Below are 42,334 nucleotides of genomic sequence, written 5' to 3' on the forward strand. Positions count from 1 at the left end.
CAAACGTTTATCAATTGGGAAATCGTACAAAGCCAAGTGAATGAAAGAATTAAGTTTGAAGAATATAACAAAAACCAAGACTATAATCAGAAATTTACCGTGAAACCCTTGTGCATTGATCAGTGTGTAGGAATCGAAGATGATAATATTATTAGCTTTGATGCATTTTTTGAAATAGTTAACCAAATTAAAATACATAATCAAGACAGAGATAACATGGATTCTATAAGTAGTTTTATTAGCAATTCTTATTTAGAGGGAATAAAACAGCATATGTATGGTGGAGTTGAACCGTATCGCTTTTTCCTAAACATAAATAAAGAGGCAACAGCAGAGTTGCAGGCAATTGTAGAAGATGCTATCGGTAGAAAGCTTGAACATCTACTAATCAGTGAAGAACAAAATGGAAGTCATGGGTATACATATTTAATCAATGATGTTATAGAACTACTACCATTTGTGGGACGAGGTGATAAGGAATGATGCCTGTATGTGATTCATATAAAATTCAGATGAGGTTATGTAGTGAAGCTATTTTTGATAGTGGAGAACGAGAGAGAAACACGGTGCAGTCAAAGGTGTTGTCTGATTCCTATGGGTTTGTATATTTTCATGCTAAAACATTAAAAGGACAGCTAAAAAAACAAGCATATTGGCTCCTTAAGCAATATAAAACTATTGATGAAATTCAAAAAACCAATTATGGAGAAAGTTTTTATGAGTCAATAGTCCGTTTATTTGGTTTTAATAGTCAGGAAACTAGCAAACTTCCTGAAGGTAACAAATACAATTCTAACCGTGGTAGTGTTCCTGGAGTAATGAGACTTAGTAATTTGGAATTGGATGAGACTATTAGAAGATATTTTATTCAATTACATCAAGAAGACCTTGAACAAGATTATTTTCGCTTATCTCCATACGAGTTAATAAATGCACAAACCAATGTGCGTATCGGAATCCAAATGGAAGATGGTGTTATCAAAAACAACATGTTCAATAGTTATCACACAGTTAAGGAAGGGATGTACTTCTATTCGAATGTTACCTTTGAAGATGTATCAGAAGTAAAACAACCAGTAATAGATGACCTTGCACGTATCATATATTCATTTAAAAGAATTGGGGCCGGAATTCATAGGGGTCGAGGGGAAATAAGCGCCCAATTATTAGTTGGCAAAGATAATAAGCCATATCACACGCTGATTGCAAGTGGAGATGGAGGTGCAAGAAATGTATGAGTACAGAGTTCTTGAGTTTCGCAGCATAGAGCCCTTGAAAATTGGAGCAGGTGGGAATAAAAGTATTTTCACAGAACCAACTAAAGAGTATTTGCCAGGCTCAACAATAAGAGGTGCCTTAATTTCACAGTTAGTGAGATATGGATTATTCAATGAAAACAAGAACAGCATCTTACATAATCTAAAATGTTACAATGCTTATCCATATGTTGAAGATATTAAAGCTTTATTCTTACCAACACCGTATCATCTTCGTATGGACAAGCATGATTGGAGAAAGAAAAAGAGTTCTAAAGGAGAAAATAATGAAATTGATATTGCAAATTTGTCTTTAGACAGTAATAACAATCATAATGCTAAAAATCACTTGAAGTACTCATTTCTATCGGAAGTGGACGGCAGGCTTCATGGAGTACAAGTTCAAAAAGAGTTTAGACTCCACCATACAACGGCTATCAAAGGAGATGAACCAGAAAATCTTTTCAGGTATGAAGCTATATCATCAGGTCAAGTATTTAGATCGTTATTGAAATATTCTAAAGATTTAAGTTCACACATCAAACAAATACTCAGTAGCACAGAAACGGTTTATATTGGTGGTTCTAAAGGGTCAGGTTATGGAAAATGCAAAGTTACTCCTGTTGGGGATTCTTACATAGAATACGATGAGGCTATCAATGCGCTTGGTTTTCGATTTAAGAGAAACAAGGATAAAACCAATGAGATGGTGGTTGTTTGCTTGTCGGACTGTGTTTTTAGAGATGAGTATGGACAACCGACCAATTATCTGTCTGATGATTTTATATATCAGCTTTCTGGTATAAAGGTCAACATCGGAAGACGGTTTATTCAAACGGGCTTAACAGAAGGATATAATACTAAATGGAACGCAAGATATCCTAAGGAAGCAACATTAAAAGCAGGAACAGTACTAGTTTTTAATATGCCAGAAGGCATTTCTATGACCGATAGAGATAGAGTAGGAAAATTACTCGAACAAAATTTATTAGGATATCGCACTCAAGATGGTTACGGGTGGCTAGGAATCGATTTGGATTATCCTAACAAATTAATGCTAAATGAGTTGAAAAATATTGAAAACAATAATACTGCAGCAAGTCAAAGCACAAGTGGTCTATACGATTTTAAATTAGATGAGCAAATGCAAACTTTTAAAACTATATTGTCTGGATTAGCAAATGCCAAAATGCGTTGGCTGCATATGATTGTAATAAAATGTTCAGCGAATTCTAATGATGATTATCGATTGATTATTAATAAAGAACTTCGAAATAACCATATAAACAAGTTTATTAAAGAACTTGAAAAGTACATTGAAAAAATAACTATAAAGAACCACTTGCATATAGAACCTTTACAGAATCGATATGCGAAAAATGATAAGCAGTTTTCTTTTGCAGGATATAACTTTAATGAAATTTGTGAATTTCTAAATAAGAAGAAGAATAATAAACTAGAGAGTTTCACTAAGAATAAAATCAATTCGAAACTAGGACAGCTATTTTATAATGATACGAACGAGGAATTTCGACATAAAATATTTCTGATTGATTTACTTTTAGCAGGATTACATGTTGAAAGGAGGTTGGACGGTAATGATACAGGCGAGTAAGATTATCAAGTATCAATTCACCTTAATGGCTAAGACTCCAGTTTATTTTGGAAGCGAGCAACAAGGGGAACTTATAAAGAATGCAGAGAACAAACCAATTTTACTAGGAAGTTCAATCGGTGGTGCATTACGGAATTATCTTAAAGAGCTAGGTACCGATGATAATAAAATTCGTTATTTTATGGGCGGGAATAATGGAGTAGACTATGAGGAAAGTCGCATCTATATAAGTGATGGTAAGATTATCTTGGACGTGAATAATTCTGACAAGGATTATATTCGAAGAAAAGAAGGAACTATGATTAACTCTGATACTGGCTCAGCAAAAGACAAACACAAATATTATTTAGATTACTTACTGCCAGGAACAAAAATAATATTTAATATTGAATGTGAAGTAGAAGATAGCGAAGTAGAGAGTAATTATAGACAAACTGTATACGATTGGGCTAATGGCTTTATACAAGGAGCATTGAAATTGGGTGGACAACAGAACAATGGCTTCGGACAGTTTGATTTAGAAGAATTGCGTTTAGAAGAAGTGGAGATACAATCAAAACAAGATTTAGAAGATTATATATTTTCTCATAGAAAAGGTAAGTTCAAGCCTATACCATCTACTGAAATTGTTAAAACAATAACAACTAAATCACATATTAAATTTTCGTTAAGTGGTAGTTTTCCTTACGGATTGTATCAAAACTTCAAGATTAATGATAGTGAACGGACAGGATTGCAAAATAGAAATGGTAAATATTACTTACCTGCAACTAGTATCAAAGGCATTTTTCGCAGTGAATTCCGAATTTTACTTAGCAAGTTTTTAGATCAAGAAAAAGTAGAACAAAAATTGGAAGAAGCATTTGGTAGTCAGAAAAAAAAGGGAGCATTTGTTTTTAACGATGTAATACTTGAAAATGCTGGCTATGTCCGAACAATTAGGGGGCAAAACTGTAATCAGGATAAAGCAGTAAAAGCAAAAGAGGTAAAAGAAACTGATTCCATATATATTAAAATTGACCGATTAACTGGCGGAGCATATGATGGTGCATTAATAAGACAAAATGAAATTTATGGTCAAGCTACAATTGATATATGTTTAGAAGGAGATAAACATTTTGTTTTCCCAACGATTTATATATTGAAAAGAATTGCAGCCGGCGCAATTCCGATAGGAGGGAGAACTTCTATAGGACTGGGAGAATTTCATGGTAATAAGATAATGCTACGAGGGTCTGTGAATGGAGATTTCAATCTAATAAGAGATGCAAGAAATATAGATATGACAAAAGAACAAGGGGAAAGGATGAAAAGTGACTATGAATTATTTAAAGAATGGTGTAACAGAGAGTTGTGTCGATAAGAATCCTTCGCTCAATGAAATCGTTAATGGAGTACCCTTTTCTAAAAAGTATTTCTATATTGTCCATTTATTGGACCGTGTTTTGTTTGGTGAACAAAACCAAAGAATTCAAGAATTATTAACAGCGGCTATTTTACAAGATGAGATATTGGAACTACATATCTTTAATGAAGAAAAGGAGTTCTTTGTTGCAAGAAATGATGATGGTTTAGTTGCATATGAGCCATTAGTGCATGGGACTTTTAATTGCAAATCGAAAAACAAGAGAGTTATTACCAGAAATTATGTAATAGAGAAAGCCAATCAAGAGAAAGCCAATCAAGAGAAAAAATATAAGAGATTAGTAGTTAAAGAGTATGTAGATTATGATGAAGAGAATCATCTAGCTTATGTTGAAAAGACAGCTTTGTATAAATTAGAGGGGGATGAGTATGGGAACAAATAGTAAAACTCATAAAGACAAGCCATATACTAAAAGAGATAATAATATTCAATATGTTACTTTACCGTATGATTTCATGCCGTTTCCTAAACAGTTTTATTACCCATATGCTATGGACTCTCTACCTAGCCATGCTAGACAAAGAGACTTGTCTGGGTACATCGAATATACAATTAGACCTGAATCAGACATGGCAATTGAACTGAGAGAAACCCCTGAAAAAAAATATTATATATCTGGTAGTAATATCAGAGGGAAAATTCGTTCAAACTTAGAAATTTTAAGCCAGAGTTATCCACGCTTCATCAACAGAACACCTATGTTATATAGAGATATAACAAACAGTCTAGGTCTATCCGAAAATTATAGAACTAGGCTAGATATTGCTAATGAAACTAATGGATTGGAAAAGTCAATCCAAGTTGGATTCTTGCGAAAAGATGATGACGGGTATTATGTTATACCAGCTAAGAAGATAACCAATGACAAGTTTTTCTTATCGATAAAAGAACACAGGCTTCGTGACATGGGGGTAATAGGTGATAAGGTGAGTTCTTTATTTGGCAATGATGATAACGATAATAATTACATTGCAAATATGTTTGCCAAAATAAACATGATTCAAAAAGAAATTGATAAAATAACTAAGAAAATCGAATTGTTGAAAGCTGACCTATCCGTTCATTTAACGAAAAATATGAAGAAACAAATATCTGACATCTTTTTTATGGATGACTATTCATTCCTTAAAAGTATAAATAGAAATAAGTTAAATGCTGAAAAGAACAAAATGCAGAACGTCAGCAGGACAGAAGCAATAAATAATTATATTCTGAATATAAAAGAAAATCTGCTCTCAAGTTTAAAAGTATTGGCAAAAAATGATAGCAATGAAATGAATGAATATTTCGAGTGTTTGGCGAAACGTTGGATGTTAAAGGCACAAATACATGCTACTTATCTTTATATGCAATCTAACAAAAAATTTTCGCCATACCAATTGTTAGTCTTTTTTAATCAAAGTGCAAACGGTGGAATAGAGAACATAGAATTTTCGCCTACTGAAAGTTCAAAAAACAAAGGATACTTATATAACTCTACAAATGCTAGTTCAAAACGTAGTCATTATTTAGTAGGAGAACCAGATGGATATCATAGTGGATTCAAAGTTGATGATACAGCAATTATAAGCTACGAAGAGAACTTAAAAAAAATGAAGTCTACTGATGATAATAAAGAAATAAAAGATTTTTATAACATTTTTAATAAAGAGAACTTTGATAGGCTAATTAAGGCAAATCCTGTGGGTATTATTGTGTTTTTCAAACCAGACAATAATAAAGTGATTAAAATGGGGCGGACGCCATACTTTAAAATCCCTTACAAAAATTCAATAACTGATTTACTCCCGTTAAAAAGTAATAATAGATTAGATTATGCCGATAGCTTGTTTGGTTATGTAGCTGACAAACTAGATCAGGATAATCCATTAGAAAAAACTGCATATAAATCGCGGATACGCTTCAGTCCAATTGATGCTAGCGAAAAATCTATAGAAGATTATAATGATGAAAAATTCATGCTTCATACTCCTTCTGCTACTTCTAATGCAATGTATTTGAAACAAACTCACAATAGTAAAAAAATTATTACATATGAAGGAGGGATTAGTTATAATGGCAAGGAAATAAAACCAGAACCTAACGGATACAAGTATTATCATATATTAGACACAGAGCAGGAAAGTGCTAAGGAACCTAAAAAATTAATAAGTGAAAGAAAAGTATTAAGAGTAAATAATCAAGAATTATCTGGCAAAGTATATTTTAAAAATTTAACTCAACAGGAATTAGGATTGTTATTGCTAAGTTTGGATATTAGGGAGTTTCTTAAAACAAATACATACTCAAATAAGTACATACAGAACAATGATTGTATTATCGAAGGACTTTTTGAACAGATTGGTGGGGCAAAGCCATACGGGTATGGAAAGGTACAAATTGATATAGTAGATATTAAACTAGAAAAGACAGATAGTAGTTTTGAATCACTGATGGAAGCAACATACAATAGCATTAGTGAGGAACATAAATATAATAAATACGATTTAATAGATGCTTTTATTGCTGAAATGACAAAGCATGATCGAAAATACCTTGATTATTTAAAGGCTTATATTGATAGCAAGATATATAATAGCCATGATGAACACAAATTAGAAGATGGTTCTTATAAACATCCTTTGAGAATCACATGGAATTACTTTAGTCAAAAGGATGAAAAAGGAAAGGCTAAGCAAGTGGGTTATCCAAAAACATGGAGGTTAAAACTTAAGAAAAACAATTATAACCCTAGTTAATAGCTCAAAGTTAATAATCTCAAAAATTGCAAATGAATTTTTACAGTAATATACGGAGGACAGTATTCATGCAGCTAAAAAAAATCTCAATACAATTACTCTGTCAGGAACCTGGTATGATTAAAGGTCATGCAGGTACGGAACTACATGGACTATTTTTTAAAGCATTAGAAAACGCAGATGGAGAACTTGCATCCGAGCTTCATCAAATGCAATATAAACCGTTTATAATTGGACCATTGATAGGAAAAATTCAAAGGCGGGATGGCATAGCACAGATAGAAGAAGGAAATGTTTATTCATTTACATTGGCTACCCTAGTAGAAAAACTTACAGTAATCGTTCCTGATGTACTAGAATATTTTCAAAAAACCCTGTTAGTTATAGGTAGTGCTGGATTTACTTATCTGAGTGCTAAAGAAGTAACGGACAAACGAACATATTATGACTTTATGGCAATAAGAAATCAAGATTCAAGAATCAACATTGAATTCACCACCCCAACCTGCTTTCGTAGGAGCGGACGAGCATTATTATTCCCAGAGCCAGAGCTGGTTTTTGGTAGTTTAATAGAAAAATGGGAATATTTCAGTGAAATACAACTACCAATCCTTGATTTATCACAAGTTAATGTAACTAAGTATGATTTAAAGACGACATTAGTGCAATTTAACAATTACAATATGATAGGATTTAGTGGCAAGTGCACGTATACATTTGCTAAAGATTCTACAGAAGTAACGAAATGGGCAATTAATTCATTAGCTCAGTTTGCTACCCTATCAGGAGTCGGATATAAGACAACAATGGGTATGGGGCAGGTAAAAATCTATACAAACAATAAATAATTTAGCTTATAAATTTTATGTATAGACTCTATTAAATTTGGAAATATTGATAGAGTCAAATGATAGAAATTAGGAGTGATACATCTGGAAAAGCTAGAGATGCATATATTAGAAAAACTTGAAATCGTAGAATTGAAAAAGGAAATTATATCACTACTGCACAGTCTGCACTTTGACTCTTGCTATCACATCGAGGACTGTATCTTAGATTTGCATAAATTTTTAGTAACTTTAGATGATATGGAGATTTCACAACGTAATCTAATGGATTTAAACAGCAATCAATTAACTAAAGAAATCATAACTACAGGATTAAATAAAAAAATGCTAGTAGGTTAATGGGATATGAACCAGTAAAGTCAGCACAATAACTGCTTTATTGGTTTTTATTTTATTATCAGCTATTGGGGGAGACTCAGACAGATGCAAAAGTTGTTTGATGTGATACCAGAAAATTTTTTTCAATTATTAATAGGTAAAAACAAATATATCTATGCGGAGGCACTAATTTTATTATATGAACAATCACAATATACAAGATTTGGTGTTCCTTACGAGGATATGAGAGATATATTCCAAGAATTGCTTGAAACGCATTATCAAAATGGGATAACAGTTTATTTCGGTGAGGATGCCGATGGCTTAGATGATATGGAAGGTCCAAATAAAAGTAATAATGTAGCTGTCAATAAGATTATAGAGCAACTTAGCACTGAAGAAGTTTCTCGTGCTCAAGCTAACTTGTTATTGAGACGGTTAGATTCATTAAAATGGATACAAATTGAAACTAGAGATCGATTTCAACAATATATTGTTCTTCCCAACTATACTAGCAGAATATTAAATGTATTTAAGGATCTGTGCGAAGATCGAGTGGTAGAATATCAGAGATTTGCATTTGTCACATACAATCTACTAGCAGGGGAAGAAGCGAAAAGACGACCAGCTTTTGTAGTTCTAGAAGCAAGGGAATATACAATCGAGTTTCAACAAGAATTGATTGCCCTTTATCAAAATATGAAACATCATATGGAAGAAATCGTTCAGCAATCGTCTATTGAAGAAGTATTAGAGCATCATTTTGATGTTTATAAAGCACAAATACTGGATAAAAGTTATCATCGGCTAAAAACATCAGACCATGTTTCAAGATATCGTTTTCAGATATTAGATAAGGTTAGAAAATGGTTGCTAGACAAAAATCTAATGGAAGAAACAGTTATCGACGCTTTGAAAGATAATACATACAAAACAAAGGAAGATGCAGAGTCAGATATAAGAAACGCTTTATACGATATCGAAAAGATATATCAAGAATTAGATGAAATCATTTATCAAATAGATTTAAGGCATAATCAGTATTTAAAATCTTCATATGATCGAGCACGCTATTTAAGTCAAAAAAATCAAGGGTTTGATCAACAAGTAATTGATTTGTTAGCTGCAATTTCTGATATGTATGATAATTGTATGGAAGATAGTTTTGCGACCGACTGTCTAATACAGTTAAATCATATAGCACCTATAAGCCGAAAGTCGTTTTATTCACCACGAACCAAAAGGGAAGAACATACACCAGAAAAGCATGTTATAAAAAACATTCCGGATGAATTGAAAAATCAGATTAAAAAAGACCAAATTGACAGATTCAAAAAATCAATAAATAAAAAGAAAGTAGAGCAATTTATTTTCGATAAACTGAAAAACAGATCTGAGATGGAAATCAAAGAGCTTTCGCCAACTAGTTTAGAAGAATACTTAATGCTAGGCTATGTTTTCTTATATGGAAACGATAAAGGGACAAGATTCTGTATAAGAAGGAGTACTGATAGAGTGATTATTAGTATAGGCCAATATCGCTTTAATAACCATATAATCACGATAAAGTAATTTGTAAAGGAGCACATGCTAATGTGGAGCCAATTAAACCAAACTGACCAGGAGCATTTACGGAATATTGTCAATCGTTTGCTAGCAATTAATTATTTAGTAAAAGAAAAAGAGCGAACAACATATTTGCTAATTCGGAGATTGCGAAATGAATTGCAAGAATTTTTTAAATTTCTTGGTTGGGACTTGGTAATAGATGAGCGGCATGAATGTGTCTTTTTATTTACTGATAAACACGAACTCAGGAAAATATTAACTAAAGATGAAACTATATGGTTCTTAATATTGCGCTTGATTTATCAGGAAAAGCGTCAAAGTTTGTCGCTTGCTAGTTTTCCTATAGTTACAACATTAGAAATAAAAAATAAATATGAAACTTTTAGATTGCCATGGATAAATAAAACAGCTTTAGAAAAGTATGTACGTCTATGCACTCGTTATCAATTATTGGAAGCTATTGATTCTAATATACGTGCAGATGATTGTAGATTTAGTTTGTTTCATACTTGGCAATATGTTCTTGATATAGATAAGGCTGGAGCTCTAACGAAAAAAATCACGCTATTAGTAGCACAAGATAAGGAGGAATTATTGAGTGAAATGGCTGAAGAAAATGAGGTTGATTAACTGGCATTATTTCCAGGATGAGACATTTGAATTTGGCATGCAAACATTGATTAGCGGGAAAAATGGTGCAGGTAAATCCACTATAATTGATGCGTTACAATACATTATAATTGGAAATCAAAAACAAATTCGTTTTAATACTGCGGCACATGATGAAGCAAAAAGAACCTTAATTAATTACTTGAAAGGGAAAATAGGCAGTGATGAGCGTACGTATTTAAGGGAGGGTGATTTCACTACTTATATTTTAAGTGAATTTAGAGATGATGTAAAAAAGGAGAGCTTTGTACTTGGGGTTGTAGTAGATGTATATAAAGATTTTAGTTATGAAGAAGAATTTTTTATATTAGCAAGCAAAAAAATAGACAGTTTAGAATTAATGTCAAATAATGGGTTTTTAAAAAACCGTGAACAGTTTAAACGACTATACAATATTACTAGGAATGTGAGCATATTTGAAAGAAACAAAACTAACTATCAGAAAGTAGTATTAAATAGGTTTGGACAACTGCATGAGCGGTTTTTCTCTGTGTTTACTAGAGGGTTATATTTCAAACCAATCCAGAGTGTAAGAGATTACGTATATGATAACATCCTTGATAAACGAGAGTTGCAGCTAGATGTTATGAAGGAAAATTTTGAAATCCATGAAAAATATAGACTGGAGCTTGAAGAATTAGAAAAACGTAGAGAAAAGCTATTTGCAATTCGCAATTCATATGGAAACTACTGCCGCTATCGTGATACGGTGAACGAACAAGAATACGTAATTCGCAGTTTGAATTATGTTTATGAACAAGAAGTATTGGAGCAGCATCAACAAGATTTACAGATGTTAAAAAACAAATACGAGAATATAATTAGAAGCATTGAGCTTGCTGATATTAAAAAAGATGAGGCCAATAGACAAAAGGAAATAGCCTATAGAACATGGCAAGATCATCAAGCTGAGAAAAGAAAACAAGAATTAGAAAAACGCATAGACCAATTATTAATGGATCAGCAAACACTTGAACAGAACATAGGGATATTAAGTAGAAAAATAAAGGACGAACATAAATTATTATCTGAATTGCATGATTGGAAAGGCAACTCACTTTGGCAGTTGTCCAATGAAGAAGTAAGGCTATTAAATAATAGCAAACAGATTATGGCGCATATTAGCAATATATTTGATGAAAGACAAGTCCTAAGAGAGACGGATATTGATAACATTAAATCAAATTTACAAGCGACATCGAATTTTCTTAGGGATAAATATGACTCAATGCTTGTTACTTCTAGTAAAATTGACGAGCAAATCTTGGATGTTGACGAGTTGATTAAAGAGATAGAAGAAGTGATAGAAAACTTAAAACAGAAAAAACGTCCGTATCCATTAGCTGTACAAACGTTAAAAAAACGACTAGCAGAAGTATTAGGAGGGTCAGCGAAAGTCTATATATTTTGTGAAGAAATGGAAGTAGTAAATGAGGAGTGGAGAAACGCAATAGAGGGATATTTAAACACCCAACGCTTTGATATTTTAGTTGAACCAGGATCTTTTGCAAAAGCACTGGCGATTTATGAAAAAGACAAATGGAAGTATAAGATTGAAGGTGTGGGACTAGTAGATACTGATAAAGAAAGAAAATATCTCAACTCTGCAAAAGATAATTCTTTAGCTAAAGAATTAGTAGCAGACAATCTAATTGTCAAAGCGCATCTAGAACATTTGCTTGGACATGTTATATTGGCTTATGACGAACAAGATTTACGTAATTATAACACAGCAGTCACAAAATCATGTATGGTCTATAATCGATTGGTTGCTCGTCAGATGCTTTCCGACAGATATGCAGTCCCATATATAGGAGCGCTAGCAATTTCTCGGCAATTAGAAATAAAAGAGTTAGAATTAGACCAAGCAAATAAGCAATCTGAAGAGTTAAGATCAATTAATTATGATATCAAGACTTGGATCAGAAAGCTAAAAGATAGCCAGTCAATATACGATAATATTATACAAAATATCATGTTGAGTAACGAACTGAACAACTGCATAAAAATGCTAGACGATACAAGAAAAGAGTTATCGCTATTAGATTTTAATGAGATTAATCGGTTAAAAGCAAATTATGAAAAGTGGATTGAGATTGATAAAGAATGGGATCAAAAAAGGATTCTTTTAGAAGGAGATAAAAGTGTTAATGAAAATAATCGGCAGCATAAATCTGCGGAGATAAATCTTCAAGAAAATAAAGTGAAGGAAAAATTTCAAAAACTAACAGAATGGGACAATATACACGGAATTGAAAATAAACAAAGTGCTTTAAAACGTTGGAATGATGCAGAAAAACAAGATATACCTACGTATCACAAAATCAATAATTGGACGAATAATCAGAAAGGCTACATAAAACGAAGAGATGATGAGTATGAGAAAGTATTGAATCTTCGCAGAGATTATAATATGGAGTACAATTTCCAATCATCTAATAGTCTGGATAATAATGATGCGTATGATGAATATTTAAATGAAATTGAAAACGTTAACATTCCAGAATATCAAAATAAAATTAAGCTTGCTCTAAAAAATTCAGAAGACGAATTTAAATCACATTTCATTTTCAAGTTGAAAGAAGCTATTCAAATGGCGAAGCATGAGTTTGACAATCTAAACTACGCTTTGCGAAATTTCCCATTTGATGAAGAACGATATCACTTCGAAATAACTGCAAGTTCAAAGTATAAACGATTTTACGAAGCGATAATGGATCCTATGCTTGTTGAAAGAGGTTCACTCTTTGATATAGAAGATGCAGAACGCAACCAAGTTTTACATGAGTTGTTTGATATGCTAGTATCTGGCAAAGATGGCGAGATGGATGAATTTACAGATTATAGACGCTACTTAGAGTTTGACATAAGAATTACATTTCCTGACGAATCACGCCAGTCCTTCTCAAAACTTCTACAAGAGAAATCTGGCGGCGAAACCCAAACACCATTCTATGTCGCGACATTAGCATCATTTTATCACTTATATAATTCACATAAAGCATTAAAACTGATAATATTTGACGAAGCTTTTAACAAGATGGATGAAGAGCGGATACAGACAAGCTTAAGGTTAATTAAACAATTAGGGTTGCAATTAGTTGCAGCGGTGCCTGACGAAAAAATGCAGCACATGATACCAGAGGTAACAACGACCCTAATAGTAAGTAAACATAATTATAGTTGTTTTGTTGACATGGTAGATAGAAATGAATTTGAGGAAACACCAATATGATAAACGAGACAGCATTCAAAAGTAAATTTTGCCATGAAATATTGATTTATTTACTTCAAAAGTATGAAAACAGTAATAGTTTTTATACTGGGAAACCAACAAATAGACGACCGCAAATTTCCTTTATAGGTAATAACCCCTTTGCGAATGACTACTTTGATGAAATGGATTATTACAAAAAAGAATGGATTCATGAAGTATTAGCAGAATTAGAGCAGAAAGGGGTAGTTTCTTTAGCATGGGAGAAATATTGGGAGGGAAAGAAGCTTTCTAAAGTGTTTCTTAACTATGAACAAATAGATACTGCATATAAAATAGCAGGCATCGAATCAAAACTAGGCAAGTTAAATCGATTAAAAAATATTATAGAACCCCTAAAAAATCACCAATGGAAATCAATTCAGAATTGGGCTAATATGACTATCCAGAATCTTAATGTAAGAAAGCAAACAGGGTTAAATATTAAAGATATCGATATATATGAGGATTTAACTAGAGTATTAGACTATTTACCAGATATTAAAAGTAATGTGCCGAAGAGAATACTCAGCCATAAATTATTCTCGGATTCAAAATATTTTGAAAAACAAGTAGAGCAACCATTGGCATCATTGTTGAATAAAATATATCAATTGGACTTTAAATCTAACGATGAATTGCTAGCTTACTTTGGTATCGTACAGCATACTAAATTAGTAATATATAAAGGTGACTTAAGTTGGGGTATTAATGGAAAAGAAGTATCATCAAATGATTTTATTGGTGGACTAGGAATCTCAGATATAACAGTTCAAAATATGGATATACGCAAGATAGGTGCTAACAAGATTATACTAATTGAGAATTTGACAAGTTACGAACAATGGATTAGACAAAGAATAAATGAAAATGAGTTAGTAATTTACACTGGAGGGTATCCACATAGGCTATTACAAAATTTCCTGGAAAAATTATCTGTATTCTTATCACAACAAAAAGAACATAATATTCCTTTGTTTCATTGGGGAGATATTGATATAGGCGGGATTAAAATATTTTTTTATATAAAAAATAGGTTTTTCCCAGGACTAAAGCCACTATTGATGGATACAGAGGTTTTAGTTAGTCATCAAGGAAACGCTATGGCTATTTCCGAGAGCTATCGCAATAAGATTAATGATATGAAAGCTAGTATGGAATATAATGGCTGGCTATCTTTGTTAGATGTAATGTTAGAATTAGGGGTTCGTTTAGAACAAGAAAGTATTTTTGATGTCTCAAAAATAGATATAAAATAGTTTTCACACGTCTCCTCAGCTACTTATTAAAAACAGCTTTTTTGTCAATACTGCGAGTATGAATAGTAGTTTGCTAGGGGGGCTCATTAAATGGAACAAACAATAGAAAAGATAGAGTATTTATCAATATCATCTATTGCTGAAATACTGTATTGTCCACGGAATTTTTATTATCGCACTGTTATGATGGCGGAAGAGAAGAACAATCATTTACTAGAAGGGAAATGGCAGGAAGAAGCACGCGACCTGACCAAGAGAAAAGTTAGACCAACAGGGATACAAACTAGGAAGGTGTATTTGACATCAGATAATTTAGGAATAACAGGAGTATTAGATACCATAGAAGAAAATGACCAATCTATCTATCCAATTGAGTTTAAGAAGGGTAGTTATAATGACCGGATAAATGATAGAGTACAGCTGTGTTTACAAGCATTATTGTTAGAAGAAAACTTGGATGTGTGTATTGATCAGGGGTATATCTATTATTGTGAATCTAATCAACGTGTTTCGGTAGATTTCACAGAAGAATTAAGAGAAATAGCTATGCAAACGATTGAAGACGCTAGAACAATCATTGAAGAGAATATTATACCAGAACCTGTCAATGATGCCCGCTGCAATGGGTGCAGCCTCATTAGCCGCTGCTTGCCAGAGGAAACAGACATGCTCATGCAAGCGACAAAAAGCGAAAAAAATTCAACCCAAAGAAAACCTTCACCTTCCATGAACTTAGGGCGCATCCTATATGTTGACACTCCTGGGGCGTATCTAAAGAAAGAACAAGGTAGAATCAAATTAAAAATAAATGATGAGACAAAAGACATACCGCTATCCGCTATTGATCAAGTAGTTTTGGGTCAGCCTACTGCTATGACAGGCTCATTATTAGCGACGATGTGTGATTTAGGAGTATCCTGCTATGTGCTAGATAAAGGAAAAGTTAAAGGTTGGTTACAACCGACACTGAACAAAAACGTAGTATTAAGGAAAGCTCAATACGCAGCAAACTTCAACGGTGAATATACATTGGGTTTTGCTAAGGCTTTTGTTACTGGGAAAATATCTAACTGCAGGACAATGCTTATGCGACATAACAGAACTGTAAATGATGAACGCATTAAAGAGGTAACTGCTGAGCTGAATTCCTGTCTGAAAAAATTAAAAGCATGTGACTCTATTGCTAGTATTATGGGAGTAGAAGGAATAGCAGCAAAATATTATTTCAGTGTATTTGATAAGCTGTTAAAAGAAGAGCTGGGATTTTCCTTCGTAAATAGAAATCGAAGACCACCAAAAGATCCTGTTAACTGCTTATTAAGCTTTGCATACACCCTTCTAACAAAAGATGTAATTGAAGCAATTATACGTGTAGGGCTAGATCCATATTTAGGGTTTTTCCATTCAGACAAATACGGAAGACCTGCATTGGCACTAGATATAATGGAAGAATTCAGACCAATCATAGCAGACTCTGTTGTGATTACAGCAATTAATACCAGAATGGTAAAGCCCGAAGATTTTATCGAAACAATTGGTGGATGTGAGTTAAAAGAAACAGGAAGGAAAGGATTCTTCAAAGCCTATCAAGCCAGGATGAATCAAGAAGCAACTCATCCAATATTTAATTATAGAGTTTCCTACAGAAGAATGTTAGAGTTACAGGTGCGCTTTCTTGGAAAAGTACTAACTAATGAGTGGCCAGAGTATATCCCTTATCAGGTGCGATAATCATGAAACATATAGTGATTGTTTATGATATTCGTGACGACAAACGTAGAACAAAGATTTTTAAAACACTAAAAGATTATGCAACACCAGTTCAATACAGTGTATTTGAAGGGATACTGACCAATGAAGATTATATTAATCTAAAATATAGGTTGAAACGTCTAATGAAAAAAGAAGATAGTATCATATTTTACTCTCAATGCGGCAGATGTAAAAGTGATTTGGAGAGATTAGGAACGAATGTGGTGGTATTTGGTGATATTGATCTCGTGTATTAATTATTTAACAGGAAATTTGCTGTTTATGTAGAATAAATAATATAAACATGTACAAACAAGTAACTTAGCACAAATCGAGAGGTCCAGGTGGCTAAAAATACTATAGGTCACTCGAGTAGATTTTCACCCTAGTATTACTGCATCTTTATAGGGTTAGGGCTGTTTCCTATAAGTTAAAAGCAGCTGCTTTTATTAGGGTCTCGAATAATATTAAGAAAACCCATTATCTATAAGGTCTTAATTTGGTTGCAGTAGTAATAATCTAATTTCCGTGAAGGGAATTGAAACATTAAGTATACCCCTGCCATAGAATTATTTATTATTGTAGTAATAATCTAATTTCCGTGAAGGGAATTGAAACTTATCCCTGCCTTTCAACCGTTTTGCATAACCAACTATCGTAGTAATAATCTAATTTCCGTGAAGGGAATTGAAACTTTTATCCACTGGCTTATTCACCCTTTCTGTATTGCACGTAGTAATAATCTAATTTCCGTGAAGGGAATTGAAACGTTACCTTTACCATAAGACAAAGCACCATCAAAATGTAGTAATAATCTAATTTCCGTGAAGGGAATTGAAACTATTAGATAAAGCTGTACTTTTTCCTGATCCTGATTCCGTAGTAATAATCTAATTTCCGTGAAGGGAATTGAAACTCGTCTTGTATTTTGTTGTATATTTCTGCTACTAAAGTAGTAATAATCTAATTTCCGTGAAGGGAATTGAAACACGAATCCAGTTGAGCAGCTTGTTAAGTATCTTGAAATATTGTGTAGTAATAATCTAATTTCCGTGAAGGGAATTGAAACTTTGACGCTGACCAATGCCTGAGAAAAATGCACATGTAGTAATAATCTAATTTCCGTGAAGGGAATTGAAACGTCAAGAATGGTCTTTGGAATTCGTATAACTCATAGGTAGTAATAATCTAATTTCCGTGAAGGGAATTGAAACGGATAGATTGACATCGCCAATGCAGCTACGCTTGCAAGCGTAGTAATAATCTAATTTCCGTGAAGGGAATTGAAACAGCGGTAACTCGATACTATATGTACCATTACCTTTAAGTAGTAATAATCTAATTTCCGTGAAGGGAATTGAAACGACCACTATGTAGCACTTGGATTTAAACATGCTAAAGCTAGTAGTAATAATCTAATTTCCGTGAAGGGAATTGAAACCTACTAAGCTTCGCCTTGCTACGAAAAGCACTATAAACTGGTAGTAATAATCTAATTTCCGTGAAGGGAATTGAAACAGATTGATGTCTTTTTCAAGCATCCCCCTCCCTGTTGTAGTAATAATCTAATTTCCGTGAAGGGAATTGAAACAACACTCATGACAACCTCTCCTCTCTTTTTTTACGTAGTAATAATCTAATTTCCGTGAAGGGAATTGAAACAATGCAAGCTCTGCTACTTTTCCTTTTTGCCTTAAGGTAGTAATAATCTAATTTCCGTGAAGGGAATTGAAACTTTAAGTTTTTTACTTTTTCCTCTAAGTTGCCAGGTATGTGTAGTAATAATCTAATTTCCGTGAAGGGAATTGAAACGCCCAAGCGTCGATTTTCTTTGTTAATTCTTTAGGTAGTAATAATCTAATTTCCGTGAAGGGAATTGAAACGCTCGACAGATGCCAATATTTAGTTCCTCGCAAATCATGTAGTAATAATCTAATTTCCGTGAAGGGAATTGAAACTCACACGCTATGATAAACTGATGACCTAATACATTCGTAGTAATAATCTAATTTCCGTGAAGGGAATTGAAACATCGTTTGCCCTGTATCACGTCCACCCAACATGCGAGGTAGTAGTAATAATCTAATTTCCGTGAAGGGAATTGAAACACATCAAGATTAAAGCAATTAAACCTATCTTTTTCATGTAGTAATAATCTAATTTCCGTGAAGGGAATTGAAACAATGCAGCCCCACCATGATAAAACTCGTCTATATTGTAGTAATAATCTAATTTCCGTGAAGGGAATTGAAACCTTTATGATTGTAATGATGCCTGGATGGTAACGAATAGTAGTGATAATCTAATTTCCGTGAAGGGAATTGAAACTCGTCGAAGTGTCCTTTCGATAGACCTTTTGCTGTCATTGTAGTAATAATCTAATTTCCGTGAAGGATGTATTCGCTAATCTAAAGTTGAGCTATTAGCAATTTCTGTTTGTGAACAACTTGTTATTAAAATTATTTAAGGAGAGATGAGCTATAGAAAAGAAAATCGTTTTTGCAGACGTAGACATGAGTTTGGATGGTTGTATGCTGGAGCTAACAGTAGTAAAGATAATCCGCTGGGGGACGGCGGGGAAAAACTTATTTGGTATGGAGACGATGTAAATACGGAGCAGATTCTGAAGAGCTCGGGAAAGTATAATATTAACGCTAGGATTCTCCATGAGTCAGATTTAGCCCATGGAGCTGTTATCATGGGTAGAAGGACTTTTGATATATCTATAGACCAATGGGGAGAAAATCCACCCATACATAAGCCTTGTTTTGTAATAACTAGTACCCCAACTAAAGCAATAATTAAAGATGGAGGGACGAGCTTCACTTTCGTTACTGGTGGTATTGAAGAAGCACTGATGCTAGCTAAAGAAGCGGCTGGTGAACGTGGCGTATGTGTTATGGGGGGAGCGAATATTATTCGGCAGTTTATGCAGAATGGTTTTTTGGACGAATTGCATATCCATCTAAGGCCAGTGCTTTTAGGGGAAGGAATCCGTTTGTTTGAAAATTTAGAAGTTGCAAAAATTGGTCTGAAAAAATTGAAGACTATCGATACAACGGAAGTAACGCACTTCTATTACGGTTTTCAAAGAACGTAATAGTAGCCTTGAATCTCAACTGATATACTATAGAACTGCTGCAAGGCGAACAAGTAATTTCGCTTTGCAGCAGTTTATCTATTGGGCTTCGCGTGCATTATGTGCTTGAAGTATACCATGCTTGAATTTTTCTAATAATGTCATGCTATTTTTGTATACTTCATAGGTATTGTATGGCTTTGAGAATTCTACCAAGTCTATCATTTTGTCAACAAGTTCTATATAAGAGAAGTCTTCTTGATTAAAATAGTTGTTAAATGTTTCTATAGCAAATAATTCAGATTTAGGCCTCCCTGTCTCTAGTATTGATCTATATGCTCCTGACTCTATTAAAAATAGTATTCGAGCTCTTGAAATTAACATCCTTTTTTCTAGATCACTTAAATTATCAAAAGCTTCTTTAACTTCCTCAGGGGCAGATTCTGGTGGGAAAATAATTTTACTTAATGTGCTTTGATTTGATGCTGCTTCTTCGATTTTCAAAGCTTCATCTGAATTAATCTTATATTTCGCTGAGTCAATCGAATTTGTTTGTTCTGCCTTTGCTGATTGTCGTTTCTGATTCAGAACATCCTGAAAGTTGTCCTGATTTTCTGCTTTGTTTTTCTCATATCGTTCCTTCCGTGCTATGGTTGGATAGTTTTGTTGGGTGCTCGACACTAAATGATTGGAAATGCTACTCATTTCTAACTTACCACCTTTCTGTTAGTTAACTATAGCCATTATCGGCCGCAATCTCCAAAAATTAACTATATTACTAAATTTATTTGCTGCTTTTTTTAGCATTTACAACGTAACAGTGTTATGTTACAATCAAATCAACGAAACACACTACATTTAGAAAACGGAGGTATAGAGTATGGATAATCAAAAGAAATTTGATTTGACAATATCAGGTGTTGGCAATTCCTTAGGTGGAACGTTCGGTAGAGTTCTGATTGGTGGAGTGGGAAAAATAAACGGTGATGTTGAATGCGATGACTTTGTCATAGATGGTGTTGGAAGAGTTGAAGGGAGTGTCAATACAAAAACGGGCAGGGTAGACGGTGAAGCGAAGATAAATGGAGGGTTACAGGCAGAGCGCTTTACGGTAGATGGAAGTGCAAGATTTGGCGGCGATATTAAAGCGACAAGCCTTACTTTTGAAGGAATGGTTAATGTTGATGGCAGCGTCGAAGCGGACACGATTGAGAATGAAGGGATTATTAAAATCAAAGACGATTGTAGCTCTGAAAGCTTTATCTCAAGAGGTGCTTTTAAGATAGGTGGATTATTGAATGCTGGTAAAGTCGATGTGAAGCTCTATGCCTCATGCAAGGCGAAAGAAATTGGTGGTGAAACGATTGAGGTTCGCAAAGGTCAGTCTTTTAGTATCTTGGAATTTATAAAATCCATCATTCCGCTAATGGATTACTATGAAGGGCTTAGTAGTGAAACTATCGAAGGTGACGAAATTTATTTAGAGCATACGAAAGCGAAAGTGGTTCGTGGTAACAATGTTACGTTAGGCGCAGGTTGTGAAATCGAACTAGTAGAATATAAAGGACAATTTGAGATGTCAAACTCATCAAAGGTAAAGACCCATAGGAAACTAAGCTAAATTGAAGGAGGTAAGAGGATGGATCAAGAGCTAATATCGAAAAAAGACTTGTTGGAGTTAACTGGAATATCCTATGGTCAGCTATATCGCTGGAAACGGAAAAACTTAATTCCTGAGGACTGGTTTATTAGAAAGTCTACTTTTACTGGGCAAGAGACCTTTTTTCCAAAAGATAAAATCCTTGCAAGGGTTGCAAAAATTATGGATATGAAAGAAGATTTATCACTCGATGATTTGGCAAATATTTTTTCTGCCAATTTGACAGGTGTAATTTTAAGAAACCAAGATATCCTTGCTCATGGCATTGTAAGTGAAAAGGCGATAGAAGTCTACCAAGAGGAACTTGGAGAAATGGATGGCTACAGCTTCGATAAAATTCTTTCTATATACGTATTAGATAAATTGCTGCAATCAGGGGAAATCAGCTTAGCAGAAAGCAAGAATTTGTTGCGGACTATGAATGAGCATTATCAAAAATTTGCAGGCAAACAATGTGAGCTTATATGTATACGTAAAATGGGGACTACCGTATTTTGTTTAACACTAAATCAGAATGACATATATTTCGAGAGTGCTGCAAAGGTAGTTGTTAGGCTGGCGCTAGCGAATTGCATTGAAGAATTAAAGATTAAAGTAGAAGCTTTGAGGGGGATGGAGCATGGAAGCTAATCAAAGGAAAAACCTACATTTAACTGGAGACGGTACGGCGGCAGGTGGGCATTATAATAAAGTAAAAATAATTGGTGAAGCAATTATTAACGGTGATGTTGATTGTATTAGTTTGAAGACAACAGGAACCTGCGAGGTACAAGGTAGCTTAAAGACGACAAAGGCGAAGATAACTGGAACGACACGAATTAAGGGAGATTTGCACGCAGAAAAACTAAAAATTGTCGGAGATATTGACGTCGATAATAATGCCAATGTAAAAGAACTAGATATTAAAGGCGAAATTAGGATAAGTGGTAATGCAACTGTAGAGAACGCGAATATACTTGGATTACTAGATATTAAAGGAGACTGTAACACGGAAACATTCAAAGTTAAAGGACCCTTTCAGGTTGGTGGATTATTAAATGCTGGTGAAATTGACTTGGAGCTACACTCTACCTGTAATGTTAAGGAAATTGGTGGAGGTACTATACGTATAAAGCGTGGTACAGATATGATTTTGAAAAAAATGATAAAATTATTATTTATGCCAAAGGATTTCTACCAAGGACGACTAGTGACGGACAGTATAGAAGGCGATGATATTTATATAGAACACGTGAAGGCAAAGGTTGTACGTGGAACTAACATTGAGATTGGACCAGGATGCGAGATAGATTTACTTGAATATAGAGGAACAATAAAGCAGCATAAAGATTCCGCAAATAACCCTTTACAAAAGAAAATATAAATGATACTATATGAATGAATAAAATAATATTCATTCAGGAGAGTGCCATGGAACATATAAAAGCAGATATATTACAAGCGGGCAAAGAGCTTTTTAGCGAAAAGGGTTTTAAAGACACGTCGGTGTCTGACATTACTAAAGCTGTTGGCATCGGGGTAGGATCTCTATATAAATACTACTCGTCCAAGGAACAGCTCTTTGCAGAAATTTTCTTTGCTGAGGGGGATAGTTTAAAAAGAAGCATTTTTGATAAACTTGATTTAGATGATGAGCCAGTTAAAGTAAGTAAACAAATCGTTCAAGAAATATTTACCGGAGTCCGTTCTAATCCAATCTTAATGGAATGGTATAACCTAGACACATTTATTAAGATAAACAAAAAGCTTGATTTAGACGAGACAGGCAAAGAGCATCATGATTTTTCCTATAGATTTTTTATTGATTTAATAGAAATGTGGAAAGACAAAGGGAAGATTAGAAAAGATTTTGACTCGAATTTGATTCTAGCATTTTTCAACTCTCTGCAATATATTGATTTACATAGGGAAGAAATAGGTGAGCAGTACTTCCCTGAGTTTTTTGATTATATGGTAGAGTTTATCGTGCGCGGGTTAGAGTAGCATTAAAACTGCGCATGAATTTTTTTAAGTTCGTATGAATGAATATTAAATTATTCATTCATAAAGTGTGCAAAAATAAAAAAATAAATTTGTCTAAATAAGATGGAGGTAATAATTATGATACGTATTGAAATGGTTAATAAGAATGTGAGTCAAATGGAAATGGCAGCAAAGGTGTTTGCTAGAGCATTTCAACAGGAGGGAATTAATAGGTATGTATACGATTTTTCTAATGAAAAAATTGAAGCTTTATTAGAGAAGCATATATTTGAGGACTTGATTTTTAACATGAAGAATAACGGCTACTCTTTGTTAGTCGCCTTACAGGATGACGAGGTAGTGGGAGCGGCATTAATTAAAAAGCATATGGAAGAAAAGAAGCCGCTAATAAATAAGGTCAAAGAAGTCCTCAGAAAAATACGGATTTCATTGCCGCTGGTTGTGCATATGAAAATCAGAAACACGATTAAACTAGCAAAGGGTGTATCTTTAACCAATAAACTGGAATCAAATCATATAATTCTTTCGGCACTTGCAGTATTTCCAGAACATCAAGGAAAAGGGATAGGAAAATTACTATTAGCTGAAGTGCATAGGATTAGTAATGACTCAGGGGCACCTGGAACATATTTGTACACAGCCGACGAAAAAAATAAGCGTCTATACGAACGCTTAAAGTATAAGTTGATTGAAAATAAAGCTGCTGGTGAATTAACAATACACCATATGTATAGAACGAACTAAAGAACTCAAGGGATTTGAATGATTATACAGTTTTTAAAAACGCTAATAACACGGCGTTAAAATCATCTGGGTTATCCTGATTCGCAATATGACGTGCGTTTTGAATAACAGCAAGCTGACTGTTTGAGCTGCTTTCGTGCCATTTAATACAATTCTTTTTGATGAAGTTCATTTCCTGATCCCCATAAGTAATAAGCATTGGCTGTGCTAGGGGACTAGGAAGCCCTTCAACCATGTCATTAAGCATTTCTTTTGTTAAATGAGTAACTACTGCTTTCCCTGTTTTGGATGCGACTTCTTCCATATAACGCTTGGTTTCAGGAGCGAGTGCTCTATGCTCGGCAAATGCTTTATACATGGCCTTAGGGGGATATAGACCGATATATAGTGATACTAGAGGTTTAAGAGCTTTTAATAAGCCTGTGACACTCGGGTAGATAGAACCGCCTCCAATATGAACGGTTGCTGAGACTCTATTTGGATACATCGAAGCTGCCCGTTGCGTCACGAAGCTACCCAAGGACAATCCAGCCCAGACGGCTTTGTTAATCTGTAGTTCATCCAATATTTCTATCATCAATTTGACAGAAGTTTTTGAGAAAGACAGCGAAGTGTCTATAGGGCTTGATTTGCCATGGAAGGGAAAATCCCAAACAATGACCTGATAGGATTCCTTTAACGCCTCGACCTGAGCATCAAAGGTGTGATGATCCATAGACACCCCGTGGGAAAAGATTATAGTCGGGGCATTCGCTTTGCCATGGACTTCGTAATACACTGTTCCTAGTTCTGATTTTAAATACATAATAATTAAACCTCCTAATGTTTCATAAGGGCATGCTTGATAAAATCATAATAGCTTTCTAAAAACAACTCAGCTTCTGCTTGGTTGTCGAATGGATACATTTTCGGGAGGGCTTCGCCAAGTTGCAGGAGCAATGAAATTGTATACTTGACATTAAGGCTTCTTAATTCTTTCGTCAGTATGCCAGCTTCTAATATTTGCTCACAGATGGCAATAGCTCTGTTCTTTCTGTACGCATATATCTGCTCCCATATGAAGGGTATTTCCATCATATCTTGATAAAAGGCCTGTGAGTATTTTCTGTGTGACTCTATACTAAAAGAAAAGAGATAATGAAGTTTGTCGACAGCAGATGGAATGCTATTTAAATTCGATTCTAATAGGTTATAGTGTTTGTCTGTGATGTCAGTAACAATATGAATAAAGAGCGCTTCTTTGGAGTCGAAATGCTTATAAATTGTTACCTTACTAATGCCAGCATAAGCGGCAATTTCATCAATAGATACATTCTTATATCCGCGCTTGATAAATAATTCTTCTGCCTTCTGTAATAATCTCTGGTATTTCAATTCACTTTGCTTACCCATGCAATCATCCTTTTATAAAATGAACTATTGTACGATAATAGTTCAAAGTTATTAGATTAGTTTATTCTACAATAAGCTATAGGGTTTGTAAACACATACTTTAACTAACGATTGTTAGTGTAAATGTTGACTAAACTAATGTTTGTTAGTATTATTTAGATGATTATCAAGTTAGACCGAGCTTAAATGTTAGACCTCGCTTTATAGTTATAGGGGAAATAAAGGAGAAAAACATTATGGAAAGAAACGATAAAGATATCAATATAGTAAGTAATAGAACCAGTGGAGAGAACATAATGGTCGTGGCAAAAAGGAAAAAGGGCAAAGAAACGCAAGAAAAGATTTTACGGGTAGCGGCGGAGTTGTTTGCATTGAGAGGGTATGATGCTGTGACGATGCGAAACATTGCTGCAGCCGTCAAAATAAAAGAAAGCTCGATTTATAATCACTTCGATAGCAAGCAGGCGATAAGGGCAGCTTTATTTGAACAGTTTTCGCTAAAGATGAATAGTTCAAGGATTTTAGGTGGTGAGTTTGAAGGACTGTTATTACTGAAGGATGCCGAGAAAATACTACAGCACATGATAGTTCGTTTTGGACAGTCAATAGATAGCACACTAGATCACATTGCGACAATTGTATTTGTCGAGAGGTTTCGAAACAAGCAAGCGGCCGACTTGTATTACTCATTGGTTATCGAAGAGCAAGTTAATTACTATACAAGGGTATTTCAACGTTTGCTTGATGAAGGGCTGCTCCCAGCAGTAAATGTAGATGCCAAAGACATGGCAAAACTGTATAACAACATTCTAGTGACACTAGCAAATGAATATGCTATGGCGAGTAATGGTATGGTTGAACCATCTGTTGTGATAAAGAAAATGATTGATTCGGTGCATTTTTTTGTGAAGCAATACAAGTAAAAATGTGATAGGGGTAAGGGCATGGATACAATTTACAAAACAAAACATGGAGAAAACATAGTAAAAGATTTATATAATCAACAAGTTGAGAGCCTTGGAGTAGGATATGAAGATATCTTTGTGGAAACAAGATTTGGAAAAACGCACATTTTAAAAGTGGGAAACCCAGATGCGACACCGATCTTGCTATTTCACGGTGGGAATAGCACAGCTGCATATTCATTAAAGCAGAACTTGCATTTAATTGAAGATTTTTTAGTATATGCACCTGATACTATTGGACATCCTGGCAAAAGCGATCAAAAGGTTTTATCATCAAATACACTTGAATATGGCGAATGGGCATCAGATGTCATTGACTCCCTAGGATTTGAAAAAATTATCTGCATTGGGGAGTCCTTTGGTGGTGGTATTGTAGCTAAGCTTATGTGCGTATCCCCTGAAAAGATTTCAAAAGCAATACTACTGGTACCAGCAGGTATATATAATGCTTCAAAATCAAAGCTTATTTTTAGCATGGGAATTCCAATGATGATGTATATAGTAACAAAGAAAGAAAAATGGTTTGAGAAAGCATTTTTACCTATGACAACACATGGGGAAGCGATTGATAAAGATACATTGGAGATGATTCGCACAAGCTTTCATTATGTTAAAGTTAATCCTAATATGCCAAGTAATATTAAAAAAGAGGATATAAAGAATTACCAGGCACCCACATTATTGCTTGCTGGCGAAAAAGACGTATTATTTCCAGGTGAAAAAGTAATTAATCGAGCTAAAGAAATAATGCCTAATCTTGAAACGCATCTTTTGCAAGAGTGTGGTCATTTGTATTTTTCTTCAGATAAGAGAAAGCAATATATAAAGAGAATAATAAATGATTTTTTATCTAAATAGTCGAGAAAAGAGTTGATGGTTAATGAGTAAAGCGTCAACAGTCAAAACGATAGTGTCGAATGGCAATGCGTTATTGTCTGCTGGTATTTTTTTTACGGTTATCATTGTGCTTTGGCCGATATTGATGGTTATGTCTGAAGTACAAGGTACTACGCAGGAACAGTTAATGACGATTGCTGATAGTCCAAGGGTATATACAATCAATTTTGCCGTTGCATCCTTGATTGCCCCTGCAATTACATGGATTATGTTACTCTTGGCATTCGGAATAAAAACGAAAAAGGATACACCATTTCTTAATCGGTTTGGTGCTCTGTTGCTAGCGCCGTACGTCACACTAGTAAGCTTGGCGTATACATCGCAGTATACGTTGCTACAAAGTTTATTGCGTGAGGGAGATTGGATGCAAGCAAAGCTCTGGTTTTTTGATAACCAGGGTTCGATACCGTATTTCGCCAATCAATTGGGATATACTTTTTTTGCGTTAAGTGCCCTTATGATTGGTTATAAATTTTTATTGGAACAAGGGATACTTAAGGCAATTGGGTATTTGTTATGGGCATCTGGAGTGTTGTCAATTGCGGCTTTCGTTGGGCTTGCTATTAATAATGACATTATGAACTCTAGCACCATTATTAGTGGTCTATTAACTGTTCCTATTGGAGTCCTTGTAATGGTACTTGGTTGGAGGCGAGGTCGAGAGCATGACTAAGAAACAAATTAAGATTTTTGGAGAGGTAGCACCTGGCTTTGAAGAAGTAAAGATAGAATTTGAAAAGAACTTCTACGAACGAAAGGAGCTAGGGGCTGCCTGTGCAGTTTACTATAAAGGACAAAAGGTAGTCGATCTCTGGGGTGGGTATAAGAAAGAGAATCAGCCCTGGGAGCATGATACGATGGCGGTACTCTTCTCAGCGACGAAAGGCATCGCTTCCGTCGTCTTAGCAAAATTACATTCAGAAGGATTACTAGATTACGAGGAAAAGATAGCTACGTATTGGCCCGAATTTGCCCAAAATGGAAAAGAAAATATCACAGTGAAGCAATTGTTATCCCAGCAAGCAGGCCTAGTGCTTCTAGATGAAAAGCTAGATATTACGGAACTGCACGATTTTGACAAGACAGCGAAAATAATTGCTAGAGCAAAACCGTTATGGACCCCAGGAGAATATCAAGGGTATCAAGCGACTACCATTGGATTTTATTTAGGAGAAATAGTTAGGCGAGTTGATAGAAAAAAACGGACCTTAGGTGTGTATTTTCATGAGGAAGTCGCGAAGCCATTAGGGTTAGATATCCATATTGGGCTACCAGACACAATTACAGATAAACAACTAGCGGACATCGAGATGGTGAATCCGTTATTGGCGATTTTTAATATTCGCAAGATGCCTGCTGGAATAAGGAAAGCTATGCTAAATATCCATTCACCTTTTGTCAAATCTATGACATTGGTGAGGGGATATGACCCTAATAAAAGGGCGACTTGGCGAGTAGAGCAGCCCTCTGGTAATGGAATTGCGACAGCTAGGTCGTTAGCAAGCTTATATGGGATGCTGGCGAACGGTGGAGCGGAGCTAGGGCTAGCAGCCAAAACATTTGACTACTTAAATGCTTCTCCTGAACAACCAAAGAACGGTTTTCTTGACAAGGTAATGAATATAGAGACTCGCTATGGTGTTGGTTTTATGAAGCCTGATTCGACATTTTCGTTTTCTGATAACCCTAAAGCCTTTGGCTTTTTAGGGGCAACAGGCTCCTTTGCCTTTGCAGATCCCCAAAGAAAAATTGGCTATGCTTATATTACCAAGAAGATGGGTTATTACGGAGTCAATGACCCGAGGGAAAAAAGTGTACGTGAAGCAATGTATAAAGCAAACTTGACATAACAACAGACTATGTTATATATTTATAATATAAAGTTAAAAATATATAACATAGAGGAGTGAAAACCTATGTATTTAAATAATAAGCTGGGTTACTTAGGTCTTTTAGGATTTATAGGACTTATAGGACTTTCAGGCAATTATTATTTCTTTGGCTTCTTTGGCTTTTTTGTATACTTTAAGTACTTCAAGGTGATTCCTGACGAATTATTCAAGGAAAATGTCCGAAAAGCAGCAACGCCTAGCTTTTTTGTTAGTATTTTTGTGTCAGTTTTGGTTGCTAGTTATGGATCTACTCTTAAAGATGTCTCTACTCAAGAGCTATCACAATACTTTGCAACAGGCCTTGCTATCAATTTTGCACTTCCAATTTTTGTTTTCACGGTAATTCTAGTTTATCTAGAAGTTTCTGAAAATTAAAGATGGTGGTGAAGAATAATGGCATTGCAAACAAAAATTAGAGAATACCGCGCCAAATATAATATGAAGCAAGAAGAGCTAGCTGCTAAGGTCGGTGTAAGACGGGAGACGATAAGTCACTTAGAGAAAGGGAAATACAACCCGTCATTAAAGCTAGCTTTTGATATAGCTAACGTTTTCAATACAACTGTAGACGAACTATTTATTTTTGTTGACGATGAATCGTAAACAAATCTTTGTATATAAAGTGTTGCACATGAATAACTGTAAATGGACGTTATAATGGGGTGATTTTAATGCTTCAAGAGAAAGTAGAGCGAATTCTAACGGATTTGGATGAAATAAAGAAAAGGGTAGGGGAGAAACAGGCGAAAGCTCTTGATATAGAACAACTGGAGCGGGTGATTAAAAGGTTAGCATCCTTCGCAGATGTTTGCAAAGAATGTGAAACACATTTAGGAGATTTAAAGTTAGAAATAGAACAATTAACTCAACGTCAAGAACAGTTTGAAAAATTAATGTTTAAAGAGTTACTGCACAAGAAGAATGGAGCAATCGCTCATCTGCAAAAAGAGCATAAATTAGTTACTGAAAATTATTATATGAGCATTTACATGTCTATCGGTATGAGTTTTGGATTGATTTTTGGCATGCTTCTACTTGATAACCTTGCATTAGGATTGCCTATTGGTTTATCTATAGGTCTAGCAATTGGAGTTGGAATGGATGCAGATGCCAAGAAAAAAGGGCTAACAATATAGGAGGGGCACAAGTGGTTTTAAAACTAGAGAACGTATCTAAAAAGTTTAAAAATTTTACAGCGGTTGATGACTTATCAATCAGCATACCAGAAAAAGAGATGTTTGGTTTTCTCGGAGCAAATGGTGCTGGGAAAACGACAACGTTCCGTATGATATTAGGGATATTAAATCCAACACATGGAAAGATTACTTGGAATGACGAGCCAATTAACTATTCTACTAGTCCACAAATCGGGTATCTTCCTGAAGAAAGAGGACTGTACCCAAAGCTAAATGTTAAAGATCAAGTAATCTACCTAGCAAGGCTACGGGGTATGCAAAAACAGGACATCTTACAAGAATTAGATTACTGGTTGGAGCGTTTTAAAATATCAGATTACCTTAATAAAAAAGTAGAAGAGCTATCAAAGGGTAATCAACAAAAAATTCAATTAATTACGGCTATTATCCACAAACCAAAGCTTTTAATTTTAGATGAGCCTTTTAGTGGATTGGATCCAGTAAATGTAGAAATGCTAAAAAGCGCTGTATTAGAAATGAAGAATAATGGAACGACGATTGTGTTTTCAAGCCACCAGATGAATCATGTAGAAGAAATGTGTGAGCATCTTTGCATTATGCACCATGGTAAGCCAGTAGTTCACGGGTCATTGAAAGATATTAAACGCTCGTTTGGCAAGAAGAATTTAATAATTCATGGCGATTTTGATATGGAGTTCTTAACTAACTATTCAGGTGTAACAAAGGTTAAAAAGACCACTGAAGGGTTGCATTTGCAGATTATTGGTGAACACGTAGCTGAGAAAATCTTACAGGACATTGTAGGTAAAGGCTTCATTAGCAAGTTTGTACTTGAAGAGCCTTCTTTAAATGATATCTTCATAGAGAAAGTAGGTGCTTCATATGAATAACTTCTTTATAATCTTGATGCATACGTACAAGAGCAAGGTAAAATCAAAACAATTTATAATTAGTACACTAGTAACGCTAGCAATTATGATTGGCTTAACAAATATACCAAATATAGTAGAGTTTTTTGATAGAGATAAAGAAGCAGATAAGATTGCTGTTATAGATGAAGCTAATTTGTTCTTTGATGCGCTAGAGCAGTCAATAGTTAGTGATAGTATTGAGTTAGTTAACTACGAGGCAGGAGAACAGAATGCTCAATCAGATGTTGAACAGGGGATATTTAGGGGACTATTGATTTTAACAGCGGACGATAACGACCTACCTTTGGCGACATATAAATCTATGACAATGAGTAATTGGACAATACCAAATGAGCTACAAAACAGCTTACAGCAGATAAAAACTCAACTTGCAGCATCACAAATAAATCTAACTGCAGAGCAACTAGATAAACTTTATGAGCCTATTCAGTTCGAACAAGTAGCTTTAGCAGAAAATGCTAGAACAGAACAGGAGTTAAATCAAGCTAGAGGCCTTGTATATGTATTGCTGTTCGTAATCTACTTTGCAGTAATTATGTATGCTAGTATGATCGCAATGGAGGTGGCGACGGAGAAATCTTCCCGGGTAATGGAGATTTTGATATCTAGTGCATCGCCAACCCAGCATATGTTCGCGAAAATACTCGGAGTTGGGATGTTAAGCTTGACTCAATTGACGTTGATTCTAGGTGTGGGGTATTTTTCAATAAGTCAAAATCTTTCTGCACTTGAAGGTGGCTTTTTCGAAGTATTCGGATTCAATAATATAGCACCAATGACTATTATGTACGCAGTTATTTTCTGTATATTAGGATACTTCCTATATGCAACATTAGCGGCGTTCTTAGGATCATTAGTTAGTAGAATCGAAGATGTACAACAAATGATTACACCGATGACACTTTTAATCATTGCTGGTTTTATGATTTCGATGATTGGCTTAAGTACTCCAGAAGCTACATTTATTACAATAACATCGTATATTCCGTTCTTTACACCGATGATCATGTTTATGCGTGTGGGCATGCTTAACCTGCCTGTTTGGGAGCCGATGGTAGGGATTGGAATTCTAATAGGAACAATTATTATCTTAGCTGTTTTTGGCGCTAGAGTATATAAAGGCGGAGTATTAATGTACGGTAAGCCTAGCTTCTTCAAGAACATCAAAGAAGCATTACAATTCTCAAAGGACGAAACAAAATAGAATAATAGCAACAAAATGAAATAGAATCCTAGTAAAAAAACAAAAATTAACCAGCTATCATGTATTGCAAGATAGCTGGTTTTTTGCATGTTAGCCGTTAAATTTACAGGTGTTAATTTAAAGTACTATGAAGATATGCTTATCTACATTCGCTTTTCTTATAACAAATCAGATCAAGAGGTAGAAGAAGTCTTATCAGAATTACTAGACCACTTATTAGATGCGCAAGCTGAAGGGAAAACAGCATATGAAGTTTTTGGAGATGAGCCGAAGAAGTATGCTGCATATAACAAGAAAAAGGATTGAGAAGGATTAATTCATCCACTATTTTAAGTAAATCAGAATATTCTATCATTTAGTATTAAGTGGTGGTATAATTTACTATTATAAGGTAATTGGGAGTGTTGTCATGGTATCAAAAATCTTAATTGTTGATGACTCCAGCACAGATCGCTTGATTATTTCGGGTATGTTGTATGATTATGATATCGTAACTGCTTGCGATGGTCGAGAAGCTATGCAGTTGATTGCAAAAGATCCACACATAGACCTGATGATTCTCGATTTGAATATGCCTATAATGAACGGATTTGAAGTACTTAATGAAATAAAAAGAAATCCTGCGTATAAAGAGATTCGAACAATCATCTTAACAAACTCAGATGAAGTTGACAACGAAGTAAAGGGTTTGAAATTAGGTGCGGTTGACTACATCAGGAAGCCATTAAATATAGAATCACTACGAATTCGAATTGATATCCATCTCCGTTTAAAAGATGCTCAAAGAAAAATGGAACAAGACAACGAGCGACTGGATGCTATGGTGGCGAAAAAAACCAGAGAGTTAGTTGCTACGAGAGACATTACAATCCATGCACTGGTTGGATTGTTAGAGGTTCGAAATGTTGAATCGAGCAATCACACGATACGGACTAAGAAAATTATGAGAGTGCTTTGTAGACATTTGCAAAAGAAGGAAGCGTATCGGGACATCTTGACAGATGAATATATAAACGAATTGGTGACTACGACGCCACTTCACGATATTGGGAAAGTAGGCATCCCAGATCGAATTTTACTAAAGCCTGATAGACTTACAGATGAAGAGTATACAATCATGAAAAAACACGTTGTTTATGGAGTACAAGCATTGAAAGATGAGATACACGATGAGAAGGATATTCCAAGCTTTATTAAAACAGCTATCGAAATTGCAGGCTCTCATCACGAAAAATTTGATGGAACAGGCTATCCCCTAGGTTTATCTGGAGAATCAATTCCACTTCCAGGCAGACTCATGGCAATCATTGATGTGTATGACGCACTTATGAGCAAGCGTGTATATAAGCCTGCTTATGACAGTTCGCGTACGATTCAATATATTACAGAGCAAAGCGGAAAGCACTTCGACCCAGCTATAGTGCAGGGGTTTTTGGAAGTAAAGGATGAGATTATCGCTATTTCACTAGAACACATACAAGAAGAGTTGTTGGAGGAGGCGTATTAAATGCGCAAGCTCTTATTAGTAGTAACAATTACTTGTATTTTAATTATCAGTTCATCTGCTCTCGATGCAACAGGCTCTTCAATCCAGTGGACTGAACAAGAAATCGAATTTATGGATAATAATCCTGTAATTAGACTCGGAGTTGATCCAGCGTTTGTGCCCTTCGAATTTATTGATGCAGATGGAGAATATAAGGGAATTACGGCCGAATATATTCAGTTGGTTCAAGAAAGAACGGGTTTGGTTATTGAGGTAGTCAGTGGCTTAACATGGACAGAAGCATATGACAAAGCTCTTGCTGGTGATATTGATGTACTTCCTGCAGTAGCCAAAACATCTGAACGGGAACAACACTTTTTGTTTTCCAATCGATACTATAATTTCAAGAGAGTCATTGTAACAATGGATACAAACAATTATATAAAAGGGATTCACGACTTGGAAGGATTAATGGTTGCTGTCCAGAGAAATAGCTCTCATCATAGCTATCTACTTTCATATCCAGGAATCAATCTTAGTTTATATGATTCAGTGGAAGAAGCATTAACGTCTGTAGCCGATGGCACTGAAATTGCTTTTGTCGGTAATCTAGCGACCACCAATTACTTGATTCGCTCCACTGCATTAACCAATTTAAAGTTTACTGCCTTTGATACGGAACAGCAGCAAGGGTTATACTTTGCTGTCAGGAAGGACTGGCCAGAACTTATTGGTATTTTGAATAAGGCGTTAGCAACAATAACAGAAGCAGAGAGAATAGCCATACATAATAAATGGATTGGTTTAGAAACAGAAATCGATTATAGTCCGATTATTCGCATCATTGCTGGAGTCGGATTTTTTATATTGCTTATTTGGTTGGTATCTGTTTATTGGATATATCAATTGCGCAAAGAAATAATAAAACGAAAGGCAATTCAAGTAGAATTAGAACAGGCGAAGCGAGAAGCAGAAATAGCCAATGATTTTAAATCAAACTTTATGGCGAGGATGTCACACGAGATTAGAACGCCTCTGAACGCCATAACAGGCATGGCGTACCTGCTAAAAAAAACTAATGTGTCACTTACACAGAAAATGTATATCGAACGAATTCGACAAGCTTCAAATACTATGTTAGGCATTATTAACGACATCTTAGACTTTTCAAAGATAGAAGCTGGAAAAGTTGATTTAGAGATTGTATCTTTTAACTTAGACGAGGTTATAAAGGATGTAATCGCAATTGTTTCTTATAAAATAGAAGAACAAGGTATCGGACTAAGGGTCACAAAAGATCCTAATGTTCCGACTTGGCTTTACGGTGATCAAAAACGAATTGAGCAAATTCTATTAAATATTCTTAACAATGCTGCAAAATTCACATCAAATGGTGAAGTATCATTAGATGTTCGCCTGATGGCTAAGGAATCAAACATACATCACTTGTCGTTTTCTATCAAAGATACAGGGATAGGCATGTCTGAAGCTCAAGTGAAACAGCTCTTCTTACCATTTTCCCAAGCTGACTCTAGTATTAATCGGCGATTTGGGGGGACAGGGCTGGGGCTGTCTATTGTGAAAAGCTTTGTAGATATGATGGGTGGTCAGGTACAAGTCTATAGTACAGAAGGGGAAGGTTCGACGTTTATTGTGCAGCTATCGCTAGAAATAGATAGTAAAAAAGAAAGTGAGTTTATAGAAGAAATAGCATCGGGCTATTTTGCGAATATACGAACTTTAGTATTGGAAAAGACAGGGGCAAACATGAATGTCATAGATAGCTACTTAAGTGCATTTGGCATGGGGTGTGAATTGACTTCATCCCAAGTAAGTGCAATAAGTATGCTAGAAAATGCTAACAAAAAATATGCGGAACCTTTTGATTTGTTAATACTTGACTATGATACACCTGATGAAAAAGGATTTGCCTTCATCAAAGGTGTGCGGGAAAATAAAAAGATAAAAAAAACACCCAAAATTATGCTGTTACTACCAATGAATCGGGAAGATTTACTAGATAACCTGGAGCAGTATGGCGTTGATATAGGGATTGTGAAGCCAATTATTCCGTCGATTCTATTTAATGGGATTCTAGAGTTATTTCAGTTGAGCGCAATAGCAACTAATCAAGAACTGGGTGTATGGAATGAAGGTTTCTGCAGCCCAGAAAACAATCCCTATGGAATTCTGGTGGTGGAAGATAATAAGACCAATCAATTAATAGTAGAGTCAGTGTTGAAACAAACAGGCTTTCGGGTATGGTTAGCTAATAATGGGGTAGAGGGTGTAAGTGTATACAAGAAACATAAACAAAGTATTGATCTAATCCTTATGGATCTACACATGCCTGAAATGAATGGATATGATGCGTCGCTGCAAATTAGAGAGGAGTCAGTGGAAGTGCCAATTGTGGCAATGACGGCTGATGTAGTCCAAGGAGTAAAGGAAAAATGTGAAGAACATGGAATTGGACATTATATTAGCAAACCGTTTAACCCTGAACGCTTGATTCAAGTAATTACAGAAATATTAAATATAGCAAAACGAGAGTCAAAATCTACCTCATCCCAAAACTTAGAGTCAGACTCAAATATACTAAATGAAAGCATAGGGTTACAACATATTGGCAACAACCAGCAGTTGTATGAGAAGGTTTTACAAGAATACTATAATGAGAATCAACAAACGATATATAAGCTATCTAGTGCTATAGGAAGCAAGAGATATGATGAAGCTATCCAAATTGTTCATAAATTGAAAAGTAGTACAGGAAGTATAGGGGCAATCGAATTACATAAAGTGACTATCGATCTCCAAAAGGCTTTGAAAGAAAACAAGGATGAAGAAATTGCGGCACTTTTTGCTGGTTTCCGAATTTCAATGGAAAAGCTACTAATGAGGATTAGAGAAAATCATATGTAAATTAGAATGGGTATGGGAGAAGGTAATAGCATGACAAACAAAAAAATAGATTATAAAAAAGAGTATAAAGAACTATACTTACCAAAGAACAAACCGATGCTAATTGAAGTGCCGTCTATGGATTTCATTATGGTTGACGGCACGGGAGATCCAAACAACAACCCAGAATTCGAGCATGCAGTAGAAGTGCTTTACGGTCTGTCTTATACAATAAAAATGAGTCACAAGAAAGGACAACAGCCTCCAGGGTATTATGAGTATGTAGTTCCGCCGCTTGAAGGTTTATGGTGGATTGAGGAAGGGACATTTTGTTTGACAGAACGGGACAATTGGAAGTGGACAGTGATGATTAGACAACCTGAATTCGTCAATGAAGAAGTCTTTCAATGGGCATGCAAAGAATTAGAAAAGAAAAAACCTGAATTAAAACTAGAATTAGCGCGATTTGAATCCTTTGCAGAAGGACTCAGCGTTCAGATGATGCATATAGGTCCATACTCTACGGAGCCAGAAACGGTGGAGATTATGACTGAATATATCAAGCAGCAGGGGCTTATCGACTGCGTTGGTATTGAGGGTGGCAAGCACCATGAAATCTATATTTCTGATCCAAGAAAGAGCAAACCAGAGTCAATGAAAACTGTACTGCGCCATCCAGTGAAACGGGCAAGGGGTTAAATATATGCTTAAAGAACAAGTATTAAAGCAATATTTTGGTTATGACAGCTTCCGTGAAGGGCAGGAAGAATTAATTAACCAAACACTTCAGGGCAATGATATTATAGGCATTATGCCGACTGGAGCGGGGAAATCATTATGTTTCCAAGTGCCAGCACTTATGCTGGAAGGCATTACCATCGTCATATCACCGCTGATTTCTTTAATGAGAGATCAAGTGCAGGCCCTGATTGCTAGTGGAGTTTCTGCAGCCTTTATTAACTCGTCTTTAAACTATAATCAAACACTTAAAGCATTGGAAAATGCAAAGGCAGGCAAATATAAAATAATTTACGTGGCACCTGAACGCCTAGAAACACCTGAGTTTCATAGTTTTGCCATGAATGCACGTATAGCAATGGTGACGGTTGACGAAGCCCATTGTGTATCTCAATGGGGTCAGAATTTCCGACCGAGTTATTTAAAGATTCGTGACTTCATCAATGAATTAGCAGAAAGACCTATAGTAGCAGCATTTACAGCGACGGCTACTAAAGAAGTAAAACAAGACATTGAAAACCTGTTGAGTTTGCATAATCCTTTCGTTATGGCGACAGGCTTCAACCGAGAAAACCTTTACTTTGAAGTGCAAAAACCTACAGACAAGTACAAGGCAGTTATTCAATACTTACAAAACAATCCAAACCGCAGTGGTATCATATACTGTTCGACTAGAAAAGCAGTCGAAGAGGTATATGAGCGCTTAAGTAATGATCAGTATGAAGCGACTCAGTATCACGCAGGTTTGTCCGAAAATGAACGCACTAAGAATCAGGATGATTTTCTTTATGACAGGAAAACCATCATGGTGGCAACGAATGCCTTTGGCATGGGGATTGATAAGAGCAATGTATCCTTTGTCATTCATTACAATATGCCGAAGAACATCGAAAGTTATTACCAAGAAGCTGGGAGAGCGGGACGCGATGGTACTGCGGCAGATTGTATCTTGCTCTATGGTGGACAAGATGTGATAACCAATCAATTTTTAATTGATCAAAACAATGAAAATAATGAATTAGACAGTGCGTTTGCAGACCAAATCAAAGAAAAAGAACGCGAACGATTGAAGCAAATGACATACTACTGCCATACCTTTAACTGCTTACGAGAGTACATACTGAAATATTTTGGAGAGTATACCCATAGCAGCTGCGGTAATTGCAGCAGTTGTAACACGAACTATGAAGAAGTTGATATCGTTGAAGATGCCCAGAAAATTCTATCCTGCATCATCAGAATGGGCGAACGTTATGGTGTGAAAATGGTAATAGATACATTGCGCGGTAGTAAGGCAGCGAAAATCATAAGACTAGGACTAGATGATATTAAAAGCTATGGAATCATGGCACACGCAAAAGAGCACGAAATCCGCGATGTTATTAACCACCTAGTGCTAAATGAATATATCTTACTGACAAACGACGAATTTCCAGTAGCCAAGGTTACGACGAAAGGTAAAGAATGGCTTCTTAATGGTGGAAAACTTACGATGAAGGCTGTCAAAAAAGATCTAAGTAAAGAAGATGCTAAAGCGCCATACAGTAAAATATTAAGTAAACAGAAAGTGCAAATCAATCAAGCGCTCTTTCAGAAGCTCAGGGATTTGCGCTATCAACTAGCACAACAGCAAAATGTACCAGCGTTCGTTGTCTTTACCGATGCAACTTTAGTTGACATGTGTCAAAAGTTACCGACCAACGACTCGGAATTTTTAGATGTCTCTGGAGTCGGCGACAAAAAGCTAGAAGCGTATGGACAAGCATTCATGGAGGTTATTCGAGACTATCAGCAGGATGAAGGAGTAAGTGATCATGGTAATTCGGACATCAATACTGACGCCGTAAGCATTATAGAAGTAAGTGATTACGTAAAATCTGAATTTGAAATATCTGAGGAACCTTTGCCGATAAGTTTGATAACCGACCGTATTAATGCGTTATTACTGCAGAAGACAGACAAGAAAGTTGTAGCTGCAAAAGTTCAAGATTATCTAATTGAGCTGGGGTATCTACAGTTAGAAACTTTAAATGAGAAGAATTTCAAGGTTGCCACGGAAAAAGGCGAGCGGATTGGCATTTCATCACTACAGAAAACAAAACAGAATGGTGAAATCTATAAGCAAAATTTTTACAACTGTACTGCTCAGAAAATGATAATTGAGCAAGTCGAAGCAGTTATAGAATACGCACAGAAAATGAGTAATAGGAAATGAGTAATTAGAAAAATGAGTAAATAGAATTTAAAAGAGGACCTCTAAAAAGTTCAATAAGAGGTCCTCGTGTTATGAGTTTAGACTTAGTTAAGGTTTAGCTTGTGCTTGATTATATATGCTGTGATTAGGAAAAAGACGAGTGCGGCTGCAGTAGAAGTTGATAGGAATAGCAACTCTGGCACAAAGCTGTGATTAGTGGAGCTTGTATCCACTCCTGCAACAGCTACATCAGTCGTTGTCGCAGGGATAGAAATCTTAAGTGCTAACCAATTATAAAAAATTATAGATGCAACTGAAACTGTAATTCCCACACCCATTCCTAGTTTTCGATTGCGAATGGCTACTGTAGATAAGGCTATACCCATGTAAATTGCAAGAATCATTGGAATGACATTTAAGTTAATTGCAACAATCCCTTTTACTGCTTCTGTGAAGTATCTCCAATTCATAAAAGCTATAACAAAGTCCATCGACACTTGAGAACGAGCCATTAATGAAACCATGATAATCGTACAAATCAGAATAAGATTAAACCATAGGACTGTTGTAATAAGTTTCGATAGCAATAGCTGATAAGGTTTAACGGGTAAAGAAAACATTAAATACCCTTCATCACCAAATAGATTCCTTTTAAAATGCTGTAATATCAGCCATACGCACATTACGCCTACTGTAAATAGTGATACACTAAAAACAAACGCAACACCTGCTTGAACAACTGTGTCATATAGATATGGCATAACAATACCAAAGGCTATAAGTATAGCTGCCATTGTTAAAAATTTTCTGTACGCAAATTGGATATCTAACTTTATTAATTTTCCTAGCATCGGAATACCTCCCTAAACAATTGATCAATTGACTGCTTATTATCTAATCGTAATGACTCAGCTTCTCCTGATAGCACAATTTCACCATCTTTTAGAAAGATAATATCGTCAAAAATAGTCTCTACATCAGAAATAATATGAGTGGACAATAGAATCGAGCTTCCATCGGCAAAATTGTTTAAAATAGTCGATAGTATAACTTCTCTAGCGGCTGGGTCGACACCGGCGATTGGCTCATCTAGAATATAGAGATTGGCACGGCGTGACATTGTAAGAACCAATAAGAGCTTTTCCTTCATTCCTTTAGACAGCTCAGATATTCGTTTATCCTCTGGTACTTTTAAAGATTCTAGTAACTCTTTTGCACGGGTAGAGTCAAAATCGGCAAAAAAGTCAGTGTAAACTTTGACGGCATCTTTAGCCTTAAGCCATTCAGGCAACGCCATTTTATCTGGTAAATAGCTTACAATACTTTTTGTTTCTATCCCTGGCATATGGCCGTCCACAAGTACGTCTCCATTATAATCAGCTATCAATCCATTAATAATTTTGATTATTGTTGTTTTCCCGCTACCATTTGGCCCAAGCAAACCTACGATTCGTCCTGGAGATATATTGAAAGAAACATTTTTTAATGCCGTTTGCTTACCGTAATTTTTATTTAGCCGAGTAATTTCTAATAAATTATCATTCATTGTCTAATTCTCCTCCATTCTCTTTAATAAACCTTTCGATTTCCTCTAATGAGCATCCGAGGGAAGCCATTTTTTCAAGAAAATCTTTTACTAATTCCTTAGTCAAATCGTTACGCAACCTATTAATCAAATCCTGATCCTTTGTGATGAAGCGTCCTGCCGTACGTTCCGTATACAGCAAACCCTCGCGCTCTAGCTCACTTAATGCTCGCTGCAATGTATTCGGATTTACTCCAAGATTCAAAGCTAACTCTCTGACAGGCAACACTTTCTCGCCAGGTTTTAACGTGCCGCTGCAAATTTCGCGCTTGAATCCATCGACGATTTGAGTGTATATCGGAAGGGCAGGGTCAAAAACTAAATTCATCTTAGCACCTCCATTGTATTATTGTATTATTGCATTATTGTATTAAGATACTAATACAATAATGCAATAATTAGTAAATGTCAATAGGCAAAAAACAAAACTTGGCATACGTTATAAAAAAAGAGCAGGTAGCTAATGTAAAAACTGATTAGCTACCTGCTCTTCAATATTCAATTTATAAGCGTGTGTTTATTGAACGAAAAAGCCAGCAATTTGCTCGTTTTCGTCAAATCAATCTCCCAATTGAGTAATATTTTAGAAATGAACCACGTGTGTACTTGAAATGAGCCACCATGTTCATCAGATAGAGCCACTATGGTCATGGCGAGAGCCACCTCTTGTATAATGGATAAATGCACCATCAGGTGCAAATCAAATACAGGAGGTCAAACCAAATGACCAAATATCGAGAAATCCTTAGGCTTAATAGTCAAGGTATGAGCCAACGCAGTATTTCATCTAGCTGCCAGTGCTCACGAAACACCGTCAAG

At 35.3% G+C, this 42,334-nt stretch carries 41 protein-coding genes and 1 CRISPR repeat array (1 of these 42 running past the window's edge); of the genes, 35 read left to right on the forward strand and 6 right to left on the reverse strand.

The features are described 5' to 3' along the window. From BHF68_RS08325 to BHF68_RS08395, 15 genes are all read left to right on the forward strand, one after another. Positions 1-483, forward strand: partial view of a Cas10/Cmr2 second palm domain-containing protein gene (locus BHF68_RS08325; protein ID WP_069643186.1) — the end only. 1,158 nt of this gene lie to the left of the window's left edge; 483 of the gene's 1,641 nt are visible here — the last part of the coding sequence; its start codon lies off the left edge, out of view; its stop codon occupies positions 481-483. Next, positions 480-1,238 carry an RAMP superfamily CRISPR-associated protein gene (locus tag BHF68_RS08330; RefSeq protein WP_069643187.1) on the forward strand — a complete coding sequence of 253 codons (759 nt, stop codon included), beginning with the start codon at positions 480-482 and terminating at the stop codon, positions 1,236-1,238. The genes BHF68_RS08325 and BHF68_RS08330 overlap by 4 nt, the downstream gene beginning before the upstream one ends. Beyond that, positions 1,231-2,871 carry an RAMP superfamily CRISPR-associated protein gene (locus BHF68_RS08335; protein ID WP_069643188.1) on the forward strand — a complete coding sequence of 547 codons (1,641 nt, stop codon included), beginning with the start codon at positions 1,231-1,233 and terminating at the stop codon, positions 2,869-2,871. The genes BHF68_RS08330 and BHF68_RS08335 overlap by 8 nt, the downstream gene beginning before the upstream one ends. Then, positions 2,855-4,234, forward strand: coding sequence for an RAMP superfamily CRISPR-associated protein (locus tag BHF68_RS08340; protein WP_069643189.1), 1,380 nt, complete (start codon positions 2,855-2,857; stop codon positions 4,232-4,234). The genes BHF68_RS08335 and BHF68_RS08340 overlap by 17 nt, the downstream gene beginning before the upstream one ends. Next, positions 4,185-4,679 (forward strand): hypothetical protein, encoded by a 495-nt coding sequence (locus BHF68_RS08345; protein WP_141706253.1) that lies wholly within the window; start codon positions 4,185-4,187, stop codon positions 4,677-4,679. Before BHF68_RS08340 ends, BHF68_RS08345 begins: the two co-directional genes overlap by 50 nt. Beyond that, positions 4,666-7,035, forward strand: a complete 2,370-nt coding sequence (locus tag BHF68_RS08350) for a hypothetical protein (RefSeq protein ID WP_069643191.1) — start codon at positions 4,666-4,668, stop codon at positions 7,033-7,035. The genes BHF68_RS08345 and BHF68_RS08350 overlap by 14 nt, the downstream gene beginning before the upstream one ends. A 68-nt stretch (positions 7,036-7,103) precedes the next feature. After that, on the forward strand, positions 7,104-7,883 hold the full coding sequence (cas6, locus tag BHF68_RS08355) for a CRISPR-associated endoribonuclease Cas6 (protein ID WP_069643192.1): 780 nt from the start codon (positions 7,104-7,106) through the stop codon (positions 7,881-7,883). A 99-nt stretch (positions 7,884-7,982) separates the two neighbouring features. Continuing rightward, positions 7,983-8,222: a hypothetical protein gene (locus tag BHF68_RS08360; protein ID WP_069643193.1), complete on the forward strand. Its 240-nt coding sequence runs from the start codon at positions 7,983-7,985 to the stop codon at positions 8,220-8,222. Positions 8,223-8,306: 84 nt separating this feature from the next. Further along, positions 8,307-9,773 carry a Wadjet anti-phage system protein JetA family protein gene (locus BHF68_RS08365; protein ID WP_069643194.1) on the forward strand — a complete coding sequence of 489 codons (1,467 nt, stop codon included), beginning with the start codon at positions 8,307-8,309 and terminating at the stop codon, positions 9,771-9,773. Between the two features lie 21 nt (positions 9,774-9,794). Further along, positions 9,795-10,400, forward strand: a complete 606-nt coding sequence (locus BHF68_RS08370) for a DUF4194 domain-containing protein (protein WP_245669651.1) — start codon at positions 9,795-9,797, stop codon at positions 10,398-10,400. Further along, on the forward strand, positions 10,369-13,674 hold the full coding sequence (locus BHF68_RS08375; protein ID WP_069643196.1) for an ATP-binding protein: 3,306 nt from the start codon (positions 10,369-10,371) through the stop codon (positions 13,672-13,674). Before BHF68_RS08370 ends, BHF68_RS08375 begins: the two co-directional genes overlap by 32 nt. After that, positions 13,671-14,951 (forward strand): Wadjet anti-phage system protein JetD domain-containing protein, encoded by a 1,281-nt coding sequence (locus tag BHF68_RS08380; RefSeq protein ID WP_069643197.1) that lies wholly within the window; start codon positions 13,671-13,673, stop codon positions 14,949-14,951. The genes BHF68_RS08375 and BHF68_RS08380 overlap by 4 nt, the downstream gene beginning before the upstream one ends. Positions 14,952-15,041: 90 nt before the next feature. After that, the gene (locus tag BHF68_RS08385; protein ID WP_069643198.1) at positions 15,042-16,682 is read left to right on the forward strand and encodes a CRISPR-associated endonuclease Cas4/Cas1; all 1,641 of its coding nucleotides are present in this window, start codon (positions 15,042-15,044) and stop codon (positions 16,680-16,682) included. 2 nt (positions 16,683-16,684) lie between these two features. Then, complete coding sequence (cas2, locus tag BHF68_RS08390) at positions 16,685-16,960, forward strand: CRISPR-associated endonuclease Cas2 (protein WP_069643199.1); 276 nt, start codon at positions 16,685-16,687, stop codon at positions 16,958-16,960. Between the two features lie 251 nt (positions 16,961-17,211). Next, positions 17,212-19,031: a CRISPR direct-repeat array (repeat unit 37 nt; unit sequence GTAGTAATAATCTAATTTCCGTGAAGGGAATTGAAAC). Between the two features lie 145 nt (positions 19,032-19,176). Then, a complete protein-coding gene (locus BHF68_RS08395) occupies positions 19,177-19,803 on the forward strand; it encodes a dihydrofolate reductase family protein (RefSeq protein WP_084019307.1) in 627 nt (208 codons plus the stop codon). A gap of 78 nt (positions 19,804-19,881) precedes the next feature. On the opposite strand, the gene BHF68_RS08400 is transcribed toward BHF68_RS08395, so the two are convergent. Then, a complete protein-coding gene (locus tag BHF68_RS08400) occupies positions 19,882-20,487 on the reverse strand; it encodes a hypothetical protein (protein WP_069643200.1) in 606 nt (201 codons plus the stop codon). 175 nt (positions 20,488-20,662) lie between these two features. On the opposite strand from BHF68_RS08400, the gene BHF68_RS08405 reads away from it, so the two are divergent. From BHF68_RS08405 to BHF68_RS08425, 5 genes are all read left to right on the forward strand, one after another. Further along, positions 20,663-21,403, forward strand: a complete 741-nt coding sequence (locus BHF68_RS08405) for a polymer-forming cytoskeletal protein (RefSeq protein ID WP_069643201.1) — start codon at positions 20,663-20,665, stop codon at positions 21,401-21,403. An 18-nt stretch (positions 21,404-21,421) separates the two neighbouring features. Continuing rightward, complete coding sequence (locus tag BHF68_RS08410) at positions 21,422-22,072, forward strand: YhbD family protein (protein ID WP_069643202.1); 651 nt, start codon at positions 21,422-21,424, stop codon at positions 22,070-22,072. Beyond that, positions 22,062-22,805: a hypothetical protein gene (locus BHF68_RS08415; RefSeq protein WP_069643203.1), complete on the forward strand. Its 744-nt coding sequence runs from the start codon at positions 22,062-22,064 to the stop codon at positions 22,803-22,805. The genes BHF68_RS08410 and BHF68_RS08415 overlap by 11 nt, the downstream gene beginning before the upstream one ends. A gap of 47 nt (positions 22,806-22,852) precedes the next feature. Beyond that, positions 22,853-23,425, forward strand: coding sequence for a TetR/AcrR family transcriptional regulator (locus BHF68_RS08420; protein WP_069643204.1), 573 nt, complete (start codon positions 22,853-22,855; stop codon positions 23,423-23,425). Between the two features lie 117 nt (positions 23,426-23,542). Beyond that, positions 23,543-24,169, forward strand: coding sequence for a GNAT family N-acetyltransferase (locus BHF68_RS08425; protein ID WP_069643205.1), 627 nt, complete (start codon positions 23,543-23,545; stop codon positions 24,167-24,169). Positions 24,170-24,191: 22 nt separating this feature from the next. Here the strand turns inward: BHF68_RS08425 and BHF68_RS08430 are convergent, their stop codons facing one another. Then, positions 24,192-24,974: an alpha/beta fold hydrolase gene (locus tag BHF68_RS08430; protein ID WP_069643206.1), complete on the reverse strand. Its 783-nt coding sequence runs from the start codon at positions 24,972-24,974 to the stop codon at positions 24,192-24,194. 14 nt (positions 24,975-24,988) lie between these two features. Next, positions 24,989-25,561 (reverse strand): TetR/AcrR family transcriptional regulator, encoded by a 573-nt coding sequence (locus BHF68_RS08435; protein WP_069643207.1) that lies wholly within the window; start codon positions 25,559-25,561, stop codon positions 24,989-24,991. Between the two features lie 236 nt (positions 25,562-25,797). On the opposite strand from BHF68_RS08435, the gene BHF68_RS08440 reads away from it, so the two are divergent. The 14 genes from BHF68_RS08440 to recQ all read left to right on the forward strand — a co-directional run bounded on the left by BHF68_RS08440 (position 25,798) and on the right by recQ (position 39,951). Beyond that, entirely contained in the window at positions 25,798-26,484 is a 687-nt protein-coding gene (locus tag BHF68_RS08440) for a TetR/AcrR family transcriptional regulator (protein WP_069643208.1), read from the forward strand. Positions 26,485-26,505: 21 nt separating this feature from the next. Next, complete coding sequence (locus tag BHF68_RS08445; protein ID WP_069643209.1) at positions 26,506-27,384, forward strand: alpha/beta fold hydrolase; 879 nt, start codon at positions 26,506-26,508, stop codon at positions 27,382-27,384. A gap of 22 nt (positions 27,385-27,406) precedes the next feature. Beyond that, a complete protein-coding gene (locus BHF68_RS08450) occupies positions 27,407-28,096 on the forward strand; it encodes a hypothetical protein (RefSeq protein WP_069643210.1) in 690 nt (229 codons plus the stop codon). Further along, the gene (locus BHF68_RS08455; protein ID WP_069643211.1) at positions 28,089-29,273 is read left to right on the forward strand and encodes a serine hydrolase domain-containing protein; all 1,185 of its coding nucleotides are present in this window, start codon (positions 28,089-28,091) and stop codon (positions 29,271-29,273) included. The genes BHF68_RS08450 and BHF68_RS08455 overlap by 8 nt, the downstream gene beginning before the upstream one ends. Positions 29,274-29,339: 66 nt before the next feature. Beyond that, positions 29,340-29,690 carry a DUF3796 domain-containing protein gene (locus tag BHF68_RS08460; protein ID WP_069643212.1) on the forward strand — a complete coding sequence of 117 codons (351 nt, stop codon included), beginning with the start codon at positions 29,340-29,342 and terminating at the stop codon, positions 29,688-29,690. An 18-nt stretch (positions 29,691-29,708) separates the two neighbouring features. Beyond that, positions 29,709-29,918: a helix-turn-helix transcriptional regulator gene (locus BHF68_RS08465; protein ID WP_069643213.1), complete on the forward strand. Its 210-nt coding sequence runs from the start codon at positions 29,709-29,711 to the stop codon at positions 29,916-29,918. A gap of 68 nt (positions 29,919-29,986) precedes the next feature. After that, a complete protein-coding gene (locus BHF68_RS15570; RefSeq protein WP_069643214.1) occupies positions 29,987-30,451 on the forward strand; it encodes a glycine zipper domain-containing protein in 465 nt (154 codons plus the stop codon). An 11-nt stretch (positions 30,452-30,462) separates the two neighbouring features. Further along, on the forward strand, positions 30,463-31,362 hold the full coding sequence (locus tag BHF68_RS08475; RefSeq protein ID WP_069643215.1) for an ABC transporter ATP-binding protein: 900 nt from the start codon (positions 30,463-30,465) through the stop codon (positions 31,360-31,362). Next, a complete protein-coding gene (locus BHF68_RS08480) occupies positions 31,355-32,608 on the forward strand; it encodes an ABC transporter permease (RefSeq protein WP_069643216.1) in 1,254 nt (417 codons plus the stop codon). The genes BHF68_RS08475 and BHF68_RS08480 overlap by 8 nt, the downstream gene beginning before the upstream one ends. Before the next feature lie 87 nt (positions 32,609-32,695). Then, entirely contained in the window at positions 32,696-32,914 is a 219-nt protein-coding gene (locus BHF68_RS08485) for a DUF1129 family protein (protein WP_069643217.1), read from the forward strand. 103 nt (positions 32,915-33,017) lie between these two features. Next, a complete protein-coding gene (locus BHF68_RS08490) occupies positions 33,018-34,115 on the forward strand; it encodes an HD domain-containing phosphohydrolase (protein WP_069643218.1) in 1,098 nt (365 codons plus the stop codon). Next, positions 34,116-37,019 carry a response regulator gene (locus tag BHF68_RS08495; RefSeq protein WP_069643219.1) on the forward strand — a complete coding sequence of 968 codons (2,904 nt, stop codon included), beginning with the start codon at positions 34,116-34,118 and terminating at the stop codon, positions 37,017-37,019. It abuts the gene before it with no gap. A gap of 30 nt (positions 37,020-37,049) precedes the next feature. Beyond that, a complete protein-coding gene (locus BHF68_RS08500; protein WP_069643220.1) occupies positions 37,050-37,697 on the forward strand; it encodes a GyrI-like domain-containing protein in 648 nt (215 codons plus the stop codon). 4 nt (positions 37,698-37,701) lie between these two features. Beyond that, complete coding sequence (gene recQ, locus BHF68_RS08505) at positions 37,702-39,951, forward strand: DNA helicase RecQ (protein ID WP_084019309.1); 2,250 nt, start codon at positions 37,702-37,704, stop codon at positions 39,949-39,951. A gap of 83 nt (positions 39,952-40,034) precedes the next feature. Here recQ and BHF68_RS08510 read toward each other — a convergent pair whose 3' ends face one another. From BHF68_RS08510 to BHF68_RS08520, 3 genes are read right to left on the reverse strand one after another with little or no spacing between them, the layout of a single operon-like run. Continuing rightward, positions 40,035-40,781, reverse strand: coding sequence for a hypothetical protein (locus BHF68_RS08510; RefSeq protein ID WP_069643221.1), 747 nt, complete (start codon positions 40,779-40,781; stop codon positions 40,035-40,037). Continuing rightward, a complete protein-coding gene (locus BHF68_RS08515; RefSeq protein ID WP_069643222.1) occupies positions 40,775-41,476 on the reverse strand; it encodes an ABC transporter ATP-binding protein in 702 nt (233 codons plus the stop codon). The genes BHF68_RS08510 and BHF68_RS08515 overlap by 7 nt, the downstream gene beginning before the upstream one ends. Next, positions 41,469-41,843 (reverse strand): GntR family transcriptional regulator, encoded by a 375-nt coding sequence (locus tag BHF68_RS08520; protein ID WP_069643223.1) that lies wholly within the window; start codon positions 41,841-41,843, stop codon positions 41,469-41,471. Before BHF68_RS08520 ends, BHF68_RS08515 begins: the two co-directional genes overlap by 8 nt. A gap of 395 nt (positions 41,844-42,238) precedes the next feature. On the opposite strand from BHF68_RS08520, the gene BHF68_RS15840 reads away from it, so the two are divergent. Beyond that, a partial coding sequence (locus BHF68_RS15840; RefSeq protein WP_141706230.1) for a LuxR C-terminal-related transcriptional regulator occupies positions 42,239-42,334 on the forward strand: 96 nt, incomplete at its 3' end.

This window comes from Desulfuribacillus alkaliarsenatis (assembly GCF_001730225.1).
Taxonomy (GTDB): domain Bacteria; phylum Bacillota; class Bacilli; order Desulfuribacillales; family Desulfuribacillaceae; genus Desulfuribacillus; species Desulfuribacillus alkaliarsenatis.

Excerpts from the sequence above, each read along its gene's own strand:
- BHF68_RS08485 (WP_069643217.1), top strand. The coding sequence starts at position 32,696 with ATGTTAGCCGTTAAATTTACAGGTGTTAATTTAAAGTACTATGAAGAT.
- BHF68_RS08460 (WP_069643212.1), top strand. The coding sequence starts at position 29,340 with ATGTATTTAAATAATAAGCTGGGTTACTTAGGTCTTTTAGGATTTATA.
- BHF68_RS08385 (WP_069643198.1), top strand. The coding sequence starts at position 15,042 with ATGGAACAAACAATAGAAAAGATAGAGTATTTATCAATATCATCTATT.
- BHF68_RS08510 (WP_069643221.1), bottom strand. The coding sequence starts at position 40,781 with ATGCTAGGAAAATTAATAAAGTTAGATATCCAATTTGCGTACAGAAAA.
- BHF68_RS08420 (WP_069643204.1), top strand. The coding sequence starts at position 22,853 with ATGGAACATATAAAAGCAGATATATTACAAGCGGGCAAAGAGCTTTTT.
- BHF68_RS08365 (WP_069643194.1), top strand. The coding sequence starts at position 8,307 with ATGCAAAAGTTGTTTGATGTGATACCAGAAAATTTTTTTCAATTATTA.
- BHF68_RS08400 (WP_069643200.1), bottom strand. The coding sequence starts at position 20,487 with ATGAGTAGCATTTCCAATCATTTAGTGTCGAGCACCCAACAAAACTAT.
- BHF68_RS08395 (WP_084019307.1), top strand. The coding sequence starts at position 19,177 with ATGAGCTATAGAAAAGAAAATCGTTTTTGCAGACGTAGACATGAGTTT.
- BHF68_RS08335 (WP_069643188.1), top strand. The coding sequence starts at position 1,231 with ATGTATGAGTACAGAGTTCTTGAGTTTCGCAGCATAGAGCCCTTGAAA.
- BHF68_RS08425 (WP_069643205.1), top strand. The coding sequence starts at position 23,543 with ATGATACGTATTGAAATGGTTAATAAGAATGTGAGTCAAATGGAAATG.
- BHF68_RS08330 (WP_069643187.1), top strand. The coding sequence starts at position 480 with ATGATGCCTGTATGTGATTCATATAAAATTCAGATGAGGTTATGTAGT.
- BHF68_RS08430 (WP_069643206.1), bottom strand. The coding sequence starts at position 24,974 with ATGTATTTAAAATCAGAACTAGGAACAGTGTATTACGAAGTCCATGGC.
- BHF68_RS15570 (WP_069643214.1), top strand. The coding sequence starts at position 29,987 with ATGCTTCAAGAGAAAGTAGAGCGAATTCTAACGGATTTGGATGAAATA.
- BHF68_RS08465 (WP_069643213.1), top strand. The coding sequence starts at position 29,709 with ATGGCATTGCAAACAAAAATTAGAGAATACCGCGCCAAATATAATATG.
- cas6 (WP_069643192.1), top strand. The coding sequence starts at position 7,104 with ATGCAGCTAAAAAAAATCTCAATACAATTACTCTGTCAGGAACCTGGT.
- BHF68_RS08340 (WP_069643189.1), top strand. The coding sequence starts at position 2,855 with ATGATACAGGCGAGTAAGATTATCAAGTATCAATTCACCTTAATGGCT.
- BHF68_RS08495 (WP_069643219.1), top strand. The coding sequence starts at position 34,116 with ATGCGCAAGCTCTTATTAGTAGTAACAATTACTTGTATTTTAATTATC.
- BHF68_RS08515 (WP_069643222.1), bottom strand. The coding sequence starts at position 41,476 with ATGAATGATAATTTATTAGAAATTACTCGGCTAAATAAAAATTACGGT.
- cas2 (WP_069643199.1), top strand. The coding sequence starts at position 16,685 with ATGAAACATATAGTGATTGTTTATGATATTCGTGACGACAAACGTAGA.
- BHF68_RS08410 (WP_069643202.1), top strand. The coding sequence starts at position 21,422 with ATGGATCAAGAGCTAATATCGAAAAAAGACTTGTTGGAGTTAACTGGA.
- BHF68_RS08490 (WP_069643218.1), top strand. The coding sequence starts at position 33,018 with ATGGTATCAAAAATCTTAATTGTTGATGACTCCAGCACAGATCGCTTG.
- recQ (WP_084019309.1), top strand. The coding sequence starts at position 37,702 with ATGCTTAAAGAACAAGTATTAAAGCAATATTTTGGTTATGACAGCTTC.
- BHF68_RS08435 (WP_069643207.1), bottom strand. The coding sequence starts at position 25,561 with ATGGGTAAGCAAAGTGAATTGAAATACCAGAGATTATTACAGAAGGCA.
- BHF68_RS08370 (WP_245669651.1), top strand. The coding sequence starts at position 9,795 with ATGTGGAGCCAATTAAACCAAACTGACCAGGAGCATTTACGGAATATT.
- BHF68_RS08480 (WP_069643216.1), top strand. The coding sequence starts at position 31,355 with ATGAATAACTTCTTTATAATCTTGATGCATACGTACAAGAGCAAGGTA.
- BHF68_RS08415 (WP_069643203.1), top strand. The coding sequence starts at position 22,062 with ATGGAAGCTAATCAAAGGAAAAACCTACATTTAACTGGAGACGGTACG.
- BHF68_RS08450 (WP_069643210.1), top strand. The coding sequence starts at position 27,407 with ATGAGTAAAGCGTCAACAGTCAAAACGATAGTGTCGAATGGCAATGCG.
- BHF68_RS08405 (WP_069643201.1), top strand. The coding sequence starts at position 20,663 with ATGGATAATCAAAAGAAATTTGATTTGACAATATCAGGTGTTGGCAAT.
- BHF68_RS08360 (WP_069643193.1), top strand. The coding sequence starts at position 7,983 with ATGCATATATTAGAAAAACTTGAAATCGTAGAATTGAAAAAGGAAATT.
- BHF68_RS08520 (WP_069643223.1), bottom strand. The coding sequence starts at position 41,843 with ATGAATTTAGTTTTTGACCCTGCCCTTCCGATATACACTCAAATCGTC.
- BHF68_RS08380 (WP_069643197.1), top strand. The coding sequence starts at position 13,671 with ATGATAAACGAGACAGCATTCAAAAGTAAATTTTGCCATGAAATATTG.
- BHF68_RS08440 (WP_069643208.1), top strand. The coding sequence starts at position 25,798 with ATGGAAAGAAACGATAAAGATATCAATATAGTAAGTAATAGAACCAGT.
- BHF68_RS08500 (WP_069643220.1), top strand. The coding sequence starts at position 37,050 with ATGACAAACAAAAAAATAGATTATAAAAAAGAGTATAAAGAACTATAC.
- BHF68_RS08445 (WP_069643209.1), top strand. The coding sequence starts at position 26,506 with ATGGATACAATTTACAAAACAAAACATGGAGAAAACATAGTAAAAGAT.
- BHF68_RS08455 (WP_069643211.1), top strand. The coding sequence starts at position 28,089 with ATGACTAAGAAACAAATTAAGATTTTTGGAGAGGTAGCACCTGGCTTT.
- BHF68_RS08350 (WP_069643191.1), top strand. The coding sequence starts at position 4,666 with ATGGGAACAAATAGTAAAACTCATAAAGACAAGCCATATACTAAAAGA.